Below are 55450 nucleotides of genomic sequence, written 5' to 3'. Positions count from 1 at the left end.
TGAGGTGCAGCGGGGCGTCGCGCAGGATCTTCAGCACCAGGTCCAGGCCATCGTCGCCGGCACGCAGGCCCATTTCCGGCTCGTAGGAGTATTCCTGCGGCAGGGCATCGGTCTCGTCGTTGGTGACGTACGGCGGGTTGGTGACGATCAGGTCGTAGTGACGGCCGGTCAGGCCGTTGAACAGGTCCGACTTCAGCAGGGTGACGTTGTGCGCCTGCAGGCGTTCCTTGTTCTCTTCGGCCAGCGACAGCGCGTCATCGCTCAGGTCGACGCCGTCCACTTCCCAGTTCGGGTAGTAGTGGCCCATGGCGATGGCGATGCAGCCCGAACCGGTGCACAGGTCCAGCGCGCGGCTGACGTCACGGCCGGCCAGCCACGGTTCGAAGCCGCACTCGATCAGCTCGGCGATCGGCGAACGCGGCACCAGGGCGCGCGAATCGCTCTTGAAGCTGAGGCCGGCGAACCAGGCTTCACCGGTCAGGTAGGCGGCCGGGACGCGCTCGTCGATGCGGCGCTGGAACAGTTCCAGTACGCGGACCTTCTCGGCCTGCAGCAGGCGGGCCTGGCCGTAGGCCGGGCCGAGGTCGTGCGGCAGGTGCAGGCTGTGCAGCACCAGCTGGGTGGCCTCGTCCAGGGCGTTGTCGTAGCTGTGCCCGAAGGTCAGCCCGGCTTCGTTGAAACGGCTGGTGCCGTAGCGGATCAGGTCGATGATCGTGTGGAGTTCGGCGGCCGTTTCAGCGGTCATGGCGGTACTGCGGGCAAAGTGGCCCCCGATTATAGAGGCTGGCGCCCGCGGCGGCATCCGTTGCGACGGAAACGATCAGGCTGCAGCCGGTATGATGGGGATTACTTCCTGCGGGGGCTCCCATGTTCAATCGCAACGTCGGCATCATCCTGCTGATCGCCCTGGCGGCGGGCCTGGGCCTGCTGGCCGCGCAGCAGGTGTTCGCGCCGAAGCCGCCGGCCAACCAGCCGGCCACCGAAGCGATCACCCTGTACCCGCACACCCGCGAGCTGCCCGATTTCAACCTGGCCCAGTCCGACGGCACCCGGCTGATCCCCGGCGAGCTGAAGGGCCACTGGACCCTGGTATTCCTCGGTTTCACCTTCTGCCCGGACGTGTGCCCCACCACCCTGGCCGAGCTGGCCGGTGCGCAGAAGCAGTGGGAAGCCCTGCCCGACACGCTGCGCCCGCGCGTACTGTTCGTGTCGGTGGACCCGGACCGTGACAACGCCATCCGCCTGGGCGAGTACGTGCACGGCTTCCACAAGGACACCCTGGCCGCCACCGCCGACATCCCCTCGCTGGAACGCTTCGCCACCTCGCTGGGCTTCGTGTTCCAGAAGGTGCCGGGCAAGCATTTCGACGAGAATCCCGAGGATTACACCGTCGAGCACTCGGCCAGCCTGGCCGTGCTCGACCCGCAGGGCCGCCTTGCCGGCCTGGTGCGGCCCCCGTTCAACGCGCCGGCCATCGCCCGCGACCTGCAGAAGCTGACCGAGAAATCCGCACCATGAACCTGACCACCGCCCTGACGTACGCCCTGCCCCACCGCCTGCTGTCTTCGATGGCGCGCTCTCTGGCGTACTCGGACGACCCGCGCGTGTCGCGCTGGCTGATCGACACGGTCACCCGCAAGTTCAACGTCAACCTGGACGAAGCGGCCAACCCGGACCCGCGCAGCTACCCGACCTTCAACCAGTTCTTCACCCGCGCCCTGAAGCCGGGCGCGCGCGTGGCCGATGCCGATCCGCGCAGCCTGGTGATGCCGGCCGACGGCCGCATCAGCCAGCTGGGGAAGATCGAAGCCGGCCGCATTTTCCAGGCCAAGGGCCAGTCCTTCACCGCCGCCGAGCTGCTGGGCAGCGACGAGGACGCCAAGCCGTACAACGACGGCCTGTACGCCACGGTGTACCTGTCCCCGCGTGACTACCACCGCGTGCACATGCCGTGGACCGGCACCCTGCGCGAGACCGTGCATGTGCCGGGCCGCCTGTTCAGCGTCGGCCCGGCCGCGGTGAACGGCGTGCCGCGCCTGTTTGCGCGCAACGAGCGGCTGGTGTGCCACTTCGACACCAGCTTCGGGCCGATGGTCAGCGTGATGGTCGGCGCGCTGCTGGTATCCGGTGTGGAAACGGTGTGGAGCGGCGAAGAGATCCCGGCCTACGGCGACCGCATCACCCGCAAGGATTACCGTGGCCAGCGCATCGTGCTGGAGCGTTTCGCCGAAATGGCGCGCTTCAACTACGGCTCGACCGTGATCGTGCTGCTGCCGCCGGGCGTGGCCGAATTCGCCCCGCAGCTGGGCGCCGAAAGCCCGGTGCAGCTGGGCCAGGCGCTGGCAACCCTGCGCTGAAAAAAGGGGACGGAGGGGATTAAGTCGTTTGTGGCACAAACGACTTAATCCCCTCCGTCCCCTTTTTATTACTGCAGGGTCGGGGCCGGGCCGACGTCGACGCCGTCGTAGTCTTCCACGCCGGTCTGGCTGGCCAGGGCGGCCAGTTCCTGGTTGCGCAGGTCCAGCGACGCTTCGTCGTGGATCTCCACGCGCTCCACGTGCAGCACATGGAAGGGCGCGTCGCCCTCCTCCGGCTCCTGTTCGAACAGTTCCACCACCTCATAGCCCTGGGATGCCAGCGTGGTCGCCAGCACCTGCAGGCGATCCGGGGTGGAATGCACGAAGTAATAGCCCCACAGCAGGGGCGTGGCGAGATCCCAGTCGGTGTTCTCGCGCAGGTTGGCGAACAGATCGCGGGTGGCTTCCAGGTCCATGGCTCTCTTCCGGTTCGGTTACTTGTCGCAGCCCTGCAGCTTCAGCACCTGGCCAGGGCGCAGGCTGTAGCTGGGGGCCTTCAGGCCGTTGGCGCGCGCCAGGGTCGGCACTTCGCACTGGAACTTCGCCGCGATGCGGCCCAGGGTATCGCCCTTGCCGACCTTGTAGGTCTTGGCGGGCTTGGCCTTGGGCGCTGCGGGGCGCGGTGCGGCGACCGGCGCGGTCGGTGCAGTCGGCACCGTGGCGCTGGCGTTCGGGTCAGCCAGCGGCACCACGCCGCCCACCGCCACGCTGCCGGTGTAGCTGGCCGCGGTCGGGCGCACGATGGCCGCGTTCAGATCGGCGGTGATGAGGGTGCGGGCCAGGTCCGCGCGCGGGCCGCTTACGCAGTTGCGCTGGTACAGCCCGGCGATGCGGGTGGTGGCGTTGATGAGCGTGCCGGCCGGAATCCAGCCATCGGCTTCGTAGCGCGGGTTGAGGTTGCGCAGCGCGCGCATGTAGCCGTCACGCGTGCCGTGGCTGCCCAGGCAGATGGTCAGCTCGTAGATGGTGGTGGACTTGGCCAGGCGCAGGGTGGCCGGCTGCGCGCTGATCTTCGGGAACTCCACGCCGTACTGCTGCGGGTGCAGGAAGATCCACGCCGCGGCGATCACCATCGGCACGTAGTCCTTGGTCTCGCCGGGAAACTGGTTGTAGACGCTGTCGGTCCAGAAGCTCTGCCCGCCGCTCTGCTTGAACACGCGCGCGGCGCGGCCTTCACCGCCGTTGTAGGCGGCCACCGACATTTCCACGTTGTTGTTCAGTTCGCGCAGGCGCTCGTTGAGATAGCTGGCGCTGGCTTCGGCGGCGCTGCGCGCATCGAAGCGGGTATCGAAGCCGGTGCCGTCCGGGCCCAGGCCGAAGCGTCGGCCGGTGGCCGGCATGAACTGCATCAGGCCGGCCGCACCAGCACGCGAGGAGGCATGCACGCGGCCATTGGATTCCTTGGCCATGATGCCGAACAGCAGCGCCTCGGGCAGGCCGCGCTTTTCCCACTCCGGCCACATCACCGCGCGCAGGTTCTGGTAGTTCTCGTAGCTGGTCAGCAGGGCCGGCCGCATATCAGTCAGCCAGCGGCGGATGCCCGCCTGCACGGCCGGGTTGTACTCGACCATGGTGTCGAAGGCGTGGCGCTTGTCGTTGAGCAGGGCCGCGGCGCGGGCCGCTTCAGGCACGTCGGCGGTCAGCGGGCCCACGTGGTCCGGGTCGGCCTCCAGGCGGTCGCCGCCCTCGTCGGCGCTGTCATCGCTGGCGGCCGCGTCGGCATCACGCTTCAGCAGGCGCTTGTAGGTGGCCAGCATGTTGCTCATCTGGCAGCCCTTCTGCTTCACGCATTCGCTGATGACATCTTCCATGTCCTCCAGCGCGGCATCGGCTTCGTTGCTGCCCTTGGGGTCGGCATTGGCGACCAGCAGCAGGGCATCGCTGTAGCGCTTCTCGGCGGTGGCCATGCGCTGCTGCAGCGCATCGACCTTGGCCTGGTCCCGCGCCGAAACACGCTGCGCATGGGCGTCGGGGGCCAAGGACGCCAGGCCGGCAAGCGCCAGCAGCGGCCAACCACGGGAAATCAGGACAGGAACGGGCATTGGTGGCACTGTGTGCGAAACAGGCAGGCAGAGTAGCGGTGCCGCCAAGGTCCGGGCAACCCGGCCGTCGGCCCGCCACCGTCGGCGGTTAACATTGGGCGCATTCACCACAAGGGCTGGACCATGGATCCGATTCTGCTCGGCAAAGGCATCACCGATGATGTGGCTGTCACCCTGCTGCCGAAACTCGGCAACCGCCATGGCCTGGTGGCCGGCGCCACCGGCACCGGCAAGACCGTGACCCTGATGACCCTGGCCGAGGGCTTCTCGCGGCTGGGGGTGCCAGTGTTCCTGGCCGACGTGAAGGGCGATGTATCCGGCCTGGCCGTACCCGGCACCGGTGCCGATGCCCTGCTGCAGCGCGCCGCCGGGATCGGCGTGGCCGACTACGCGCCTGCAGGCAGCCCCACCGTGTTCTGGGATCTGTACGGCAAGCTCGGCCACCCGGTGCGCACCACCATCAGCGAGATGGGCCCGACCCTGCTGGCGCGCATCCTGGAATTGAACGACACCCAGGCCGGCGTGCTCGACATCGTGTTCAAGCTGGCCGACGACCGCGGCCTGCTGCTGCTGGACATGGACGACCTGCGCGCCCTGCTCGGCCTGGTGGCCGAGGAGCGCAAGGACATCTCCACCGAGTATGGCCTGGTCAGCGCGCAGTCGATCGCCGCCATCCAGCGTTCGGTGCTGCGCCTGGCCCAGGACGGCGGCGAAGGCTTCTTCGGCGAACCCGCCCTGGAGCTGGCCGACATCATGCGGGTCAACCACGACGGCCGCGGCGTGGTCGGCATCCTCGCCGCCGACCAGCTGGTGCTCAAGCCCAAGCTCTATTCCACCTTCCTGTTGTGGCTGCTGTCGGAACTGTTCGAGCAGCTGCCGGAAGTGGGCGACCTGGAAAAGCCCAAGCTGGTCTTCATCTTCGACGAGGCGCACCTGCTGTTCGACGATGCGCCGGCCTCGCTGGTGCAGCGCATCGAGCAGGTGGTGCGGCTGATCCGTTCCAAGGGCGTGGGCGTGTATTTCTGCTCGCAGTTTCCCGACGACGTGCCGGGCAACATCCTCGGCCAGCTCGGCAACCGCGTGCAGCACGCGCTGCGCGCCTTCACCCCGCGCGACCAGAAGGCGGTGAAGACCGCCGCCGAGACCTTCGTACCCAACCCGAAACTGGACGTAGCCAAGGCCCTCAGCCAGCTGGGTACCGGCGAAGCGCTGGTCTCTACACTGCAGGACAAGGGCGTGCCGATGCCGGTGCAGCAGACGATGATCGCCCCGCCGCGTTGCCGGATGGGGCCGATCACCGATGCCGAGCGTGCGCAGGTGCGTGCCGGCAGCCCGGTCGGCACCCGCTACGACACGGCAGTGAACCGTGAATCGGCCGCCGAACTGCTGGCCCAGCGCGCGCAGAAGGCCACTGAGCAGGCTGCGGCACCGGCTGCCCGCAGCCGCGAGCAGGACGACGCGCAGGAAGGCGGCTTCGGCCAGTCGATCAAGGACGCCATCTTCGGCACCAAGCGCCGCCAGGGCATGATCGAAACCATGGCCAAGCAGACCACGCGCACGGTGGGCACCAAGCTGGGCAACCAGATCGTGCGCGGCATCCTCGGCGGCATTTTCGGCGGCAAGCGCTGATTCCCCCCCGCCAGGGTCAGAGCCCTTCCGGCAGGAAGGGCTCTGACCCTTACTCCATTTCCTGAGAAGAAGTCGTACTGCATGTCCCGCTGGCGTCCCCCCGCAGAAAAAAGCACCGCCCTGATCACTGCCGCCGGCCACGCCCGCCTGAAGGCCGAGCTGGATGACCTGTGGCGCGTGCGCCGCCCCGAGGTGGTGAAGGCGCTGGCTGCAGCAGCTGCCGAGGGAGACCGCTCGGAGAACGCCGAGTACACCTACCGCAAGAAGCAGCTGGGCGAGATCGACCGCCGCGTGCGTTACTTGACCAAGCGACTGGAATCGCTGCGCGTGGTCGACACCACGCCGACCGATCCGCAGGCGGTGTTCTTCGGTGCGTGGGTGGAGCTGGAGAACGTGGACAGTGGCGAGACCAGCCGCTATCGCATCGTCGGCCCGGACGAGACCGATGCGGGGCTGGGCTGGATCAGCATCGACTCGCCGCTGGCGCGGGCGCTGCTGAAGAAGCGCATCGATGACGAGTTCGCAGTGGAGCTGCCCGGCGGGCAGTTCACGTTCGCGGTGATCGGCGTGGAGTACGCGGCTGTGTAGAGCCGAGCCCACGCTCGGCTGAACGAACCGCAGCCGAGCGTGGGCTCGGCTCTAAAAAATCGGCGTCGGCAGCAGCGGCGACGGGTACTGGCGGCCGACGCGCAGCGGGCGGAAGTAATCCGCATTACCGTAGAAGGCAGCATCCTGCACCTCATGCCAGCCGGGAATGCCCGCCAACGGCAGCGGCCGCAGCTGCAGCGGATCGCCCAGCACCCTGCCCTCATCGATGGCGCGCGCCACCGTGTCGATACAGGCCGCCTCATCGTCGCCCTGCACCACCACGCACTTGCCCACCAGCAGCCGCCCCGGCAACAGCGCCTGCTCCATCAGCGCATGGCCGAATACGGCCACCACGGAAACATCACCACCCTGCCAGCGCGACGGTGCGAACAGCGCACGCCAGTGATGCGCATCCCATGCGGCCAGCACGGAGGGATCGCGCACGCGCACGACCACACCGGTTTCATCGAACTGGGTCAACGCGGCCTGTGCGCGGTTGCGCTGGCCGGGCGCCATCGCCGCGATGTGCCGGCACTGCTGCCGATTGAGCGCACGCTTCAGCGGTAGCAGGCTGGCCCAGACCAGTGCGTTGAACAGGTCGTGCCAGTTATCCGCACGGGTCGCGAGGCGGCCCTGGGCGATGCGGGATTCGTAGTGCAGGCCATCGGCCAGCAGCGCTGCATCCTGCTCGACCAGCTGCAGCCCTGGCAGGGCCAGCCGCGAGTCCAGCGCGGAAACGGTCGGCCAACCCGGCCCTGCCAGCAGATCGGCAAAGCCGCGAACGCCGGCAAACAGCGGGTGCTCGAACACCCGCGCGTCGACCGCCGCACGCAGCGGCGGGATGAAGCGACGAAGGCCGCCTGCGTCGCCGCCGGCGGCCGTTGCTGCGGTCACAGCACCTTGAGGTCGAACGCCGGGCGGGTCGCGCTGGCCAGCGCGTCACCGTACAGGTCGTGCTCGTCGCTCTCGGTGATCTCCACGTCGACGAACTCGCCCACGCGCAGCGGCACCTGATCGGCGTTCTGGATGTGCACCAGGCCGTCGATCTCCGGCGCATCGGCCTTGGAACGGGCCACGGCGATATCGCCTTCGATCGCATCGACCAGGCACTGCTGCACGGTGCCGATCTTGGCTTCCAGGCGCGCGGCGGAAATCTGCGCCTGCTTTTCCATGAAGCGGGCCAGGCGCTCCTGCTTCACTTCTTCCGGCACGGCATCGGGCAGGTCGTTGGCGGTGGCCCCCTCGACCGGCGAATAGGCGAACGCGCCCACGCGGTCCAGCTGTGCTTCATCCAGGAACGACAGCAGCTCTTCGAACTCAGCCTCGGTCTCACCCGGGAAGCCGACGATGAAGGTCGAACGCACGGTGATGTCCGGGGCGATGCGACGCCAGTTCTGCACGCGCTCGAGGGTCTTCTCGACCGCGCCGGGGCGCTTCATCAGCCGCAGGATGCGCGGGCTGGCGTGCTGGAACGGGATGTCCAGGTACGGCAGGATGCGGTTCTCGGCCATCAGCGGCACCACCTCGTCCACGTGCGGGTACGGGTAGACGTAGTGCATGCGCACCCAGGCATCGAGTTCGGACAGGCCTTCGCACAGCGCTTTCAGGCGGGTCTGGTAGGCCTTGTTGCGCCACATCTTCTCGGCGTACTTCACGTCCACGCCGTAGGCCGAGGTGTCCTGCGAAACCACCAGCAGCTCGCGCACGCCACCACGCACCAGCCGCTCGGCTTCGCGCAGCACTTCATCCACGGGGCGCGAGACCAGCTTGCCGCGCATCGACGGGATGATGCAGAAGCTGCACTTGTGGTTGCAGCCCTCGGAAATCTTCAGGTAGGCGTAGTGGCGCGGGGTCAGCTTGATGCCGTAGTCGGGCACCAGGTCCACGAAGGGATCGTGCTTGGGCGGCAGCGCTTCGTGCACCGCTTCCATCACGCTCTGGTAGTCCTGCGGGCCGGACACCGCCAGCACGTTCGGGTACGCCTCGCGGATCTGCTCCGGGCGCTTGCCCAGGCAGCCGGTGACGATGACCTTGCCGTTCTGGTTCATCGCTTCGCCGATGGCGTCCAGCGATTCGGTCACCGCCGAATCGATGAAGCCGCAGGTGTTGACCACCACCACGTCGGCCGAATCGTAGGACGGGACGATGTCATACCCTTCCGAGCGGAGCTGGGTGAGGATGCGCTCGGAATCGACAAGGGCCTTCGGGCAGCCAAGGCTGACGAAGCCGACTTTGGGGTTCAGCTGGGACATGGAACTCGCGGGACTCTGGGGGCCTGGGCCCCTGCCGGCATGGCAGGGGGTCCTGGGGGCCGGGGCCTGAAAGGGCGCCAGTATAGCGGGGTTGGTGGCCGGGCTCTGAACGGCCAGCCGCCTGATCGGGCACAGCCGCTGACACGCCGCTAACCCGGCCAGCGTCGACAATGCAGGCCTGTCCCCTGCAACGAGGTACCCGACGATGTCCGAATGGATCACCCTGGATACGCATCATGGCCCGGTCCGCGCCTGGCAGGTCCTGCCCGAGGGCAAGCCGCGCGCGGCGCTGGTGGTCATACAGGAAATCTTCGGGGTCAACGCGCACATGCGCGGGGTGGCCGAGCGCTTCGCCGCCGAAGGCTACGCCGTGCTGGCACCGTCGTTCTTCGACCTGGTCGATGGCCCGGAATCCGACCCTGATGCCCTGCCCTACAGCCCCGAGGGCGTGAAGGACGGCCTGGAGCGGGTCAACACGCTGGGCATGGAGAAGGCGCTGGAAGTGGTCCGCGCCGCGGCGACGCGCCTGGCCCCCCATGGCAAGGTCGGCACGGTCGGCTACTGCTGGGGCGGCAGCGTGGCCCTGCTGGCGGCGATGCGCCTGGGCCTGCCCTCGGCCAGCTACTACGGCGGCCGCAACGTGCAGTTCCTCGACGAGACGCCCAAGGCCCCGGTGATCTTCCATTTCGGCGCCCAGGACAGGAGCATCCCGCCGGAAGCCGTGCAGGCCCACCGCGAGAAGCTGCCGCAGATGGCCACCTACGTCTATCCGGCCGACCACGCCTTCAACCGGGAGGTCGGACATGCGTATGATCCAGACAGCGCCGCCCTGGCGCTGCAACGCACCCTGGACTTCTTCACGGAGCATCTTGGATGAGCGATTTCGAACTGGATTCACGCCTGGCCACCGACAGCGTCCTGGTAGCAGAAGGCCCGTTGTCGCAAGTGCGGTTGATGAACGACGAACGATTCCCGTGGCTGGTGCTGGTGCCGCGCCTGGCCGGGATCACCGAATGGATCGAACTGGACGGCGAGCAGCAGGACAAGCTGCGCACCGAACTCAACCGCGCCTGCAAGGCCCTGCACGGCACGGACGGGGTGGAAAAGATCAACATCGGCGCGTTGGGCAACATCGTGCGCCAGCTGCATTTCCACGTGATCGGCCGCCACGACGGCGATCCGGCCTGGCCGGGCCCGGTCTGGGGCAGTGGGCCGGCGCACCGCTACGAGCCAGCGGCACTCGACCAGCATGTCGCCTACTGGAAGGAACGGCTAGGATATCCGGCCCATCCCTGAGCCTTAGACGACCCGATGCGCTTCAATCTCGTCGCCGCCATCCTGCTGATCCTGATCGGCTTGTTCATGCTCGCCAGCAACCTGGGCTGGACGCACCTGAACCTGTCCAAGCTGTTCCTGACCTGGTGGCCGGTCGGTCTGGTCGGCGTCGGCATCGCGATGCTGTTCGGACGCGGAAAATAAACAAAGGCGGCGCAAGCGCCGCCTTTGTCCATGTGAAGCCGAGCATGGCCCGGCTCTACAACAACTCAGGTACGCGGCAGGGTCACGCCGGTCTGGCCCTGGTACTTGCCGCCGCGGTCCTTGTACGAGGTCTCGCAGACGTCGTCGGCCGCCGCCTGGAAGAACAGCATCTGGGCCACGCCTTCGTTGGCGTAGATGCGCGCCGGCAGCGGCGTGGTGTTGCTGAACTCCAGGGTCACGTGCCCTTCCCACTCCGGTTCCAGTGGGGTCACGTTGACGATGATGCCGCAGCGGGCATAGGTGCTCTTGCCCAGGCACACCACCAGGGTGTCGCGCGGGATGCGGAAGTACTCCACCGTGCGCGCGAGCGCGAAGCTGTTGGGCGGGATGATGCACTCATCACCGACGATGTCCACGAAACTGCCCGGGTCGAAGTGCTTGGGGTCGACGATCGTGGAGTTGATGTTGGTGAACACCTTGAACTCGCGCGAGCAGCGCACGTCGTAACCATAGCTGGAGGTGCCGTAGCTGACGATGCGCTCACCGTTGGCGTGCTTCACCTGCCCGGCCTCGAACGGCTCGATCATGCCGTGCTGCTCGGACATACGGCGGATCCAACGGTCACTCTTGATGCTCATGCTTTGTCCTGGGTACGAGGGGGCGCGTGGATTCTAGCAGGGGGCCGGGCACGCACGCCGCCACCCCGCAGGCCTGGCCTTACAGCAGCGAGGACAGGATCTGGATCGACGCCCGCGGGCGCTTGCCCACCTCCGCCACCAGGCGCTCGGCGGCGCGACGGTAGGCCTGGGCGGCGGTCGAATCGGGCTGGGCGACCGTGATCGGGCTGCCGGCGTCACCCTGTTCGCGGATGTCGATCTGCAGCGGCAGCGAGCCCAGCAGCGGCACGCCGTACTGGGCGGCCATGCGCTCGCCACCGCCCTCGCCGAACAGGTGCTCGACGTGGCCACAGTTGCTGCAGGTGTGCACGGCCATGTTCTCGACGATGCCCAGCACCGGCACCTCCACCTTCTCGAACATCTTCAGCGCCTTCTTCGCATCCAGCGTGGCGATGTCCTGCGGGGTGGTGACGATGACCGCCCCGGCCAGCGGAATCTTCTGCACCAGGGTCAGCTGGATGTCACCGGTGCCCGGCGGCAGATCGATCAGCAGGTAGTCCAGATCGTCCCAGAGGGTGTCCTCGAACAGCTGGGTCAGCGCTGCGGTCGCCCGCGGCGCACGCATGATCAGCGGCGTCTCGTCTTCCACCAGGTAGCCGATGGACATGGTGTCCACGCCGAACGCGCGCATCGGCTCGATGCTCTTGTTGTCCGGGCTTTCCGGGCGACCGGACAGGCCGAGCATGGCCGGCACGCTGGGGCCGTAGATATCCGCATCCAGCACACCCACGCGCGCACCGAGCTGCTGCAGCGCGACGGCCAGGTTCACCGAGGTGGTGGACTTGCCTACGCCTCCCTTGCCCGATCCCACCGCGATCACGTTGCGGATGCGCGCATGGGGCGACAGGCCCTTCTGTACCTGGCTGGCGTGGGGACGACGGGCGGGGCTGTTCACTTCGGACTCCGGGAGCGGTTCGTGGGGCGGGCAACCTCCCATCATACAAGTTCAGCCCGTTTGGCCCCTGGATCGCCGCACCCGGGCGAGGAGCGAAACCTGAACGCAGCCTGCACGAAGTAAATGAAAGCTGCGAAAGCAGCGAGCGCGCGGACGCCTGCCCATCGCATTTAGTTGAAACACCCAAGCCAATTTTCTTTCACTTGTTATTTTCAGGTCTGGATTTCATTACGCTCAAATGAAATCAAACCGCCAGATTCGGCAAATAAATACGCATCCATTTGATTTTTCAGGCTAAAACCTGCACCAACAACAAATTCTTTACAGGCACGCGCCATCAACGTTAATGCTGTGTTACGTTCGCCCCGGCAGCCCTGAAACTGAAGGCTGATTGAACGCCCCGGGAAGGGGCCACCTGCTTCCACTTAATGGATGGGATACCGCAATGATCCGTCGTCGCCACAATGTCGTCCGTCACCCGCTGTCCCTCGCACTGCTCGGCGCCCTGGTCGCCACCAGCCTCCCGGCCTTCGCCCAGGACAGCAAGGAAACCACCGACCTCGGTCGCGTGACCGTCACCGGCTCGCTCATTCCGCAGACGCAGGTGGAGAACCACACTCCGGTCCTGACCGTCACCGCCGAGGACATCCAGACCCGCGGCTTCACCAGCATTGCCGAAGTACTGCAGCAGTCCTCGCTGACCACCGGCGGCCTGCAGGGCGGCCAGTCCTCGGCCGCCTTCACCCAGGGCGCCGAAGCGGCCGGCATGTTCGGCCTCGACCCCGGTTACACCAAGTACCTCATCAACGGCCGCCCGATGCTGCAGTACCCGGCGCTGTACAACGGCAGCGACGCGTTCAACAACATCAGCGGCATCCCGATCGACATCGTCGAGCGCATCGAGATCCTGCCTGGCGGCCAATCGTCGCTGTATGGTTCCGATGCCATTGCCGGCGTGGTCAACATCATCCTGAAAGAGCGCATGGATGGCGGCACGATCAACATCCGCGGCGGCGCCTACACCGAAGGCGGCGGCAACAACCTTCGCGTGAGCGTGGCCAAGGGCTTCAACAGCGCCGATGACCGTTTCAATGCACTGGTCAACGTGCAGTACGAAAAGTCCAGCCCGATCTGGGGCTACCAGCGCGATCTGACCAAGGTGAACAATCCCGTCGGCTACTCGCCGCAGGTACCGTCCAACGACTTCCTGGTCTACCTGCCTGACGAAAACAATGCCTTCACCATGATGGACCCGACCCGCTGTGCCAGCGTGGCCGGCCAGTTCGGCGGCACCACCGAACTGGGCACCCGCGCGGCCGGTGAATCGTGCGGCTCCAAGTATGGCGCCGGCTACCGCACCATCAAGAACGGCAAGGAAAGCAGCCAGTTCTACACTTCGCTCAGCTTCCAGGTGAACGAGAACTTCGAACTGTTTGCCGATGCGCTGTACAGCCTGGAAGAGGTCAACTACGTGACCGGCGCCGGCTACACCTTCTGGAGTACCGGCCCGGGCTTCGGCTACATCTACGACCAGGACACCGACCAGTACATGAGCCTGCAGCGCGTGTTCTCCCCGGAGGACATCGGCGGCCAGGGCTACCGTGACATCATGGAAACCAACCGCAACAAGGCCTACCAGGTCACCCTGGGCGGCCGCGGTACGTTCGGCACCAACTGGGATTACACCGCCAGCTTCAGCCGTGGCGAGTACAAGCTGACCGAACGCGGCTTCGCCCGCTGGGCCGAGCCGATCGACAGCTGGTTTGAAGAGAACGTGTTCGGCCCGGTGCTGGGCCAGACCGATGATGGCTTCAACATCTACAGCCCGAACTGGGGTGCGTTCTATTCGCAGCTGCCGGCCGGTGCATTCCAGAGCTTCACCGGCTACACCTACAACCAGAGCCGCACCTGGCAGAACCTGGGCCGCGTGCAGCTGACCAACAGCGGGCTGTTCTCCCTGCCAGGTGGCGACGCCGGCCTGGGCATCGTGGTCGAAGGTGGCAGCGAAGGCTGGGACTACAGTCCGGATCAGCGCCTGCTCGATGGCGATGTCTGGGGTACCACCTCGGTGGCCGGTTCGGGCCACCGCAGCAACTATGCGGTGACCGGTGAGCTTCGCCTGCCGCTGCTGGACTCGCTCACCGTCACCGGCTCGGGCCGCTACGACGCTTTCAAGATCGCCGACAACACGGTCGACAAATCGACCTACAGCATCGGCGTGGAGTTCCGCCCGATTGAAAGCCTGCTGTTCCGCGGCAAGTACGGCACCGCCTTCCGTGCACCGTCGCTGCCGGATGCCTTCCAGGGCGAGAGCGGCTTCTACACCGCAGCCACCGACTACTACCGCTGCGCCCAGCTCGGCTTCGAGCCCGCCGACACCGTGGGCTGCCCGTATGCAGGCCAGTCCACCTTCGGCGTGCAGTCGGGCAATCCGGAACTTGAACCGATCACCGCCGATGTGTGGAATGCCGGCGTTGTCTGGGCGCCGATGTCCAACCTGTCCTTCTCGGTGGACTACTACAGCTGGAAGATCGAGAACGAGGTGGACACCCTCAGTTCCGACCAGCTGCTGCGCGCGGAGTACTACTGCCGCAACAACCTGGACAACAGCACCAACGCCACCTGCCAGAACGTGGCGGACTGGGTCACCCGCGATGCCTCGGGCAACCTGGAACAGATCTACACGCCCAAGCTCAACGTGGCGCGGCAGAACCTCAACGCCGTGACGGCAAGCTTCAAGTACGTGCAGGACATCGGCCGCTTCGGCTCGCTGCAGTTCGCCAGCAACTACACCAACATCCTCAAGCGCGAAGTGCAGCCGCAGGCGGGTGACGAGTACCTGGACCTGCTGCGCAACCCGTATGCGATGTGGGACTACCAGGCCTTTGCCAAGGTGCGCGCCGATGGTTCGGTTGGCTGGGCCAAGAACCAGTGGACCACAACCCTGTACTACAACTACATCGGCCGCACGCCCAATTACATGGCCTACCTCGGCGAGGGCTATGACTATGTGCACTCGTCCGGCTACAAGGCCGGCAAGTGGGGCTCCTACACCACCTACAACCTGAGCGTGAGCTACCGCGCGATGGACAACCTGACCCTGTCGCTGATGGTCAACAACGTGTTCAACAAGAACCCGTCCAGCCAGCGCCACAGCTTCGGCGGCAACATCGACGCGCCGTACAACGACTACCTCTACAACCCGTACGGCCGGGCGATCTACGCCCAGATGCAGTACGACTTCGGCAGCCGGTAAGCCGCTCCAATTCCGGGAATGACTGGCTCTGGCCCCGCTTCGGCGGGGCCTTTTTTTTGGGGCGTGCAGACCGGACAGCGGGCGGCGCGCCCTCACAACATGAACTGCCCGCTTAACAGAAAGCGTACAAAGCGCATCTGAATGCGCCGGAGCCAACCCGCTCTGCAGCAAATCCTTTCATTTGAAATCAACAGTTTGGATCAAAAACCCATCCAAATCAGCACTTTGCCTACTCTGGCTTCATGACGGGAGCATGAACAGTTGACACGACAAGTTAAGGTCGTGTTAACGTCGACCCATCGGCTTGTGAAGCCGGCGTTAGAACGGGGCCACCGCCCTACAGGGACGACAGGTGCAACTGCCTGTCGAGGTTTGATACATCAGGGGACTTACCACATGAATATCCGCAAGGCGCTCAGCCGCCACCCGCTGAGCTTTGCGCTCACTACCGCACTGCTGGCCACCAGCGTCGTGCCGGCATTTGCACAGGAAGCCGGCAATGAGGTCGGCGGCAAGGACGCCGTGAACCTGGATCGCGTCTCTGTGGTGGGCTCGCGCATCAAGCGCGCCGACGTCGAAGGCCCGGCGCCGGTTACCGTCATCACCCGCGCCGACATCGACCGCGAAGGCTTCCAGTCGGTCGGCGACATGCTGCAGAGCCTGACCCAGCAGGGCATGTCCAACTTCACCGGTGACCTGGCCACCAGCGGCTTCACCCCCAACGCTCAGGTCGTGAACCTGCGCGGCATGGGCCCGGGCTATACGCTGACCCTGATCAACGGTCGCCGCCCGGCGCAGTACCCGCAGCCGTACAACCGCGACAACAACGTCGTGAACGTCAAGGCCATCCCGACCTCCATCGTCGAGCGCGTGGAAGTGCTGACCGGTGGTGCCTCGGCCATCTACGGCTCAGACGCCGTGGCCGGCGTGGTGAACATCATCACCCGCAAGAACTACGACGGCAACCAGGTCCGCGTGACGGCCGGCACCACCGAAGCCGGCGGCGGCGACAGCGTCAACTTCGAATATACCGGCGGCACCACCGGCGACCGCTGGAGCGCACTGTACTCCTTCCAGTACAACGAGAACGAACCGGTGTTCGGCTCCCAGCGCGACTACATGGCCGACACCCGCAACAACATCATCGGCCTGGCGGTGAACCCGCAGCTGTCGATTGCGGCCATCAGCGGCCAGGGCCTCAACGGCCACACCCGCAACCACAATGTCATCTACGACCAGGAAATGTGTGACGCGCTGGACTACAGCACGGTCACCACGGCCGCGCGTGGCACGTACTGCGGTTCCTACACCCAGAACGCCAGCCGCTCGATCTGGAACAAGAACCGCAATTACGCCGGCTACGTCTCCGGTACGTTCGACGTCAGCGACACCACCCAGCTGTACGGCAGCGTCAACTACTACACCACCGACGCCAAGTCGGCCTCGGGCACCGAGTACTGGAGCACCTCCGGCGACCGCTTCACCTCCTCGCGCACCGGCACCGCCACCACCTACTACTACGACCGGGATCTGCGTGACCTGATCCTGCTGCAGCGCTACTTCATGCCTTCCGAGCTGGGCGGCAATGAAGCGGCCAGCACGCTGTACAACGAGAAGACCTACGATGTGGCCTTCGGTGCAACCGGCACGATCGCCGACCGCTTCGACTGGGACGCCAGCGTCTCCTACGGCAAGTACACCTATGAAGCCGACCGCCCGCGCCTGCTCGCCAAGGCCGTGCATGACTACTTCCTGGGCCCACTGCTGGGCTACAACGGCAGCTACCCGATCTATGCGCTGAACCAGGACCGCTGGAACACGCCGATCACCCCGGAACAGTACCGCTCGTTCTCCACCCGCGTGAAGAACACCGCCGAATCCACCTCGGGCACGGCCAATTTCACCTTGACCGGTGACCTGTTCGAACTGCCGGCCGGCCCCCTGGGCTTTGCGGCAGTGCTGGAAGCCACCCGCCAGACCACGGACCTGGAAAGCGACTACCGCACCGACCAGACCCGTCCGCTGGATGAGAACACCATCTACAACCTGACCAGCTCCGGCCGTACCGATGGTTCGCGTGACCGTTACGCGGTGGGCGCCGAGTTCCGCGTGCCGATCTTCAAGAGCCTGTCGGCCAACATCGCAGGCCGCTGGGACAAGTACGACGACATCACCGCTGTTGACGACGCCAAGACTGTCAACGTCGGCCTGGAATGGCGTCCGTTCAGCAACCTGCTGCTGCGCGGTTCCTATGCCACCAGCTTCCGTGCCCCGGACATGCAGATGGTGTACGCCGAAGGCGCCGCCAGCTACTCGACCGTGCTTGACGAGTACGCCTGCCGTTCCGGCCAGGGTCTGGGCCAGGCAGCCGGTACGCCGGGCCGTACCTACAGCCAGTGCGGCCTGAGTGGCGACATCACCCAGTACTCGACCCAGTCGCTGGTCGCCGGCAATCCGCTGCTGAAGGAAGAGGAAGGCAAGTCCTGGGGCGCAGGTTTTGTCTGGGACATCATGGACCAGATGTCGCTGTCGGTGGACTACTACAAGATCCGCCTGGAAGACAAGGCACGCCAGCTGAGCTCGACCTACCTGCTGCAGAACGAAGCCGACTGCCGCCTGGGCGTGCAGCGTGATGGCTCGCCGGCCCGCAACGCACCGGACTCGTCCTTCTGCCAGAACATCCTCTCGCTGATCACGCGTCTGGATGCGCCGGGCACTGCACAGGACCAGGCCATCCAGCGCCTGAACACCGCCTACATCAACGCCTCGCTGCAGGAAGTGAGCGGCATCGACGCCAACTTCCGCTACAAGCTCAACACCGACCGCCTGGGCACCTTCGGCCTGGACGTTGGCTACAGCCTGCGCCTGACCGACAAGTCCAAGCAGTTCGCCGATGACGAGCTGATCGACTACCGCGACGAGTGGGACTACGAGCCGCGCAGCCGCGTCCGTGGCACCCTGACCTGGGAGCGTGACGACTGGTCGGCCGCGCTGTTCGGCAGCCGCCTGGGCGAGAACATGAACTGGGATGAGACGGGCCGACTGAAGCCGTACATCACCTACAACCTGAGCGTGGCCAAGAAGTTCGGCCCGAACGTGAAGGCTGAGTTCACCGTCGTCAACCTGACCGACAACCAGTACCGTCGCGACGTCACCTACACCACCTATCCGTACTTCTACAACTACATCGGTGCCGATCCGCTGGGTCGTCGTTACTACGTGAGCCTGTCCTATCGCTTCTGATAGCGCCGGCAGATGAAATGGAGAGCCCGGCCTGCCGGGCTCTCTTTTTTTGCGATGCACACAGCAAGGGAGTAACTGAAATGGAAAAGTTCAAAGCAGGCCTGCTGATCGCGGCGCTGGCCGCTGCGCCGCTGGGCGCGCAGGCGGCCCCGGCGTACTCGGTCGAGGATTTCGTCAAGCATCCCAGCTATGGCGCTGTGAAGATTTCGCCCGACGGGCAGTACCTGGCCGTCACCATGGACCATGGTGACCAGGATGTGCTGGCGATCCTGCGTACCAGCGACCTGAAGGTACTCAAGATCAACCAGCTGCCCGAGAAGAAGAGCATCGGCAGCTTCGAGTGGATCTCGCCGCAGCGTGTACTGTTCAACGCGGTCAAGAAGATGGGCGGGTACGCGCAGCCCTTCATGACCGGTGAGTGGTTTGCCGTCAACGCTGACGGCTCGCAGGCCGTGCCGGTCATCTTCTACGGCACCCGGGACGTCACCCAGCGCAGCAAGACGGTGGGTGCCGAAAGCTTCAGTCTGCTCGACACGCTGAAGGACGATGATCGCAACGTGATCATGCAGTCGCGTCATGCGCGTTCGTCCGAAGGCAGCGGCACCGAAGTGGTCCAGGTCGATACCATCAGCGGGCGCCGTACTGTATTGGCCAAGGCGCCCAAGGAGAACTGCTCGATCGCGCTGGACAAGGAGAAATCGCCACGTTTCGCCGTCTGTTCGTCCAGCCGCAATGAAGAGGGCGAATATGACGAACGTACCGAGCTGTACCGTCGCGATGGCCGCGACTGGACCCTGGTCAACGCCTCCAAGACCGATGGCAAGCACCTGTGGGTCGAGCGCGCCACCGCCGACGGCACTGTGTATGTAACCCAGAGCGATGACAAGGCGCCCGGCGCGGTGGGCACGCTGGACACCGCCACCGGCACGTTCACCTCGCTGTTCCAGGATCCGGTTGCCGAAGTCTCCGATTACATCTGGTCCACCGATGACAACCGTCTGCTGGGGGTGGTTACCGAAGCCGGCGCCCCCAAGGTGACCCTGGTCGACGAGAACCACCCCGACGCCGAACTGTATGGCTCGCTGGCGGCATCGTTCCCGGGCGAACTGGTGGACTTTTCCAGCCACACCGCCGACGGCAGCAAGATCATCGTCTCGGTCTACAGCGACAGCAATCCGGGCGAACTCTACCTGTATGACCGGAGCACTGGCAAAGCACGCTTCCTGATGCAGCGCGCGCCGCAACTGGACAAGGCACGCATGGCCTCGGTCAAGCCGTTCAGCTTCACCTCCCGTGACGGCAGGACCATCCATGCCTTCCTCACCCTGCCCCATGGGAGTGACGGCAAGAACCTGCCACTGATCGTCAACCCGCATGGTGGCCCGATCGGCCCCCGTGACAACTGGCGCTTCTCCGGTGAAACCCAGTTGTTCGCCAGCCGTGGCTACGCGGTGCTGCAGGTGAACTACCGCGGCTCGGGCGGCTACGGCAAGGCGTTCCAGGATGCCGGCCACAAGCAATGGGCCGATGGCATCCAGAACGACATCATCGATGCCACCCAGTGGACCATCAACCACGGCTACGCCAACAAGGACCGCATCTGCATCTATGGCGGCAGCTTTGGCGGCTATTCCTCGCTGATGGCTCCGATCCGTGCACCGGGCCTGTTCAAGTGCACCTTCGGTTACGTCGGCGTCTACGACATCGACATGATGTTCAAGAAGGGCGACATCCCTGAACGTGAGTCGGGCCAGCGCTTCCTGCGCCGTACCCACGGCACCGATACAGCCGATTGGGCGCGCACCTCGCCCGCGCGCCGCGCATCGGAAGTGAAGATCCCGGTGTACCTGGCCGCAGGCGCGCGTGACGTGCGCACGCCGCCGGAACAGACCGAGCTGATGAACAAGGCGCTGATCGCCGCCGGCAACAAGCCCGAAGGCATGATCATCGAGCCCGGCGAAATGCACGGCTTCTATGGCGTGCCGGCGCGGGTGAAGCTGTACACCACGATGCTGGACTTCTTCGGGCGCCACATCGGCTCATCCGCAGCCCCCGGAGCCAAGGCGGCCGACTGAGCCGTACCCGGCCTCCCTGGATCAGGGGGCCGGGAACTTCAGGCACCTCCTGGCGCACCATGAAGGTGTGCCAGCGCGTACCACTCGAACCGGTGCGCAGGTGCCATCGTTCAATCATGGAGAGATACCGATGTACTGCAGGCTCATTCTCACAGCCCTGCTGCCTTTCGCGCTGCAAGCCCCACTCGCACTGGCTGCAGAACCTTCACCGGCCAGCGCGCCGGATCCTACCGATGACCAGCTGATGATCACCGCCGGCTTCCTCAGCGGCCACCCCGACCTGCGCTTCCGCCTGCTGGGCATCGAGAAGCGTGACGCCGGGAAGATGGAACAGGCGTTCGGCTTCTTCCAGCGCGCCGGCTTCTATGCCGACAAACCCTCGCAGGCCATGGTGGCTGAGATGCTCTGGAACGGCACCGGCACCCCGGTGGACCGGGCACTTGCCTATGCGTGGATGGACCTGGCCGCAGAGCGGGGCTATGAAGGGTTTCTCGACCTGCGTGAGCGTTACTGGTCGGCATTGACGCCTGCAGAACGCGAGCGTGCCCTGCAGGAAGGTCCGGCCATCTACGCACGCTTTGGCGATGCCGCCGCGCGACCGCGCATCGACACCGCGCTGCGCCGCGAACGCCGCCAGGCCACCGGCAGCCGTACCGGCATGTCCGGCAACCTGCGCATCATGGTGCCGGGGCCGGCCGGCCCGATGGTGATCGATGGCAGCAAGTTCTACGACGATCGCTACTGGGATCCTGTCCAGTACCAGGCCTGGCAGGATTCGGTCTGGGCCAAACCCAAGGTGGCCCGGGTGGATGTGGGTGAAGCGACACAGATCAAGGAGGAAACCGAGCGCAGGACCCGCATCGATGCAGGCAGACCGCAGGTGGATGCGCCCGAACCGAAGACCGCCGACGAACAGCCCCGTCTGGACAGCGGCAAACCGTGATGCGGCCGCTGCCGGCCCTGCGCCGGCAGCGTTCTTTGCGCAGCGCGTGGGGTGACCTGCCCGAATCTGGCAGTTGCAGCGTGCCCCGGCCGAAACGGCCCCCGCCCTTGCCATCAGCCATGACCTTCGACACCCTTGCAGGGCGGGCCAGCGGCGTATCGTTCGGCCCACGGCCGCCTGTGCGGCCCTTCCCTGACTCACTCGGCCTGGAGGCCATACAAGTGACCCGTACTCCCAAGATCGTGCTGCTGACCCTGGCCGTTTCGGCCGCGCTGGTCGGCTGCGGCAAGACCGATACCCCGGCCAAGGACGCCACCGCCTCCACGCCGGCCGCCACCGACCAGGCCACCAGCTACAAGCTCGACGAATCCAAGCTGCCGGCCTACAACGCCTTCCAGGCCAGTGACCTGGACAGCAACCTGGACGCCTGCGGCGCCTTCGGCGATTACGTCAACGGCAAGTGGCTGGCCGCCAACGAGATCCCGGGCGACCGCACCAGCTGGGGCGCTTTCACCATCCTCGACGAACGTTCGGTGAACGTGCAGCACCAGCTCGCCGAGCAGGTCGCCCAGGTCAAGAACCCGAACCACATCGAGAAGATCGTCGGTGACCTGTGGGCCACCGGCATGGACGAAGCCAAGATCAACGCCCAGGGCATCGAGCCGCTGAAGGCCGATCTGACCGCCATCGACGGTCTGCAGGACAAGGCGGCCATCGCCGACTACCTGCGCAGCAGCGCCGCCAAGGGTGAGAACGTGCTGTTCAGCTTCGGCGCCGAAGCCGACTTCAAGAACTCGGCGGTGAACATGGCCTACGCCAGCCAGGGCGGCCTGGGCCTGCCGGACACCACCTACTACACCGATGCCAAGAACGCCGACAAGCTGAAGGCCTACCAGGCGCACGTCGCCAAGGTGCTGGAGCTGTCCGGCGTGGCCGCTGCCGACGCCGCCAAGCAGGCTGAAGAAGTGGTCAAGTTCGAAACCCGCCTGGCCAAGGCATCGAAGTCGCGCGTGGACCTGTCGCGCAACGTCGAGCTGTTCTACAACCCGGTCACCCTGGCCGACGCCGACAAGCTGACCCCGAACTTCAGCTGGACCGAGTTCTTCAAGTCGCAGGGCGTGGCCGCACCGGAGAAGTTCTCGCTGGCCATGCCGGCCTTCCATGAGGAAGTGAGCAAGGCTCTGGCTGACACCGATCCGTCGGTCTGGCGCGCCTACCTGCGCTTCCACACCGTTGACGGCGCCTCGCCGTACCTGAGCGATGCCTTCGTCGATGAGAACTACGCGTTCTACGGCAAGACCCTCAACGGCCAGAAGGAACAGAAGCCGCGCTGGAAGCGCGTGCTGGGCACCATCGAGAACGATGCCGGTGAGGCCTTCGGCCAGCTGTACGTGAAGGTCGCCTTCTCGCCGGAAGCCAAGGCGAAGATGGAAGAACTGGTGAAGAACCTGGCCGCCTCGCTGAAGGAGCGCATCCAGGGCCTGAGCTGGATGAGCGATGAGACCAAGGCCAAGGCCATCGCCAAGTGGGAAACCTTCACCCCGAAGATCGGTTACCCGGACAAGTGGCGTGACTGGGCCGGCCTGCAGACCCAGCGCGACAGCTACCTGGGCAACGTGCGCGCCGCCAACGAGTTCAACTACAAGTTCAACCTGTCCAAGGTTGGCCAGCCGGTGGACAAGACCGAGTGGGGCATGACCCCGCAGACCGTCAACGCCTACTACAACCCGCTGCAGAACGAGATCGTGTTCCCGGCCGCCATCCTGCAGCCGCCGTTCTTCGATCCCAAGGCCGACGACGCCCTGAACTACGGCGGCATCGGCGCGGTGATCGGCCACGAAATGACCCACGGTTACGACGACCAGGGCGCACGCTTCGGGCCGACCGGCAACCTGGAAGACTGGTGGACCCCGGCTGACAAGAAGAACTTCGAAGGCCTGACCGGCAAGCTGGTCAAGCAGTTCGACCAGTACAAGGTCGATGGCCAGGCCGTGAACGGCCACCTGACCCTGGGCGAGAACATCGCCGACCTGGGTGGCCTGGCCACCGCCTACGACGCCCTGCAGAAGGCCACCGCCGGCAAGGAAGATCCGAAGGTCGACGGCTTCACCCGCGACCAGCGCTTCTTCTTCAACTGGGCCACCGTGTGGCGCACCAAGTACACCGCAGAAAACGCCAAGGTCCGCCTGGCCACCGACCCGCATGCCCCGGCGCAGTTCCGTGCCATGGGTGCGCCGTCGAACCTGCCGACCTTTGCCGCCGCGTTCCAGTGCAAGGCCGGCTCGCCGATGGCCCGCACCGGCGACCAGCAGGTGGTGATCTGGTAAGCCGCGGCTGACGCCAAGGTAGACCTTCGAAGGCCCGGGATTTCCCGGGCCTTTGTTTTTCCATGCACACTGTCCGGTAGCGCCGGGCCATGCCCGGCGCAGACGGCGTGACGCATGCATCCCGTGCCCATGCACGGCTTGCTATAGTTCGCCCGCCCTCAATCCATCACGGATTCGTTCTACATGCCCAATTTCCGTCCGCTTGCCGTCGCCCTGGGTATCAGCCTGGCGACCCTGGTCCCGACCCACGATGCGTTCGCCGCCAAGAAGAAGGCCGTGCGTGCCCCGGCCGTCAGCGCCCAGTGCAGCGATTTCTATGACGCCACCAATGCGGGCTGGCTGAAGGCCAACCCGGTGCCGCAGTCCGGCGCCGCCACCGCGCTGGGCCAGCTGGTCGACCGCAGCCGCCAGCAGCAGCGTGAACTGCTGGACGCTTCGATGAAGGCGCCGCAGGACAACGTGCAGAAGCTGCTGGGCGACTTCTGGGCCAGCGGCCTGGACGAAGCAGCGGTGGAAGCCGATGGCTCCAACCCGATCGCCCCGCTGCTGACCCGCATCAATGCGATCAAGAAGGCCAAGGACGTCCCAGCCTCGATCGCCGCGCTGCACCAGGTCGGCATCCCGGTGGCCTTCAACTTCGGCCCGGACGTGGACCTGAAGGCGCTGGACCGCCACATCGGCTACTTCATGCAGGGCGGCATGGGCCTGCCCGACCCGGCGTTCTACACCCGTACCGACGCCGACACCGTGGCCCTGATGGGCCGCTACCGCAACTACGTCAAGCAGATCCTGGCCCTCACCGGCACCCCGGCGGCCAAGCTGGATGCCGAGTCGCAGTCGGTGATCGAACTGGAAACCGAACTGGCGCGCAACGCGCAGTCGCTGGCCGGCATCAACAACCCGTTCAACAACTACGCGCCGATCTCGACCAAGGATCTCAACAGCCGCTACCGCAACCTGCAGCTGGATGCCTTCCTGAAGGCACAGGGCGTGAACGACGACCTGGTCTCGCTGGCCGACCCGGGCCTGTTCAAGCAGCTCGATACGATGGTCACCAAGCTCAAGCCGGACCAGTGGAAGGCCTACCTGCGCTGGCGCGTGGGCGATTCAATGGCACCGTACCTGTCCAAGGCCTACCGCGACGCCGAGTTCGAGTTCCGTGGCCGCGTCCTGCGTGGTGAGACCCTGCCCGCGCAGCGCTGGGAAAACGTGCTGGACGCCATCAACGTGGCCGCCGGCCCGATGGTCGGCCGCGAGTACGCCGCCCGCTACCTGTCCGCCGAAGATCGCCGCCAGGCGGCGTGGATCGTCGACAAGGTGCGCGAAGTGCAGATCGAGGCGGTCAAGAACAGCAGCTGGATGAGCGCCGAGGCCAAGGCCGAAGCACAGGCCAAGCTGGCCGCACTGAAGATCGAGATCGGCACCCCGCTGCGCGACCTGGACTACAGCGTGCAGCCGATGGGCCGTGGCTCGTTCGGCGGCAACATGCTGATCGCTTCGACCTGGCGCCACCGCGAGGAAATGAAGCGCATCGGCAAGGGCAACGCCGACCGCCGCTGGGACGTGCTGCCGCAGCAGCCGTCGCTGGCCTACGACCTGGCGCAGAACCGCCTGATCGTCACCGCCGCCATCCTGCAGGGCCCGGTGTTCAACGCCAAGGCCGATGCCGCCGACAAGTTCGGCAGCTTCGGGGGCCTGGTCGGCCACGAGCTGAACCGCGCCATCGATGCCAAGGGCGCCCTGGTCGATGCCAAGGGCGAACTGCGCAGCTGGTGGACCCCGGCCGACAAGACCGCCTGGACCCTGCTGGGCAGCCGCGTGGCCGCGCAGTATGGTGCCTACGAGTTCCCGGGCGTGAAGGGTGCCAAGGTCAACGGCACGCTCACCCAGGAAGAGAACCTGGCCGACATTGCCGGCCTGGAACTGGCCTGGGCGGCCTACACCGCGCAGGAACCGAAGGCCAAGCCGGCGCAGCAGCAGGGCTTCTTCCGCGCCTGGGCGGGCCTGTGGCCGCAGCAGCTGTCGCCGAACGAAGCGGCACGCCGCCTGACCGCCGACATCCGTGCACCGGGTCGCTGGCGCACCAACGGCCCGCTGTCGAACCTGCCGGCCTTTGGCGCCACCTTCAGCTGCAAGGCCGGCCAGCCGATGCAGCGTGCTGACGGTGAGCAGATCAAGGTCTGGCGCTGAGCCCAGCAGTGATGTGGTAACGACAGAGGCGCCTCCGGGCGCCTTTTTCGTGGGCGACGCCTGCAAAAAAAAGACCCCGGCAGATGCCGGGGTCAAATGTCAGTCTGAAAGAGAGCGCTGCTTACATCAGAAGTCGTAGGACGCGGTCAGGCGAACCGAGCGCGGCGCCGTGTAGTAGGTGCCGATGCCATAGGTGTTGGAGATCGTGTGCTGACCGGATTCATACGACGGATCGGACTGCACCTGACGGCGCTGGTTGAGCACGTTGAACACATCCAGGCCAAACGCCAGCTTGTGGTCGGCAAAGGTCGGGCGATACATCACGCCCAGATCGAAGCGGTAGGTCCACGGCTGGCGGCCGGCATCACCCGGACGCGACGGCTGGCCGTTGCAGTAGTGGTACGACGACTCGTAGCCGATCGGATCGCTGCCGTCCGCGCCGTAGTAGCCCAGGCAGCTCTTGGGCATGCCCGACGAGATGAGCATCGTGGCCGAGGCCGTCCACTCATCATTGAACTGGTAGGCGCCGTAGCCCTTCAGCTGGTGGCGACGATCGTTGGCGAGGTAGCCACCGGCGTACTCCATCAGGTAGTAGGAGTCCCAGTCCTGGGTCTTGGACACGTCGTCCTGGCCGATGTCCGACTTGACCTGGCCCTCGGTGTTGCCGAAGTTGCGCGACCAGGTGTAGTCCAGGCGGCCGTACCACTTGTTGCTCAGCGGGTGCTCGATGAACAGATCGACGGCGACGTAGCTGCGCTTGGCCTTGTTGCCGTTGTAGCCCCAGTCCGACGAACTCATCTGCACCGGGGTGTAGCCCGAACCATCGCTGTGCTTGACCATGAAGGTGTTGGTCTTGCCCGGGTTGAAGATCACGCAGCCCGGCACTTCCATGCCGCTTGAATCGATACCCATCGACTCGAGCTTGGCGTAGATCTGGTCGGAATCGCAGGTGTCATCGATGGCCGCCTGCAGGCGACGGTAGGTGAACTTGGCACCGGAGTTCCAGGACGAACCCAGGGTCTTTTCAAAGCCCAGGATGAACTCGTCCTGGTACTGCGACTTCAGGTCGGTCGGTGCAACCGACAGCGGGTCAGGCGCAACGCCGTATTCGTTGTTGGTCGACACCGGGCCCGGGCCCAGCGCGGTCAGGTCGGTCGGGTTGCCATTGGCATCGATGCCACCGTAGGTGAAGTATTCACGGGTATAGGTCGATGCGGACGCGCCACGGATGGCCACGCTGTTGGGCAGCGCCAGGTAGTAGCGACCCAGGTTGGCGAACACCTTCATCGACGAATCACCGAAGACATCCCAGCTGGCGCCCAGGCGCGGCGCCCACTGGTCACCGCTCTCGACATAGGCGATGGCCGAGCTGTTGTAGTTGGTGAACTTGTCATTGCGCAGGCCCAGGGTCAGCAGCCAGTTCGGGCTGACCTGCCAGCGGTCTTCCAGGTAGTAGGCCTTCTGCTCCACCGACATGCTGGTGGTGGTGGAGAAGATGTACTTCTGCACGTAGTAGCCATCACCGCCCGGCGCGGCGATATCGAAGGCCGGTGCCGGCGACGAACCCGGTGCGATGCGCGAATAGATCCAGGCATAGCCCGGGCCGGTCATGGCCTGGCCTTCGTTGTTGCCCTGGTAGGTCATGTTGTCGATACCGGCAGTCAGTTCGTGGCTGCCGATGCGGTACTGCAGGTCCACGCGAAGGCCGCGGGTCTTGCTGCCAGCGTCGGGCGCCTTGGTATACAGCGCGGTCTGGTCGTTGCGGATCGGCGTGCCGCCAGTGATCGACGGATCCTGGTTGGTCGGGCCGCTGATGTAGGCGCTGGCCGAATCGAGCGGATTGAACTCCAGGTTGCTTTCCTTGCTGCGGCCCCACACCGCGCTCAGGGTCAGGTCATCGGTCAGGTAGCCGGTGTACTTGAAGACGTCGAACTCATCCTTGAGCTTGGTCGTGTTGGCGAAGGTACCGTTGCGCTCGCCCTCGCTCATCGTCTCGTAGTCGAAGTCACGGTAGTAGGCGCCGTAGCGGTCCGTGTTCTCGACGCGGGTGTACTCCAGCGTGTTGTTGTCGTTGATGTTCCAGTCGATCTTGCCGTAGAACTTCGGCGTGTCGTAGGTGTAGTGGCTGCGGACCTGCTGCGCGGCTTCACCAGCGCTGGTGGACACGCCCTCGCTGCGATCCTTCTCGGCGGCGAGGTGGATGAACAGACGGTCCTCGATCAGCGGGCCGCTGACGTAGCCGCTGTAGGAGGTACGGGTCGACTTGTCGCCCTTGCGCGAGCGGTACAGGGAGCCGGCCACGGTGCCGGTATCATCCTCGAGCTCGAACCCCGGCGGCGCGGTGTGATTGGGGTAGTAGATGTCGCGCGGCGATTCGGCCAGCGAGTCCGGCGACCAGGTGGTCTGGAAGCCGAACTTCCACTCATTGGTGCCGCGCTTGCCGAGCTGGTTGATCACGCCACCGGTGGAGCGGCCGTAGCCCGCCCCGTAGCCACCCATGAAGGTTTCCTGCTGGTCGATCGAACCGTACGGCAGGCTGACACCACCCATTGCGCTGAGCGGATTTGTGGCGTTGAAACCATTGAGGTAGTACGCGTTCTCGGTGACGCTGGAGCCACCGAACGACAGCACCGAACGCGAACCATTGGAGAACTCGCCGCTGCCGGCGACCACGCCCGGGGCGAGCAGCGCGATCGCTTCGGCGCTGCGGCCCAGCGGCAGCACGTCCAGCTGTTCGGAAGTGATGACCGACTTGGAGACCGTGTTGGTCACGTCGATCTTCGGGATGTTGGCTGCAATGACGTTCACTGCATCCAAGTTGGTCGCGCCGCCGGTGGCGGACTGGCCGAAGGAGATCTCCGTGCCGACGCCGACCTTCAGCAGGACGTTCTCACGCGTTTCAACGACCTGCCCATTCTGCTCGAGGCTGATGGAGTACTTGCCCACCGGCAGCGAACCGAGGGTGTAGCGGCCGTTTGCATCGACGGTGGCGCTTCGCTTGAGGCCCGAATCGCTCTGCACAACCACCGTGGCGCCAGCGGCGGCCGGGGCGTTGCCGTACAGGGAACCGGTTGTGCTCTGCGCTGCGGCGGCGCCGATGAAGGAGGTCAGGACAGCGGCCAGTGCCGTGCGCTTCAGCCGGATGGCCGTCTTGCTGTAGGTCATGAAATTTCCTTGATTCGTGGAAAGACACACTCGCGTTTCAGACTCGCCGCATCAAAATTTCAGTTTCAATACAGCTGAATAGAATATTAATTTCATAAAAGATTAACTTGCAATGCTTGATACAAAAATTTTTATGTCGTTGATTTTATTGACTTTGTTTTGATACAAACGAAAATATTGATTTACATTCCATTTAACTGAGACATTCAAGCGTGCATTTGACCGCTTATCAGCGCTGCGAGCATTCCGGATTCGAAACCTCGACTTGATTGCCGCTTTCGTTTCCCGTGCTGATCGATCCGGCGAAGCAACAACGAAAAAAGGCGCCCTGGGGCGCCTTCGTACGTGAGGAGAGGGGCAGGCTTCTGAAGAGGGCCCTGACGGATCAGGGCCAAGCCAATCTTTGCGGAGAGAGAGAGCCGCTGTTCGCCCAGGTCAGAAATCGTATGAAGCCGTCAGCCGGACAGTGCGTGGCGCCGTGAAGTAGCTGCCCATGCCGTAGGTGTTGGAGACCGTGTCCGGCCCGGTCTGGTAGGTGGCGATCGACTGCATCGGCCGCCGCTGGTTGAGCACGTTGAAGACGTTCAACCCGAAGCCAAGCCGGTTGTCAGCAGACGCGGGACGGTACATCACGCCCATGTCCAGCCGCGTGGTCCACGGCTGCCGGCCGGCATCACCCGGACGCGATGGCTGGCCGTTGCAGTAGTGGTAGGCCGAGTTGTAGCCACTGATGGGAGAACTCTGGTCACTGCCGTAGAAGCCCAGGCAGTTCTTTGGCATGCCCGACATCACCAGCAACGTGGCCGATGCTGTCCACTCGTCGCTGATCTGGTAGGCACCGAAAGCTTTCAGCTGGTGCCGGCGATCATTGGCGAGGTAGCCACCGGCGTACTCCATCAGCGCAGCGGCGTCCCAGTCCTGGGTCTTGGAGACATCGCTCTGCCCGATGTCCGACCTGACCTGCCCTTCGGTATTGCCGAAGCTCCGCGACCAGGTGTAGTCGAGGCGGCCATACCAGCGGTCTGCCATGGGATGCTCGATGAACAGATCAAGTGCGACGTACTCGCGCTTGGCCTTCTTCCCGCCATAGCCCCAGTCCGCTCCGCCCATGCTGACCGGTGTGTAGCCGGAGCCATCCTTATGGCGCACCTGGAAGGTGTTGGTCTGGCCGGGGTTGAAGATCACGCAGCCGGGCAGTTCGTAGGCATCGGGATCCAGCCCCATACCGGTCAGGCGGTCAACGAAGCGGTCCGAATCACAGGTGTCATCGATGGCCGACTGCAGGCGTCGGTAGGTCACCTTGGCACCACTGTTCCACTGGCTTCCCAATGTCTTCTCAAAGCCCAGGATCAGCTCGTCCTGGTACTGCGAACGCAGATCGGTGGGGGCAACCGAACGCGGATCAGGCGCCTGGCCATACTCCTTGTTGGCCGACACCGGCCCATCGCCCAGGGGCGCAAGGCCGGTCGGGTTGCCATTGGCATCGATGCCGGTATAGGTGAAGTATTCGCGCGTGTAGGTCGATGCAGAAGCGCCGCGGATGGCCACGCTGTTGGGCAGCGCCAGGTAGTAGCGGCCCAGGTTGGCAAACACCTTCAGCGAGGCGTCGCCGAACACATCCCAGCTGGCGCCCAGGCGCGGCGCCCACTGGTCACCGCTTTCCACATAGGCGGCGCCGTCACTGTTGTAGTTGGTGAAGCGGTCATTGCGCAGGCCCAGGGTCAGCAGCCAGTCGGGGGTCAGCTGCCAGCGGTCCTCCAGGTAGTAGGCTTTCTGCTTCACCGACATGCTGGTCGTGGTGGAGAAGATGTACTTCTGCACGAAGTAGCCATCGCCTCCAGGCGGCGCGATGCCGAAGCCGGGGCTGGGCGATGCGCCGGGATTGCCGCGGGAGTAGATCCAGGCATGGCCGGGGCCGGTCATGGACTGGCCCTCGTTGTTCGCTCGATAGGTCATGTTGTCGATGCCGGCAGTCAGTTCGTGATTGCCGACGCGGTACTGCAGGTCCATGCGCAGCCCCTGCGTGGTGCTGCCAGCATCACGCGCCTTGCTGTAAAGGGCCGGCTGATCGTTTCGCACCGGCGTCCCGCCATTGAGCGACGGATCCTGATTGCCGGCGCCACTGATGAACGGATTGCCCGATTCCAGCGGATTGAACTCCAGGTTGCCGGTGCGGGTGCGCCCCCATACGGTGCTGAAGGTCAGCGCATCGTTGAGATAGCCGGTGTACTTGAAGATGTCGGCGTCGGTGGTCGTCTTGCGGATGTTGGGGAAGGTGCCGGTGCGATCACCTTCGGTCAGCGTCTCATAGTCGAAAGCGGTGTGGTGACCACTGGTACGGTCCGTGTCCTGGAACCGGGTGTATTCCAGCGTATTGCTGTCATTGATGTTCCAATCGACCTTGCCGTAGACCTTCGGCGTATCGACGCGGTAGTGGTTGCGCACCTGCAGCGCGGCGGCCTCGTTGGCGGTCGCAACACCTTTGCGGCGGTTGGCCTCCGCCGCCAGGTGGACGAACAGCCGATCCTCGATCAGCGGGCCGCTGACGTAGCCGCTGACGTAGCCGCTGTAGCTGGTGCGGGTTTCCTTGTCGTCGCGTCGATAGCGGTACAGGGTGCCGGGCTTGCTCTCGTTCTCATAGCCATAGCCTTCCGGCAGGGTCATGTCGGGGTAATCCACCGACGCGGGTGCCTCCGCCAGCCCAGCCGGTGTCCAGGTGACCTGCGCACCAAACCGCCACTGGTTGGTGCCGCGCTTGCCAAGCTGGTTGATCACCCCGCCGGTGGAACGCCCATAGGCGGCGCCGTAGCCACCGGTGAAGGTTTCCTGCTGGTCGATGGAGCCGTAAGGCAGGCTCACGCCGCCCAGGTAGTTGAGCGGATTGGTGACGTTGAATCCATTGAGGTAGTAGGCGTTTTCGGTGACGCTGGCACCGCCGAACGACAGCACGGAGCGCGAGCCATTGGAGAAGGCACCGCTGCCGGCAACCACGCCCGGCGCCAACAGCGCGATGGCTTCAGCGCTGCGCCCCAGCGGCAGCACGTCCAGCTGCTCGGACGTGATGACCGACTTGGAGACGGTGTGGCTCACATCGATCTTCGGCAGGTTCGCCGCCGTGACGTTGACCGCTTCCAGCGTGGTGGCTGGGCCATGTGCAGCGAAGCTCACTTCGGTGCCGGAGCCCACGCGCAGCTGGATGTCGTTCTGCTGTTCGATGATGCGGCCATCGCGCTGCAGGCTGATGCTGTAGCGACCGACCGGCAGCGCGCCGAAGCTGTAGCGCCCCTGCGCATCGATGGTGGCCGTGCGCCTGAGGCCACTGTCGCTCAGGGCGACGACGGTCGCGCCTTCGGAACCGGCGGCGGTGCCCTGCAGCGTGCCGGTGGTGCTCTGTGCAGCAGCGCTGCCGACGATGGAAAACAACACTGCCGAAAGTGCGCTGCGCTTCAGCGCGCGGTGTGCGGATGCAAATGCCATGAAGCTCTCTCCGGTGATGGAACTGCCGGGAAGTTATAGGCACGTGTGTGTGCGTCGCGGCAGTGCTGCAACGTGCGATAACTTGCATTGATCCTGATGCCGCACGCACGGACACGCGAACTGAAAATCACGCTACGCACGTTGAACCAAGGCATTTCAGCGAACGACCGGCGCTGCCTCCACGGAGTTCACGCCACATAAAGTGGGGCGATATACGTCACGCCATCGACACTGCAACGCCACGACCAAGGCCTGAAGCGACAACTGTTCATTCCGATTCCGACACATCCACTGCATGCCCGTATGCAACAAGGTCCATCATGCAGGCGCCAACGTTCCCCTGTAATGCACGATGCGCCCCACCAGCGGCGCACCGATCTCCACGTCAAATACGAAGCGTCCATCCACCTCGTACTCGAAACTCTGGTCTCCCGGCAGCAGCGCGCGCGGCAACGGAATGCCCAGCACCGACCAGCGGCGCGGCACCAGCTGCAGGCGTCCGCCATCCACCACAACCGCCAGGGCCACCGACACCGCACCGAAGCGCTCGACCAGCAGCGCTTCGTCGCGGCCACGCCCCTCGGTCTGCAGCGAAGAGAAGCGGCGGCCGGCAAACGTGCGCGTCCAGCGTTCGCCACCGGCTTCAGCTGCGAACGCGACGCTGACCGGCACCTGCTCGCCCGCCGCCGGGAATCCAAAGACGGCGCCGAGCAGCCGCGACAGCAGTCCACTGCCCCGCTGCACCTGCGCCCTGCCCTGCCAGCACCGCGCGGCCCCCGGCGCATGCAATCCCTGCACGGCTGCAGGCAGGTGCGCATAGGCGTCGCCCAGCACGCGCTGGTACAGGCTGGCACCGGGCATGTCGTGGCGGAAGCCGGTATGGATGGTGCGGCCCGCGAACAGCTGGTCGTAGTCGGACAGTTCCAGCGCATGGGTGGCCGGTCGCGCTCCCGGCGCCGGCCGCTCGCCCTTGAGCTGCTTGCGGATGAGCGCCTCGATGGCCATCGATGGAATATAGGGACCGTCATCTGCCTCGGCCAGCAGGTGCCAGCTCTGCTGTACCGGTGCGCCATCGCGGGTGCCCACTGCGCGCACGATCATGCCGCCGCGGTGTTCGCCGAACTTCATCAGGTTCAGCACGGTGTAGAACAACGGGGACAACGGTTCCAGCGACGGCAGCCGCAGGTGCTGGCGGGCCTTGGCCAGCAGGTTGAGCACGCGGTGCAGGATTTCCGGCACCGGGCCGGCGCCGATCCAGATGTCGCGGAGAGTGGGGTGTTCCGGTGGCAGCACCTGCAGGTCAGGCACGTCCACCAGCGAGAAATGCAGGTTGCGCAGCGGTATCCGCCCCGGCACCGCCACGGTGAAGCGGCGGCTTTCGGCCAGGCCCACGCCGTGGCCATCACGCCCGCCGCGACGCAGCTTCACCGGTGACCCGGCATAACCGACCACCGCGCGCATCACGTTCAGGCCGATGCCGGCATAGGGCGACGGTGCGATACCGCCTTCCACGCTGAGGATGTCCATGCGCGTGGCCATCACCCGCAGCACGGCGGCGGTCAGCACCGGGAAGCTGCTGACCCCGGACAGCACGTAGACGCCTGCCGCGCGCGCCTGCGCGTCGAACTGCGAGACACCGAACACGAAGTCGGCGGCGTCGGCGAAATCCAGATAATCGATGCCGGCGGCGATGCAGGCCTCGATGGCGGCGTAGCGCTGGCTGCCGTAGTCCTGGAAGGGACCGGACGCATCGACCACGAGGGCTGGCCGTTCGGCCAGCAGGGTCGACGCCAGGTCCTGCCGGTCAACCCGCAGGGGCCGCACGGTGGATTCCCCCCGATAGTCGGTGCAGAACGCCTCTGCCGCCGCCAAGGTGCGCCCGGCCACCAGCAGCTCCAGCTGTGGCAGGTCCGCCAGCAGCCGTACCAACCGCCCTCCAAACACGCCATATCCGCCCAGGATCAGGATCTTCACGCATCGTCCTTGTTGTGCTGCCGTGGATGGAAACCGCTCAGCCGCGCCATGGTAGCGCGGTCCTGCAGCGCAGCACGATCCCGCATTAACACCGGCCGTGCTATCGCTGCCGCTTCGCCCGCTGCGGAGCCGATCATGGCCATCAGGAACCTCATCTGCGTGTGGTACGACACGCAGGCACTGGACGCCGCCACGTTCTACGCCAGCACCTTTCCCGACAGTGCAGTGACCGCCGTGCACCACGCGCCCGGCGACTACCCTGCCGGCCAGGAAGGCGCGGTGCTCACCGTCGAATTCACTGTCTGCGGGGTGGCCTGCGTCGGCCTCAATGGCGGCCCCGCGTTCAGGCACAACGAGGCGTTCTCGTTCCAGATCCAGACCGAGGACCAGGCGCAAACCGACCGGCTGTGGAACGCGATCGTCGGCAACGGGGGCCAGGAAAGCGACTGTGGCTGGTGCAAGGACCGCTGGGGGGTGTCCTGGCAGATCAGCCCGCGCATGTTGATAGAAGCGGTGACCAGCACGGACAAGGCGCTGGCCAAGCGCGCCTTCAACGCGATGATGCCAATGAAGAAGATCGACATCGCCACCATCGCCGCCGCCATCCAAAAAGGGGACGGAGGGGATTAAGTCGCGTCCGCCCTCCCCGTGTCACACAGCAAGCGCTTTGCGACTTAATCCCCTCCGTCCCCTTTTTTGAGAGGTGCTGATGACCTGGGATGCGATCATCGTCGGCGGTGGCCACAACGGGCTGGTGTGCGCGGCCTACCTGGCGAAGGCCGGAAAGAAGGTGCTGGTGCTCGAGCGGCGCGGCGTGCTCGGCGGCGCGGCGGTCACCGAGGAATTCCATTCCGGTTTCCGCAATTCGGTGGCCTCCTACACCGTCTCGCTGCTGCAGCCGAAGGTGATCGACGACCTGCAGCTGCACGCGCATGGGCTACGCATCATCAACCGGCCGGCCAACAACTTCCTGCCGCTGGACGACGGTCGCTACCTGCTGTCGGCACCGGGCCGCACCCAGGCCGAGGTCGCGAAATTTTCCGGGCGCGATGCTCAGCGGCTGCCCGAGTACGAGGCTCGGCTGGAAATCTTCGCTGACGTACTGCGCGCGTGGGCGCTGCGAGCGCCGCCGGACCTCGGCGTGGCCGGGGGATGGCGTACCCTGCCGGCGCTGTGGCAGATGGGGCGCCTGGGCCGCGAACTGGCCACGCTGGATGCTTCGCTGCGGCAGGAACTGCTGGACCTGTTCACGCTGTCGGCCGCCGAGTACCTGGACCGCTGGTTCGAGAGCGAGCCGATCAAGGCGCTGTTCGGGTTCGACGGCATCGTCGGCAACTTCGCCAGCCCGTACACGCCAGGCAGCGCCTATGTGCTGCTGCACCACGTGTTCGGCCAGTGCAACGGGGTGAAAGGTGCCTGGGGCCACGCCATCGGTGGCATGGGCGCGATCAGCCAGGCCATCGCTGCGGCGGCGCGCGAGGCCGGTGCCGAGCTGCGGGTGGATGCGGGCGTGCGGCGCCTGCTGGTCGAGCAGGGGCGCGTGGCCGGTGTGGAGCTGAGCAGCGGCGACACCCTGCGCGCTCGTGCGGTGGTCGCCAACGTCAATCCCAAGCTGCTGTACGAACAACTGCTGGACCCAACGCAGGTGCCGTCGGCGACGCGTGAGCGGATGGCGCAGTGGCGCTGCGGCTCGGGTACATTCCGGATGAACGTGGCACTGTCGCAGCTGCCGGATTTCCGCGCCCTGCCCGGCCCCGGTGACCACCTCAGCGCCGGCATCATCATGGCGCCCAGCCTGGACTACATGGACCGCGCGTGGCTGGATGCGCGGCGCGATGGATGGTCGCGCGAACCGATCGTGGAGATGCTGATCCCCAGCACGCTGGACGATTCGCTGGCGCCGCCCAGGCAGCATGTGGCCAGCCTGTTCTGCCAGCATGTGGCACCGGTGCTGCCCGGCGGGCGGCATTGGGATGACCATCGGGAGGACGTTGCCGACCTGATGATCGCCACCGTCGACCGCCATGCGCCAGGCTTCGCTGCCAGCGTGCTGGGCCGGCAGGTGCTGTCACCACTGGATCTGGAGCGGACCTTCGGCCTGGTCGGCGGCGACATCTTCCACGGCGCTCTCAGTGCCAACCAGCTGTTCTCGGCGCGACCGATGGTCGGACAGGCCGGCTATCGCGGTGCGCTGCCTGGGCTGTATCTGTGTGGTTCGGGCACGCATCCCGGTGGTGGGGTAACAGGGGCGCCCGGGCACAATGCCGCGCAGGTGGTGTTGCAGGATGGGTAGGTGCATGCAAAGCGTGCCGACCAACGGTCGGCACCTACCCGCGTCAGATGATCCTGCGGATCATTTGACGCTGCGCAAATGGTTCGGGCGTTTGCGTGGGCCGGGCGGGCCGGGTGGGCGTCGCTTGTTGAAGGGCGGTTCCCCGCGCCAGTAGCGGATCAGCAGCCAGCCGAACAGCATGCCGCCCAGGTGGGCCAGATGAGCGACGCCCGGCTCCCAGCCGGTCATGGCCATGACGATTTCCGTCACGCCCAGCAGGATCACGAAGGTACGCACGGTCATCGTGATGGGCGGGAACATCAGCCGGATGACCTGCTTGCCGAAGATCATGCCGTAGGCCAGCAGCAGGCCAAAGATGCCGCCCGACGCGCCCAGCACGGTGGCAGGGTTGTCCAGCAGGGTACCCACCAGCAACTGGCAGAGACCGGCACCGGCCACGCACACCAGGTAGTAGGCCAGGAAGCGCTTTTCACCCCACACCTGCTCCAGCGGCGAGCCCAGCATGAAAAGCAGCATCATGTTGAAGAACAGGTGGCCGAAGCCTGCATGCAGGAAGCCGTACGTCAGCAACTGCCACGGCTGGAAGTTGCTGCCCGGCGAGAACGCATCGAAACCCTGCTGCAGAGGCTGCAGCATGAACGGTTCGAAGGTCTGCATGCCGAGCAGGAACGGCTGCTGCAGCAGGAACAGGATCACGTTGGCAATCAGCAGCGCCTTGGTGACAGGGGTCAGTCGCGGGAACATGGCAGCACCTGCATGGAACGGTCTCCATCATAGCCGCAGCACCACGGCAACGTGGCGACCGCCCTGTCCGCTCCATTCAGTCGCCGCAGGCGATCAACCCGGCCCCCAGATCGCCGCGTCCAGTGCGGCCGCCGGGTCGCTGGCAGGCATGCGCACCCGGCCATTCTCGACCACCACGCCTTCGGCACGCAGGCGCTGCGACTGCTCGCGCCAGCCCGCCGAGCCTTCGGCCATGGCGATGCGCCCGTCCGAGCGCAGCACGCGATGCCACGGCAGGTCGGGATCTTCGTTCTGGCCAAGGATGCGCGCGGTGAGACGTGCGCGCCCGGGCAGGCCGGCGCGCATGGCCACCTGGCCATAGCCCAGCACCTGCCCTGGGGGGATCGCGCGGATTACCGCCAGGATGCGGTCACGCGCCTGTTCCGGCGTCAGCGCCGCAGGCGGGTCACCAGCAGTACGCCGATCAGCACCAGCACGGTGCCGGCGATCTGCGCCGGCCCCATCGGCTCGTCGAGCAGCCATAGACTCATCACGATGGTGGAAACCGGGCCCAGCATACCCACCTGCGCGGCCAGCGACGAGCCGACACGCTGCACCGCCAGCATGATCGCCAGCACTGGCAGCACGGTGCACACCGTGGCGTTGACCAGCGACAGCCACTGCACCGGCGCTGGTGCCTGCCACAGCAGCGGCAGTGGATGGGTAATGGTGAAATGCAGCAGCACCAGCACGCTGGCCACGCAGCTGGCGTAGGCGGTCAGGCGTACCGCGCCGATACGCGCGACCACCTGGCCGCTGCCGAACAGGTACAGCGCGTAGCTGAGCGCGCTGCCCAGCACCAGCAGGCTGCCGACGATGATCTGCCCGCCCTCGCGCTGCAGGTCATGACCGAAGGCCAGCAGCACGCCCAGGTAGCTCAGCACCAGCGCTGCCACCTGCCAGCGGCCCGGGCGCTGCCGCGCCAGCAGGACGTTGATCAGCAGCACCAGGGTCGGGTTCAAGTACAGGATCAGCCGTTCCAGGGTCACGCTGATGTACTGCAGGCCCTGGAAATCGAGCAGGCTGGACAGGTAGTAGCCGGTGAAACCCAGCCACAGCACGCGCGCCCGGTCGGCCCAGGACAGCGGTTCGGCACGCCGCGCCGACCACAGGGCCATCAGCACGAACAGCGGCAGCGCCATCACCATGCGCAGGGCCAGCAGCGTGGTGGCATCGACGCCGTGGCGCAGGCCCAGCTTGACGATGATGGCCTTGCCGGACGCGGCGACGGCACCGACCGCAGCCAGGCCGATGCCGCCCAGGGCAATGCGCGGGGAGGCCGTAGCGATGCGGGAGGATGGGCTGGACATCAGGACGACGGCAGGCCGCAGGGCGCGGCCACGGGGTATGGGGGAACGCGCATTGTCGCATGCTGGCGCGCGATGCCCTGTAGCGCCGAGCCTACGCTCGGCTTCGCGGTGCCCGTCCGAAGAAAGCCGAGCATGGGCTCGGCTCTACAGAAAACGCCGGTCAGCGCATCAGCACCACTTCCTCGGCCGAGGTCGGGTGGATGGCCACGGTATCGTCGAACTGGGCCTTGGTCGCCCCCATCTTCACCGCCACCGCGAAGCCCTGCAGGATCTCGTCGGCCGCTTCGCCCAGCAGGTGGATGCCCACCACGCGCTCGTCAGCACCGGCGCAGACCATCTTGAACAGGCTGCGCTGGGTGCCATTGGCAAGCGCCTGCAGCATCGGGCGGAAGCGGCTGTGGTAGACCGTCACCTGGTCGAAACAGGCACGCGCTTCTTCCTCGCTCATGCCCACCGCGCCCAGCGGCGGGTGCGAGAACACCACGCTGGCCACGTTGCTGTAATCCATCTTCGCCCCAGGGCGGCCACCGAACAGGCGGTCCATCAGGCGCCGTGCCGCGGCCACCGCGACCGGGGTCAGGCCGACCTTGCCGGCAATGTCACCCACCGCATGCACGCTGGGCACCGCCGTGGTCTGCCACTCATCCACCTCCACCTGCTGGTGTTCGCCGATGCCGATGCCCAGCGCTTCCAGGCCGAGGTCGCGGCTGTTGCCACGGCGGCCGGTGGCGAAGAACACTGCATCGAACACGCTGTCCAGCGGGCCGTCATGGCCGAACGCGCGCACGCGCCCGCCGTCGCGCTGCAGTTCACGCAGGCGGTAGTCGAAATGGATGCGCACGCCCTGCTGTTTCAGGTTCTCGGCCAGCTGGTCGGTCAGTTCGTGGTCGAAACGCTCCAGCAGCCGGTTGCCGCGCACCAGCAGGCTGACCCTGCTGCCCAGCGCCTGCAGCAGCCCGGCCAGTTCCACCGCGATGTAACCGCCACCGATGATCGCCACCTCGGCCGGCGCACTGCGCAGGTCGAAGAAATCATCGGAGACCAGGCCCAGCTCCGCGCCGGGAATATCCGGGCGCTGCGGGTGCGCACCGGTGGCGATGAGGATGTGGCCGGCGCTGTAGCGCACGCCATCGCTGCAGGCCACGGTGTGCGCGTCGACCAGGTGGCCGCGCGCGGGGATGCGCACCACGCCGGTCTCGTCCAGGCGCTTGTGGTAGCTGGTGTGGATGTTGCTGATGTAGGCCTGGCGATGGATCACCAGCTCCTTCCACGACAGCGCCGGGCGTGCCGGCACATCAAAGCCCATCGCGCTGGCCAGGCCGATGCGCTCGTGCAGGTCGGCGGCCAGCCACATCGCCTTCTTCGGCACGCAGCCAACGTTGACGCAGGTACCACCCAGTGCGCCCGGTTCCAGCAGCGCCACCCGCTTGCCATGCTGCGCCGCGCGGATGGCGCCGGCCAGGCCAGCCGAACCGCCGCCCAGGACGATCAGGTCGTAGTCAAAGGATGCAGTGCTCATCGGAATCGCTCAAAGAAGGAAAGTCGTGGTTCCACGCGCTGCGTGGAGGCCGCCGCCGTCGTGGAGTAGATCCACGCCATGCGTGGATGGCACCGTTCGCTGCAGGCGAGCATGCCATCACCGCTACGCAGCGCAGCGTGAGCAGCGCGGACTGGCATCATCCCTGCCCACGCTCGCGACGCATCGGCGGCCATTGCCGGTAGGTCATCGCACGCCACAGCCATTCCATCGGGCCGAAGCGGAAGCGCTGCAGCCACAGCTGCGAGATGCCCACCTGCAGGGTGAACAGGGACAGCGCGAACACCAGCTGCCACGCGCGCGGCATCAGATCGAACCAGCCCAGCCCGTAGTGGTTGAACAGCCAGGTACAGACCAGCGACTGCGCCAGGTAGTGGGTCAGAGCCATCCGTCCTGCCGGTGCAAGCCAACCCAGCCGCGCGCGCCAATGCACGATCCAGGCAAGGTAGCCCAGGCACATCGGCACGGCGCCAACCGACACGAGTGCCATCGCCGCGGTGGTTTCAAAGGTGTACTCACCGGGTGCCAGATACGGCTTCCACAGCACCCCGCCAAGGGTGACCAGCAGGCCCAGCGGCAAAGCGATCCAGCGCAGGCCGGCATACAGCCGCGGGAAACGCTCCGGTTCGGCCAGCGCCCCGCTGCCCGCGAACCAGCTGCCGATCAGAAACATGCCCAGCACTTCCGGCCCGGTGATCACCAGCGCGCCCAGCGAGGCACCCAACTCCTGCAGGCGCTGCACGTTGCCCTGCATCCACGTGCCCTGCCCGTACACCAGCCGCTGCTGCTCGATGCCCTGCTGCGCGTCGATCACCATCTTCTGCAGGTCCTGCGCCGGCAACAGCGTCACCATCGCGCCAATCAGCAGCAGCATTGCCACGCCGGCCAGATAGACCACGCCCCCCATCCAGGGCAGCCAGCTGCGCGGCGCTTCGCGGCAGGCCAGCAGCGGCAGCGATACCAGCGCATACAGCACCAGGATGTCGCCGGACCAGACCAGCAGCGCGTGGCACAGGCCGATCAGCGCCAGGCCGAGGCTGCGCCGCAGGTAGAACGGGCCAAAATCGCGCCCGGCCGCCTCTGCGCGCTGTGCCATCACCGCAAAGCCGGCCCCGAACAGCAGCGAGAAGAGGGTGAAGAACTTGCCCTGCACGAAGATGTAGACGAAGGCATCGGCCAGGTAATCCAGACCGTGCCAGCGCGCGTCGATCCCGGTGAAAGCCAGGTCCAGTGGCCCGCTGAGGGCCTCGATGTTCATCAGCAGGATGCCCAGCAGGGCCATCCCGCGCAGCACGTCCAGCACCGCGATGCGTTCGCCGGAAGCCACCGGCTGCAGGGAAAGGGAAGCGGCGTTCACGGGGCATCCGGCGGGCAGGTCCGTCATTATGCCGCCGCCCTGCCTGCCATGGACGGCCGCGCCCTGTTCCAGAAATGCAACGGCCCGCCGAAGCGGGCCGTTGCGGGCATCACGATCGCGTTGCGATCAATGGTGGTGACCACCGTCGCCATGCACGTGGCCGTGGTCGACTTCTTCCTTGGCGGCTTCGCGCACTTCAACGATCTCGACGTCGAAATGCAGGTCCTTGCCGGCCATCGGATGGTTCAGGTCGACGTCGACCACGCTCATGCCGACCTTCTGCACGGTAACCGCGCGCGGGCCGAAGTTGGTCTGCAGCACAACCTGCTGGCCCGGGACCAGCTTGGCGTTGCCGAAGTGCTTCTTCGGCACGCGCTGGGACAGGCCCTCGCGACGCTCGCCGTAGGCATCGGCGGCCTTGACGTCGACGTCGAAGGTCGCGCCGGCTTCCTTGTCCATCATGGCGTTTTCCAGGCCCGGGATGATGTTGCCGTGGCCGATCAGGATCGACAGCGGCTCGCCGCGGTCCTTCGACGATTCGATCGGCGCCTGGCCGACCTCGGAGACGGTGTAGTGGAAGCGGACAACGCGGTCTTTTTCGATCTTCATGCGCAACTCTGTCTGGATCTGCCGGAGGCAGGCGGGTTGGGGCGGGTTGTCGCCCGGCGGGGACGCCGCCATCATGACGGCCAATCCAAGGTGGCGCATTATCCGGAGATCATGCACATCACGCCAGTTTCTCCCGGCCCGCGCCGGTTTCCCCTGCCTGCCCTGCTGCTGGCCCTGCCCCTGCTGTTGACCGCCTGTGGCGGCGGCAAAGCCGTCCGGCCTGCCACGCCGCCCCCGACGGCGCACTGGCCAGCCACCACGCCGGACAACCCCGAGGCGGCCAATTCGGTGCTGATGCGCGCCATCAGCCTGGTCGGCACCCCCTACCGCTACGGCGGCAACACCCCCGATTCGGGCTTCGACTGCAGCGGCCTGGTGACCTACGTGTACCGGGAAATGGTTGACCTGAAGCTTCCGCGCACCTCGCGCGACCTGGCCGCCGTGCAGGGGCCGAAAATCGACCCGAAGCGGCTGGCCACCGGCGACCTGGTGTTCTTCGGCAGCCGCGGCAACGTCACCCACGTTGGCATCTACGTGGGCGAGGGCCGCTTCGTGCATGCGCCGAGCACCGGTGGCACGGTCCGGCTGGACTCGCTCAGTGGCCCCTACTGGAAAGACCACTACACAGGAGCGAAACGCGTTCTTCGCTAAAATGAACAGGCGATATGTTTAAAACCGTGACGCAAATCACTGATGGAATAACGGTTTTTTAACGGAATTTTTAACTTATTGACGCTTTTACAGGGCATGATGCCCCATCGTTTTTTTCCTGTGACCGACGCGTGACGACTGACGACCTGCAAGGCCAAGGCCAGACCGCCGCTTCTTCACGTAGTGTCCGTCCGCTTTTCCTGGGTCTGGCGCTGTGTCTGACCAGCCTTCCGGCCTGGTCGCAGAGCACCCCCGCCAGGACCGATGTCCCCCCGGCCCCCGTGGCCGAGGCCGCCCGGCCAGCCGCCAAGGCCGAGGCTCCTGCCCCCCAGCGCAGCCGCGCCGATGCCGCCGCCAGCGCCACCCTGGCCGCCCTGCTGCCGCATCTGGCCGCCAACGACACCATTCCGCTGATGGACCGCTCGGCCATGGTCGCCGGCGATCTCAGCCGCCTGCTTGCCAACTACGACACCAGCAGCGTTGCCACCGGTTCGGTGGTGGGCAGCCTGGATGACAACGGCAAGGTGCAGTCCCTGCTGCGCCGCGCGATGACCCTGCTGGGCACCCCCTACCGTTGGGGTGGCAGCAACCCGGACAGCGGCTTCGACTGCAGTGGCCTGGTCGGCTACGTGTTCCGCTCGGCCCTGGGCATCGAGCTGCCGCGTGTGTCGCGCGAAATGGCCCATGACAACAATGCCGAGCTGATCAACGACCGCGCCGCGCTGGCGGCCGGTGACCTGGTCTTCTTCGGCCGCAAGGGGCGCGTCGATCACGTCGGCATCTATGTCGGCGAAGGTCGTTTCCTGCACGCCCCGAGCACCGGCAAGGACGTCCGCGTCGACACCCTGCTCAGCGGCTACTGGGGCAACAAGTTCATGCAGGCGCGCCGCGTCGAACTCTGAACCTGCCCCCTGCGAGGCAGAACTGGAAGCCGCTGCGCCGCAGCGGCTTTTTTGTTGTCCGCACACCTGCTTCGGCACGGGTGGCCGCTGGCCGGCGCTGCCTGCGTTGGTCCCTGATGTCACGGTGTGAAAGCTGCCGTGACCGGCCGCCGGATGCGGCCAGGGCATCCCGGCGTGGGGCGGCACGCGGCGATGACCCGTCTGACACCGCCCGCGTTGCCCGGTTGCTGGGGGAAGGCATGGCGGCAAGCCTGCAGGTTCCATCACGCTGTGTGATCTGGTTCGGTCAGCCGTTGATGGGCGAGCGCGACGCACTGGCGGCCGCTGGTTGGCAGCTGCGGTGTGTCAGCCCTTCGCCGGCCATGGCCATCGGCCTGCGCGGCCGTGACCATCTGGTGGCCGTGCTGGACCTGCGCCACCTCGATGCGGATGCGCTGCGGCCCATGCTGCCCTGGGTCGAGCAACACCAGCACCTGCCCTGGTTGGCGGTGTTGCCCGCAGGCCTGGACGTGCCGCCGCCCAGCTGGGCGCCGCTGCTGGGTGCCTGCCAGGATCAGTTCGCCCTGCCTCGCGAACTGCCGGACCTGCTGACGGCCATGCAGCGCCACTGCGGCGAGGATGAGCCGCCCCTGGCCGCCGTCCGCGACGGCGGCGGCCTGCCAGCCCTGATCGGTGACAGCCCTGCGCTGCTGGCCGTACGGGCCGCCCTGCACAAATTCGCGCCGGTCGAACTGCCGGTCCTGGTCACCGGCGAAACCGGCACCGGCAAGGAACTGGCCGCGCAGGCGCTGCACGCCCTGTCAGGGCGTGCCGGCCGGCCGTTCATGGCGGTCAACTGCGGGGCCATTCCGGCCAGCCTGGTGCAATCGGAACTGTTCGGCCATGAGCGCGGTGCGTTCACTGGCGCGGCACAGCGCCGGGTCGGCCTGTTCGAGGCAGCCGACGGTGGCACGGTGTTTCTGGACGAGGTGGGCGACCTGCCGGCCGATGCACAGACCAGCCTGCTGCGGGTGCTGCAGGAAGGCACCCTGGAGCGGGTCGGCAGCAACCAGCCGCTGCGGGTGGACGTGCGCGTACTGGCCGCCACCCACGTCGACCTGGAGCAGGCCGTGGCCGAGGGACGGTTCCGCCGCGACCTGTATTACCGCCTCAATGTGCTGCGGCTGCCGATGCCCGCGCTGCGCGACCGCGGCAGCGACGTGCTGCTGCTGGCCGAGCACTTCCTGCGCAGCTTCCGCAACCGCCATCCCGGCCGCGCCCGTGGCTTCGCGCCGGGTGCGCGCCAGGCGATGCGCCATTTTGAATGGCCGGGCAATGTGCGCGAGTTGTTGAATCGCGTACAGCGCGCGGCGATCGTCAGCGAGCACGAACTGATCACCGCCAGCGACCTGGATCTGGCCGAGGCCGATGCCCCTTCGCCGCGCGCGGTGCTGCAGGACGCGCGTGGCCAGGTCGAGCGCGATGTGCTGCTGCGGGCGCTGAAAATGCATGGCTACAACGTATCGGCCTGCGCGCGGCACATGCAGGTGTCGCGGGTGACGGTGTACCGGCTGTGCCGGAAGCACCACCTTGAGCTTCCACCGGAACGGTAGTGCCAGCAACCCGTAGAGTCGAGCTTGCTCGACTGATCCGCGAAGAGCAGCCGAGCATGGCTCGGCTCTAAAGAAAGCGTGCGCGCCGCTACAACATGTATGGCACCTTGAACGACAGTGTGAAGTCCGGTGCATCCGGGGTCAGGCCGATGCCCAGCAGGGTCACCATCGTCGCGTGCTGGTTCAGTGCGTAGGTCACGCCCAGGTTCAGCGATGCTGCGTTGGCATCACTGCCGATCACCTTCACCCACTGCCCGCCCTGGAACCGCGTCGACGCGCGTGCGCTGATCTTGTCGCTGAAGGAAATGCTCAGGCTGGTGCGCTCGTTGAAGGCAAAGGCCACGCCGGCGCCGAAGTACACCGAACCGCCCAGTTTCACGTCACCCGGGTTCACGGTGTCCGGATTGCTGTCGATATCGTCGAAGCCGCGCGGGAAGGAATGGATGTAGCCGGCATTAGCGAACAGGATCGCCGGATCGGCCGTCTTCACCATCGACACGCCCAGATTGGCCTGCCACACGCCATTGCCGGTCGGCTGCTCGCGCGGCACCGCAAAGCGGATGTAGTCATCGTCATCGCGCTCGATCACCTTCCAGTCCAGGCCATAGGGTGCACGGCCGGTCGGTGCGGTGACGCCACCGGTCAGCACCGTTTCCGGGCGCCACCCGCGCTCACCGAACAGGCGGTAGTTGGCGCTCAGGCTGACATCGCCCAGGCCGTTGCCATTGGTCTCTTCCTGCGCGATGGCTGCGGCCGCACCACCGGCACCGCCCTTCTGGTACACGGTGCGGCGCGCCAGGTACGGCACATCCATGTTCAGCGTCAGGTTCGGGCTGACACCCCAGCGCGCGGCGAGGTTGTAGGTCAGCGAATCGGACTCGACGTTCTCGATGGCAATGTTGCCCAGGAAGATCGCATCCAGCGCCAGGAAGCCGTTGAGGGTCAGCTGCTTGCGATCATAGCGGGCGTAGGTGAGGCTGTTTTCCAGGGTGAAGCGGCGCGAGAACAGCGCAGCCTGCTGCTGCTTCACGTCATCCACGCTGCGTCGCGCCTCCTGCTTGGCCTGCTGGGCCTCGGCGGCGGTACTGGCATAGCCTTCGCTGCTCGGTGGCACGGCGGCCGCCGCCGCAGGCGCCAGGGGCGCCGCCGGGGTCGTGGCGCCGCCGGCCCGTCCACTCAGGCGCGCCTGCATGGCCTGCACCTGCATGTCCAGCTCGCGCAGGCGTCGCACTTCCTGCGCGTAGTTGGCCTTGAGCTGCTCGAGCTGGGTGATCAGTGCCTGTACATCGGCACCGTCCTTGGCCTCCGCCGCCGGTTGCTGGGCGAAGGCATTGGCCGCCAGCGCCGCCAGCGCCAGCGGGGTAAGCCGCAAATAGGTGTGCATGTCGTTGGCCTGCGTTGTACGTCCGTCCCCCTCGACCGGGCCCTGTTACTGGCCCGGGCCCATGCCGCGGTTCAGCGCGATCGCCTGGGCCACGTTCTGGCTCAAGGGCTGGTTGCTGGCCACGGTGCTGCGTACCAGCTCCAGCTGCAGCCGGTTGCTGGCCGTCTGGCCATCCCCGGACAGGGCGATGCCCTGGCCGACGCTGCCATTGCGGATCCACTGCTGGACAAGGCCCTGGCCGTCGATCTGCAGCATCAGGCGTGCCTGGTTGCCATCGAGCACCGCCGTCGCACTTGCCCCACCCTGCTGCATCTGGGCGATGCGGTTGCCATCGTCGATGGTGGTCGGCACCGCGCCATCACGTACGGTCAAGGTCGTCACGTTGCGTGCGGTGTTGCCATCGCCGGCCACCTGCACCGCCTGCACCAGGCCGGTGGCATTGGCCAGGCCGCTGCTGTCGATGCTGCGTCCATCCGGGGTGGGCATCGGGGCATCGGCGTTGGTGACCTGCACGTGCGGCTGGAAGGTCAGCCGCGGCGTGCTGCCCTGGCGGAAGTCCATGCCCAGGGTCAGCGCGCCCTGCACGTTGCTGCCGTTGGCGCCCTGCCATTGCGAAATCATCGTTACCCCGAACCAGGCCACGTTGTTGCCGCCCACGGTGTAGCGGCCGCGCATCAGGTTCAGTTCGGGATCGGGTATTTCCTTCAGGCCGCGCCCTGGTGCGCCTTCAGCGGCCCAGGCGGGCAGCACCGGCAACAGCAGCAGCGTGGCGATCAACATACGTTGGCACAGCATGATCGGGCCTCCTTCAGAACAGGTCGGCATGGCTGAAGCCGAAATCGACCAGTTCGGCATCGGTGATCGGGCCCTGCCGCGCGTACAACGCACGCGCACTGGGCCGCTCGCTGGGTTGCAGAAGTACCGTGTTGCGATCGAAGTCGCTGCCGATCACGACGAAAACAGCGCGCGACGGCCACGCTTCATTGAACTCGGCCAATGACAGGCTGCGGTTGCCCAGGATCGGATCGGCCACTTCGACGATGCCGCCGCGAACCTGCTTGAGCACCACGAAATGGCGGAACCCGCGCACGTCCATCAGCACCAGGCCGGGCACGCGCAGGGTGCGCAGCCGGTTCTCATCGATGCGGTAGCCACGCCCGCGCATCCCGAGCGATTCGACATAGCGCTTGATGTCCAGCAACGAAAAACCGCGTTCCTTCACCAGCTGCGGATCGGAAACGCCCATCATTCCTTCGATCACCGTCGCTTCGTTGGTGTCCAGGTGGTAGGCGTAACGCAGGATGGTGGCCAACGCGGCCGCACCACAGCTGTAGTCGGTGTGTTGCCGCACCAGGTTGCGGTAGCGCCGCTCCTGCATGCTTTCCACCTTCTGCTGCATCAGCGCGCCATTGGGAAGCACCCCGGTGAAGGCGACATCGCCTGCCCACGCATGGGCGCTGCCCAGCAACAGCAGGCACGACAGCAGGCGGATCCAGCAGCGGTGTGCAGCCATGTTGCCCTCCAGCGGAAGGAAGGAGCCCCTGCCCCAAGGGGGAGGAGGAGCAGGGGCTCCCGGGGGAACCCGGCCATTGGCGGATGGCCGGGCTTGTTGCACTCAACGCAGCTTGGCTGCGAAAGCGGTCACGCCCGGTGTCACTCGCCGCCGCCGGTACCGCCACCGGTGCTCGGCTGGGCCACGGCCAGGGCCAGGCTGTTGGCCTGCAGGTTGCCGGTGCCCGAAGCGACGTTCACGCCGATGTTGCCCGAGGCACCCGTGAACGCACTGCCCGACAGCGCCGAGGTGTTGGTCGCATCCACGTTCACCCAGCGGGTGGTGGTGACCGTGCCGCTCAGGCTGGCGTACAGGTCGGCCACACCCAGTTCGACGAACTGGCTGGTGCCGCTTTCACGCGTGTCGAAGCCCAGGCCGCCGACGCCCTGGCGGTACGGATTCGGCGTTGCGTTCTGGATCTCGTTGTCCAGATCGATGTGGCCGGTGCTGTTGCCATCCGGATGCGGCAGGTCGCCATCCCAGGTGTCGAGGTAGTAGTTCGCCATCTGGTAGGCATTGCCGCGGCCACTGTAGGTGCCGGCGCCATAGGCCAGGGTGAGGCCACCCACGCCACCGCTCATGCCCACTTCCACGGTGTCGGTGTAGGACTGCACGAAGCCTGCGTTGCTCACTGCGTTGCCGCTGGAGATCTGGTTGGAGCTGATGCTCGACTGGGCCATCGCGCTGGTGGCCACCGAGGCAGCAAGCGCGTTCTTCTGCTCGTTGTTGTTGCCCGAGGCGATGTTCACGCCGATGTTGCCCGACGCGCCACCGAAGGCATTGCCACCCAGGCTGGCGGCATTGGTGACGCCGGAGTTCATGGTGGTGTTGCCCATGCCCGCCTGGTTGACGAACACCTCGGCGTCGGCCATGCCGAAGCTGAAGGAGGCGTCGGCCGCGGACAGCGAAGCCGCGTTGTCCTGCGCATTGTTGTCACCGGCCACGACGTTGAACCCGAGGTTGCCCGATGCACCCGAGCCCACGTCATCGGCAATCGATGCATCGTTGGTGACCAGGGTGTTGGAGCCCAGGTTGTTGCTGATCGACTGGCGGTTGTCGATGACCGCAATGGCGGCCGAATCCAGATCGATGTTGCCGGTGATGGTCGGATCGCCGGAGAAGTTCACATCACTGCTCAGGCGCAGGTCTTTTTCCAGGTTCACGTCGACGCCGTGGTTGTTCTTTTCCTTGCGCTCGTCGGCCTGGATGTTGCTGTTCTTCTGTACCTGCTCGTTCACCGTGCGGTTGCGCGTGACGTTGGAGGTATCGGTGTTGCTGCGTACCGTGGTGTTGGTACGGGTCCAGTTGCGGACTTCGTTGTCGGTGTGGTTGTGGGTGTCGTTGCGGGTCTCGGTCACGACATGGTTGTGGTTGATGTTCGCGCTGGCGTTCTGGTTGTCCCAGCCATTGGCCGCAGCAGCGGTCGAGGCAGAAGCAATTGCCATGGCGAGCAGAGACTGTTTGACGGTCGCTTTCATGGTGCCCTCTCTCTCATCAGTGATACATCGGGTGGTGGGTGGTACTCACGGGTTGCCCTGGACGACCAGGCCAAGCACGTTGGCCGTGTCGTTGCGGGCTCCCGCGATCTGATTGAGTTGCAGGACACCGTCGAAGCCCCGCAGTGCCGTGGCGGAAACGCCGACACTGCGGATACCCGCCGCAACGCCGTCACCGGCGTCGCCCTGCCCCCCTGCTGACGCGATGTCCGACGCCGCCAAAGCCGCGTCGTCGGTCTCGCGTATCCCTTGCCGGGCCAGCGTCGCGCTGACGACGTTGAGCGTCGTGTTGGCGATGCCGCTGGCCTGGTTGATCGATGCAATGCCGCTGACGCCATTCAGCGCCTGGCCTTCGATATGTGCGCTGGCCTGCAGCGGCCCCGACAGGACCACGTCGGCATGACGCTGCTGGCGTGCGGCGATGGCGACGTTGGCCTGGTCGCCAGTGGCCATGCCCTGCAGATTGGCCTGGATGTTCAGGTCCCCGGCCGCCTGGTTGACGGCGATGGCGCCACTGGCACCGGCCAGCGCGCGATCGCCGATCCGCGCCACGTCCAGGTAGGACAGCATGCCGCTGTAATCGTCGGCCCACGCCCCTGCGGGTACGCCGGCCAGCATCAGCAGCAATGCGCCGCGCGCCGCACGATTCACTTGCCACCTCCCTGCGGCGCCGCGCCCAGCGGGAACTGCGCCAGCGCACCGCGGACGGTGTCGCCGATGCCGCGGGTGGTATTGCCGACCGCACCCAGCGGACCGCTCATCGCGCCGCCCAGGGCATTGCCGCCGAGCGCGCCGTCACTGGAACGACCCAACGTGCCGCCGAGCGCCTGGTGGGTCACCCGCTCCACGGTGGTACCGCCGGGTGCGGCCACAGGACCGGACTGGCCCGCGCCGAGCCCGGCGTAGTCGTCATCACTCAGCTCGTCCATGCCGCCAGCGCCACCCGTGCCGAGTGCGGTGGCGATCTCGTGCTGCGGTTTGGGGTCGGCGATCAGCGCCACGCCCGGCGGCGCCATGCGATAGGCCGGACGTGCGGGCACATCGCGCAGCAGGACGATCTCGCCCGGCTGCGGCTTCACGCCCTGGCGCGCTCCTGAAGCAGCCGCCGCGAGCGGGCAGGCCAGAGCCAGCAGCAGTACAAGCTGCCGGACCGGATAACCGAGATGGGTGGTGCTGCTGTCCATGCCGCTCTCCCGTTGCGTATGCGCAGGGACAGAGCAGCTTCCGTGCCAACTTCCAGACCGCTTGGTATCAGGCGGTTCAGCCGGCTGCCGCAGGACGTGTTGCCAGCAGGCTGTTACAGATGCGTTCGGATTTCGTTTGCCTTAACGCGCAGGAAACAACACTGCACAAGGCCCGGCGGGGCTGTATCAACGGTGTTACAGGTGCTGATACAGCCCGTTGCAGTGCCGCTTCAGCTGCGCGGCGGGGTCGGGTCAGGATCATCCAGGCCGACATTGGTGGACGGATTGTCATACACCGACTGGTCCAGCAGGCCGGTTTCCTTGGCCACCAGGACCGGTACCAGCATCTGGCCCGTCACATTCGTCATCGTGCGCATCATGTCCAGGATGCGATCGATCGCATACAGGTAACCGATGGTCTCCAGCGGCAGGTTGGCCGCACTCAGCACCACCGTGGCCATGATGACCGCCGTGCCCGGCACGCCGGCCGTGCCGAAGCTGCCCAGCACCGAAGCGATCAGCACCACCACGTACTGCTCCGGCGTCAGCGGCACGCCGCTGTACTGGGCGATGAACACCGCACACAGCGCCGGATAGATCGCTCCGCAGCCGTCCATCTTGATGCTCGCGCCCAGCGGCACGGCGAACGAGCCGTAGTCCTTGTTCACACCCAGGTTGTGGGTGATCGAGCGCAGCGCCACCGGCATGGCGGCAAAGCTCGACGAGCTGACGAAGGCCACCTGCATGCCCGGCGCGGCACCGCGGAAGAACTTCAGCGGATTGAGGCCGTGCGACAGCAGCAACGCGCTGTAGACCACCACGATGTGCAGCGCGCAGGCCACGTACAGGGCCAGCACGAAGTGACCCAGCGGCAGCAGCTTCTCGAAACCATAGCTGCCGACCAGGCCGGCGATCAGGCCGAACGTACCGATCGGGGTGACTTCCAGCACGAAGCGGGTCACCTGGATCATGATGTCGCTCATCTGGCCAACCAGCCTGCGCGCCTCGGTCACCTTCTCGCCAAGCTTGACGATGGCGAAGCCGACCAGGCCGGCGAAGAAGATCACCGGCAGGATCGAACCACGGCCGGCCGCCAGCACGGTCTCGCCCGCGGCGTTGACCTTGGTGCCGATGCCCGACAACGCGTAGAACACATTGGACGGCACCACGTCCAGCAGCACCTGCACCACGCTGGGCACTTCGCGCGGCACATAGTTGCTGGCCATCGACAGCTGCAGGCCACCGGCACCGGGCTGCAGCACGGTGCCCACGCCCAGGCCCACGCAGACCGCCAGTGCGGCGGTGATGACGAACCACAGGAACGTGCGGCCACTGAGCGCGGCGACCGACTTCTGGCCGTGCAGCGAGGAGATGGCATTGATGACCGCGAAGAACACAAGCGGCACCGCGATCATCTTGATGAGAGTGACGTACAGCTCGCCGAGCGGGCCGAACCACGTTTCAGCGGCCGGGCCGAGCGCCCAGCCCGCCAGCGCGCCGAGCACGAAGCCGCCGACCACGCGCTGCCAGAATGGAATCCGCAGCCAGGCAGACACCAGTTTCATAGGCAATCCAGAGGGGAAGGAAGGGATGGTTGCACGATAGCCCATGGCCGCCCCGGGAACGACCGCTCCCCTGGCAAATCAGTGTGTCATCGGCGTGCCTTGCTGGGGCGGGCATAATGAACGTCCCGTTACAGTTTGTGAGATCCCAGCGTCCATGCGTCGTTCCGTCTCCCTGTTGGCCGCCTGCGCCACCACCCTGCTGCTGGGCGCCTGCGCCAGCACCCCCTCCGCCTCTGCACCGGCTGGCCTGAAGGTTGCCGTCGATCCGGTGGCCCATCCGGCCGGCGAGACCCCGCAGTGGTGGTACCGCAGCGGCGCTGCCCAGGCCGCGGCCAATGGCGCGATGTCCGGCAAGGCGAAGAACGTCATCCTGTTCCTGGGTGACGGCATGAGCCTGACCACCGTGGCCGCCTCGCGCATCTACGAAGGCCAGCAGAAGGGCGGATCGGGCGAAGAGAACCTGCTGTCCTGGGAGCGCTTCCCGGCCACCGCATTCAGCAAGACCTACAACACCGATTCGCAGACGCCTGATTCAGCCGGCACCATGACGGCGATCACCACCGGCGTGAAGACCCACATGGGTGCGATCGGCGTCAGCGCTGGCAGCCGCAGCGACTGCGCCGACAGCCTGTCCAAGGGCCTGCTGACCTGGCTGCAGCTGGCCGACAGCGCCGGCCTGGCCACCGGCATCGTCTCCACCGCCCGCCTGACCCACGCCACCCCGGCCGCGACCTACGCGCACTCGCCCGAGCGCAACTGGGAAAACGACACCGACCTGACCGACGCTGCCAAGGCCGCCGGCTGCAAGGACATCGCCCAGCAGCTGCTGTCGACCTCGCGCTACGGCCGTGGCCCGCTGGTCGCCCTCGGTGGTGGCCGTGGTGAATTCACCACCGTGGAAGAGCGCGACCCCGAGTACGACGACAAGGTCGGCCAGCGCCTGGACGGGCGCAGCCTGGTGCAGGAATGGCAGCAGTCGCACCCGCAGGGTGCCTACGTCTGGAACAGCACGCAGCTGGCGGCCGCGGCCACCGCGCCGGCCATCCTCGGCCTGTTCGAACCGGACCACATGCGTTACGAGTACGAGCGTCCGCAGGACCCGGCCGGTGAGCCGAGCCTGGCCGAGCTGACCGCCGCGGCAATCAAGAACCTCGCGCAGCACCAGGAAGGCTACGTGCTGATGATCGAAGGCGCGCGCATCGACCACGCCAACCACAGCGGCAATGCCTACCGGGCCCTCACCGAAACCGTCGCCCTGTCCGACGCGGTGCGCGTGGCCAACGAACTGACCTCGGCCGACGACACCCTCATCATCGTCACCGCCGACCACTCGCACACCCTCAACTTCGTCGGCTACCCGGCACGCGGCAACCCGATCCTGGGCAAGGTGAAGGACAAGGGTGGCGAAGATGGCGCCGGCAAGCTGGATTACGCGCTGGATGGCAACGGCCAGCCGTACACCACGCTGAGCTACGCCAACGGCCCGGGCCACACCGGCACGACCAACCAGCAGCCGGCCGGCCCGAAGGTCTACCCGCACAACCCGAGCAGCTTCGAACAGGCCAACGGCCGCCCGAACCTGCATGGCGTGGACACCGAGCACCCGGACTACATGCAGGAAGCGCTGGTGCCGATGAAGTCCGAATCGCACGGTGGCGAGGACGTGGGCATCTGGGCGCGCGGCCCGGGCAGCAAGGCCATCCGCGGCACCCTGGAACAGAACGCGATCTACCACATGATCGTGCAGGCCACCCCGGCCCTGCGCGAACGCCTGTGCCAGGCCGGCACCTGCGATGACAAGGGCGTGCCGGTGCAGCTGCCGGCGCCGACCGCGTTCGAGCGCAAGGCCGAGGCGCAGTGACGGCACGGCCGACTGCCACCAGCGGCCGCCTCGTGCGGTCGCTGGCACTGTGCGGCCTGCTGGCCAGCGGTGCGGCGTGGGCGCAGGCACCGGCGTGCACGCAGCTGACCGAAGAACAGGGCCTGGTGGCCCTGCCCGGCTGCGAGGTGGATGGCCACCAGTTGACGCTCAGCGCGGACGCGCTGAAGGCCCTGGAGTACGACGCGCAGGGCCTTGCCGTTGTGCATGCCGATGGCGGCTTCCACTACGTGGCCCGCAGCGGCCGCAGCCTTCCGGTGCTGGCCTGGGACAACGGCGCGGACGCGCCGCAGGAAGGCCTCCTGCGCGGGCGCATGGGGGATCGCGTGGGTTACTTCGACCTGCAGTTCCGCCAGGTGATTCCAGCACTGTTCGATTTCGCATGGCCGTTCAAGGACGGCGTGGCGGAGGTCTGCAACGGGTGCAGGCGCGGCACGCCGGATGGCGATGGGCATACGCCGATGGAAGGCGGCGAGTGGTTCCGCATCGACCGCACGGGCCGTCGGCTGAAGTAGGGGTTTTCGGCAGGGCTGCGCCCTGCACCTGCTCAATGCAACGTCAACATCAAAAGCCGAAGCGGCATGCCGTGGGTTGGCGGGGCACTGTGGGTTTGCGGGGACGCCGTAAACCCATCCATGGGGGCTTGGTCGCCGCATCCATGCGGCTCACACCCCGCAACCCCACAGTGCCCCGCCTTCGACAGGTTCACGCGGCTGATGGTGGGTGCCGACCGTTGGTCGGCACATCTGTCGGATATCGAATGAATTCATCCACGCATGGCGTGGAT

At 66.1% G+C, this 55450-nt stretch carries 44 protein-coding genes; 20 read left to right on the top strand and 24 right to left on the bottom strand.

From position 1 onward, the window contains the following. A partial coding sequence (prmB, locus tag VER16_RS09350; RefSeq protein ID WP_324807457.1) for a 50S ribosomal protein L3 N(5)-glutamine methyltransferase occupies window positions 1–745 on the bottom strand: 745 nt, incomplete at its 3' end. Window positions 746–867: 122 nt separating this feature from the next. Between prmB and VER16_RS09345 the strand changes: the two genes are divergently transcribed. Then, window positions 868–1518, top strand: coding sequence for an SCO family protein (locus tag VER16_RS09345; protein WP_108769482.1), 651 nt, complete (start codon window positions 868–870; stop codon window positions 1516–1518). Continuing rightward, on the top strand, window positions 1515–2357 hold the full coding sequence (asd, locus tag VER16_RS09340) for an archaetidylserine decarboxylase (protein ID WP_324807453.1): 843 nt from the start codon (window positions 1515–1517) through the stop codon (window positions 2355–2357). Before VER16_RS09345 ends, asd begins: the two co-directional genes overlap by 4 nt. A 68-nt stretch (window positions 2358–2425) precedes the next feature. Here the strand turns inward: asd and VER16_RS09335 are convergent, their stop codons facing one another. Continuing rightward, complete coding sequence (locus tag VER16_RS09335; protein WP_324807451.1) at window positions 2426–2773, bottom strand: ribonuclease E inhibitor RraB; 348 nt, start codon at window positions 2771–2773, stop codon at window positions 2426–2428. An 18-nt stretch (window positions 2774–2791) separates the two neighbouring features. Further along, a complete protein-coding gene (locus VER16_RS09330) occupies window positions 2792–4399 on the bottom strand; it encodes a transglycosylase SLT domain-containing protein (RefSeq protein WP_324807449.1) in 1608 nt (535 codons plus the stop codon). Between the two features lie 123 nt (window positions 4400–4522). On the opposite strand from VER16_RS09330, the gene VER16_RS09325 reads away from it, so the two are divergent. Further along, a complete protein-coding gene (locus tag VER16_RS09325) occupies window positions 4523–6028 on the top strand; it encodes a helicase HerA-like domain-containing protein (protein WP_324807447.1) in 1506 nt (501 codons plus the stop codon). An 81-nt stretch (window positions 6029–6109) separates the two neighbouring features. Beyond that, window positions 6110–6616 carry a transcription elongation factor GreB gene (greB, locus tag VER16_RS09320; RefSeq protein ID WP_324807446.1) on the top strand — a complete coding sequence of 169 codons (507 nt, stop codon included), beginning with the start codon at window positions 6110–6112 and terminating at the stop codon, window positions 6614–6616. A 51-nt stretch (window positions 6617–6667) separates the two neighbouring features. On the opposite strand, the gene VER16_RS09315 is transcribed toward greB, so the two are convergent. After that, window positions 6668–7510, bottom strand: a complete 843-nt coding sequence (locus VER16_RS09315; protein ID WP_324807444.1) for a DUF3025 domain-containing protein — start codon at window positions 7508–7510, stop codon at window positions 6668–6670. Beyond that, window positions 7507–8868: a 30S ribosomal protein S12 methylthiotransferase RimO gene (gene rimO, locus VER16_RS09310; RefSeq protein ID WP_324807442.1), complete on the bottom strand. Its 1362-nt coding sequence runs from the start codon at window positions 8866–8868 to the stop codon at window positions 7507–7509. Before rimO ends, VER16_RS09315 begins: the two co-directional genes overlap by 4 nt. Window positions 8869–9073: 205 nt before the next feature. Here rimO and VER16_RS09305 point away from each other — a divergent pair, with 205 nt between their 5' ends. The 3 genes from VER16_RS09305 to VER16_RS09295 are packed head-to-tail and all read left to right on the top strand — an operon-like array spanning window position 9074 to window position 10347. Next, a complete protein-coding gene (locus tag VER16_RS09305) occupies window positions 9074–9745 on the top strand; it encodes a dienelactone hydrolase family protein (RefSeq protein WP_324807440.1) in 672 nt (223 codons plus the stop codon). After that, window positions 9742–10164 carry an HIT domain-containing protein gene (locus VER16_RS09300; protein ID WP_108765801.1) on the top strand — a complete coding sequence of 141 codons (423 nt, stop codon included), beginning with the start codon at window positions 9742–9744 and terminating at the stop codon, window positions 10162–10164. Before VER16_RS09305 ends, VER16_RS09300 begins: the two co-directional genes overlap by 4 nt. 15 nt (window positions 10165–10179) lie before the next feature. Beyond that, window positions 10180–10347, top strand: coding sequence for a LiaI-LiaF-like domain-containing protein (locus tag VER16_RS09295; protein ID WP_165835665.1), 168 nt, complete (start codon window positions 10180–10182; stop codon window positions 10345–10347). 65 nt (window positions 10348–10412) lie between these two features. Here VER16_RS09295 and dcd read toward each other — a convergent pair whose 3' ends face one another. The 3 genes from dcd to VER16_RS09280 form a co-directional block, all read right to left on the bottom strand. Further along, window positions 10413–10985, bottom strand: coding sequence for a dCTP deaminase (dcd, locus tag VER16_RS09290; RefSeq protein ID WP_079222647.1), 573 nt, complete (start codon window positions 10983–10985; stop codon window positions 10413–10415). A 79-nt stretch (window positions 10986–11064) separates the two neighbouring features. Continuing rightward, window positions 11065–11961, bottom strand: coding sequence for an iron-sulfur cluster carrier protein ApbC (apbC, locus tag VER16_RS09285; RefSeq protein WP_414716040.1), 897 nt, complete (start codon window positions 11959–11961; stop codon window positions 11065–11067). A gap of 170 nt (window positions 11962–12131) precedes the next feature. Further along, window positions 12132–12344, bottom strand: a complete 213-nt coding sequence (locus VER16_RS09280; RefSeq protein WP_324807433.1) for a hypothetical protein — start codon at window positions 12342–12344, stop codon at window positions 12132–12134. 20 nt (window positions 12345–12364) lie between these two features. Here VER16_RS09280 and VER16_RS09275 point away from each other — a divergent pair, with 20 nt between their 5' ends. From VER16_RS09275 to VER16_RS09250, 6 genes are all read left to right on the top strand, one after another. Then, window positions 12365–15175, top strand: coding sequence for a TonB-dependent receptor plug domain-containing protein (locus VER16_RS09275; protein WP_324807431.1), 2811 nt, complete (start codon window positions 12365–12367; stop codon window positions 15173–15175). 396 nt (window positions 15176–15571) lie between these two features. Further along, window positions 15572–18418, top strand: a complete 2847-nt coding sequence (locus tag VER16_RS09270; RefSeq protein ID WP_324807429.1) for a TonB-dependent receptor domain-containing protein — start codon at window positions 15572–15574, stop codon at window positions 18416–18418. 80 nt (window positions 18419–18498) lie between these two features. Continuing rightward, window positions 18499–20493 carry a S9 family peptidase gene (locus VER16_RS09265; protein WP_324807427.1) on the top strand — a complete coding sequence of 665 codons (1995 nt, stop codon included), beginning with the start codon at window positions 18499–18501 and terminating at the stop codon, window positions 20491–20493. Window positions 20494–20737: 244 nt separating this feature from the next. Beyond that, window positions 20738–21436: a hypothetical protein gene (locus VER16_RS09260; protein ID WP_324807425.1), complete on the top strand. Its 699-nt coding sequence runs from the start codon at window positions 20738–20740 to the stop codon at window positions 21434–21436. Between the two features lie 221 nt (window positions 21437–21657). After that, window positions 21658–23763 (top strand): M13 family metallopeptidase, encoded by a 2106-nt coding sequence (locus VER16_RS09255; RefSeq protein WP_324807423.1) that lies wholly within the window; start codon window positions 21658–21660, stop codon window positions 23761–23763. A gap of 183 nt (window positions 23764–23946) precedes the next feature. Beyond that, a complete protein-coding gene (locus VER16_RS09250) occupies window positions 23947–25953 on the top strand; it encodes a M13 family metallopeptidase (protein ID WP_324807421.1) in 2007 nt (668 codons plus the stop codon). 126 nt (window positions 25954–26079) lie between these two features. Here VER16_RS09250 and VER16_RS09245 read toward each other — a convergent pair whose 3' ends face one another. The 3 genes from VER16_RS09245 to VER16_RS09235 all read right to left on the bottom strand — a co-directional run bounded on the left by VER16_RS09245 (window position 26080) and on the right by VER16_RS09235 (window position 34569). Next, window positions 26080–29118 carry a TonB-dependent receptor gene (locus tag VER16_RS09245; RefSeq protein WP_324807420.1) on the bottom strand — a complete coding sequence of 1013 codons (3039 nt, stop codon included), beginning with the start codon at window positions 29116–29118 and terminating at the stop codon, window positions 26080–26082. Between the two features lie 435 nt (window positions 29119–29553). Next, window positions 29554–32595 carry a TonB-dependent receptor gene (locus tag VER16_RS09240; protein ID WP_324807418.1) on the bottom strand — a complete coding sequence of 1014 codons (3042 nt, stop codon included), beginning with the start codon at window positions 32593–32595 and terminating at the stop codon, window positions 29554–29556. A gap of 318 nt (window positions 32596–32913) precedes the next feature. After that, window positions 32914–34569: an SDR family oxidoreductase gene (locus VER16_RS09235; RefSeq protein WP_324807417.1), complete on the bottom strand. Its 1656-nt coding sequence runs from the start codon at window positions 34567–34569 to the stop codon at window positions 32914–32916. A gap of 135 nt (window positions 34570–34704) precedes the next feature. Between VER16_RS09235 and VER16_RS09230 the strand changes: the two genes are divergently transcribed. Both VER16_RS09230 and VER16_RS09225 read left to right on the top strand, forming a co-directional pair. Next, window positions 34705–35199: a VOC family protein gene (locus tag VER16_RS09230; RefSeq protein ID WP_324807415.1), complete on the top strand. Its 495-nt coding sequence runs from the start codon at window positions 34705–34707 to the stop codon at window positions 35197–35199. 79 nt (window positions 35200–35278) lie between these two features. Continuing rightward, a complete protein-coding gene (locus VER16_RS09225) occupies window positions 35279–36862 on the top strand; it encodes an NAD(P)/FAD-dependent oxidoreductase (RefSeq protein ID WP_324807413.1) in 1584 nt (527 codons plus the stop codon). Between the two features lie 60 nt (window positions 36863–36922). Here the strand turns inward: VER16_RS09225 and VER16_RS09220 are convergent, their stop codons facing one another. The 6 genes from VER16_RS09220 to VER16_RS09195 all read right to left on the bottom strand — a co-directional run bounded on the left by VER16_RS09220 (window position 36923) and on the right by VER16_RS09195 (window position 42458). Further along, on the bottom strand, window positions 36923–37606 hold the full coding sequence (locus tag VER16_RS09220) for a rhomboid family intramembrane serine protease (protein ID WP_324807411.1): 684 nt from the start codon (window positions 37604–37606) through the stop codon (window positions 36923–36925). Window positions 37607–37699: 93 nt separating this feature from the next. After that, entirely contained in the window at window positions 37700–38038 is a 339-nt protein-coding gene (locus tag VER16_RS09215; RefSeq protein ID WP_254051438.1) for an MGMT family protein, read from the bottom strand. Next, the gene (locus tag VER16_RS09210) at window positions 38035–38955 is read right to left on the bottom strand and encodes a DMT family transporter (protein ID WP_324807409.1); all 921 of its coding nucleotides are present in this window, start codon (window positions 38953–38955) and stop codon (window positions 38035–38037) included. The genes VER16_RS09215 and VER16_RS09210 overlap by 4 nt, the downstream gene beginning before the upstream one ends. Before the next feature lie 160 nt (window positions 38956–39115). After that, window positions 39116–40474 carry a glutathione-disulfide reductase gene (gene gorA, locus VER16_RS09205; protein ID WP_324807407.1) on the bottom strand — a complete coding sequence of 453 codons (1359 nt, stop codon included), beginning with the start codon at window positions 40472–40474 and terminating at the stop codon, window positions 39116–39118. Between the two features lie 157 nt (window positions 40475–40631). Beyond that, window positions 40632–41876 (bottom strand): DUF418 domain-containing protein, encoded by a 1245-nt coding sequence (locus VER16_RS09200; protein ID WP_324807405.1) that lies wholly within the window; start codon window positions 41874–41876, stop codon window positions 40632–40634. Between the two features lie 99 nt (window positions 41877–41975). Next, on the bottom strand, window positions 41976–42458 hold the full coding sequence (locus VER16_RS09195) for a peptidylprolyl isomerase (RefSeq protein WP_324807403.1): 483 nt from the start codon (window positions 42456–42458) through the stop codon (window positions 41976–41978). A 111-nt stretch (window positions 42459–42569) separates the two neighbouring features. On the opposite strand from VER16_RS09195, the gene VER16_RS09190 reads away from it, so the two are divergent. The 3 genes from VER16_RS09190 to VER16_RS09180 all read left to right on the top strand — a co-directional run bounded on the left by VER16_RS09190 (window position 42570) and on the right by VER16_RS09180 (window position 45603). Beyond that, complete coding sequence (locus VER16_RS09190) at window positions 42570–43109, top strand: C40 family peptidase (RefSeq protein ID WP_324807462.1); 540 nt, start codon at window positions 42570–42572, stop codon at window positions 43107–43109. 131 nt (window positions 43110–43240) lie between these two features. Beyond that, the gene (locus VER16_RS09185; RefSeq protein ID WP_414716039.1) at window positions 43241–44011 is read left to right on the top strand and encodes a C40 family peptidase; all 771 of its coding nucleotides are present in this window, start codon (window positions 43241–43243) and stop codon (window positions 44009–44011) included. Between the two features lie 239 nt (window positions 44012–44250). Next, window positions 44251–45603 (top strand): sigma-54 interaction domain-containing protein, encoded by a 1353-nt coding sequence (locus VER16_RS09180; RefSeq protein ID WP_324807401.1) that lies wholly within the window; start codon window positions 44251–44253, stop codon window positions 45601–45603. An 88-nt stretch (window positions 45604–45691) separates the two neighbouring features. Here VER16_RS09180 and VER16_RS09175 read toward each other — a convergent pair whose 3' ends face one another. From VER16_RS09175 to VER16_RS09145, 7 genes are all read right to left on the bottom strand, one after another. Continuing rightward, window positions 45692–46987, bottom strand: a complete 1296-nt coding sequence (locus VER16_RS09175) for a transporter (protein ID WP_324807399.1) — start codon at window positions 46985–46987, stop codon at window positions 45692–45694. 45 nt (window positions 46988–47032) lie between these two features. Further along, complete coding sequence (locus VER16_RS09170) at window positions 47033–47782, bottom strand: hypothetical protein (RefSeq protein ID WP_324807397.1); 750 nt, start codon at window positions 47780–47782, stop codon at window positions 47033–47035. Window positions 47783–47795: 13 nt separating this feature from the next. Beyond that, window positions 47796–48500: a C39 family peptidase gene (locus VER16_RS09165; protein WP_324807395.1), complete on the bottom strand. Its 705-nt coding sequence runs from the start codon at window positions 48498–48500 to the stop codon at window positions 47796–47798. Between the two features lie 140 nt (window positions 48501–48640). Continuing rightward, window positions 48641–50017 carry an adhesin gene (locus VER16_RS09160; RefSeq protein WP_324807393.1) on the bottom strand — a complete coding sequence of 459 codons (1377 nt, stop codon included), beginning with the start codon at window positions 50015–50017 and terminating at the stop codon, window positions 48641–48643. Between the two features lie 45 nt (window positions 50018–50062). Further along, window positions 50063–50653, bottom strand: a complete 591-nt coding sequence (locus VER16_RS09155) for a hypothetical protein (RefSeq protein WP_324807458.1) — start codon at window positions 50651–50653, stop codon at window positions 50063–50065. 29 nt (window positions 50654–50682) lie between these two features. Then, window positions 50683–51219, bottom strand: a complete 537-nt coding sequence (locus VER16_RS09150) for a hypothetical protein (protein WP_324807391.1) — start codon at window positions 51217–51219, stop codon at window positions 50683–50685. Between the two features lie 230 nt (window positions 51220–51449). Beyond that, window positions 51450–52784 carry a dicarboxylate/amino acid:cation symporter gene (locus VER16_RS09145; protein ID WP_324807389.1) on the bottom strand — a complete coding sequence of 445 codons (1335 nt, stop codon included), beginning with the start codon at window positions 52782–52784 and terminating at the stop codon, window positions 51450–51452. Between the two features lie 154 nt (window positions 52785–52938). Between VER16_RS09145 and VER16_RS09140 the strand changes: the two genes are divergently transcribed. Together VER16_RS09140 and VER16_RS09135 are read left to right on the top strand one after the other, a co-directional pair. Continuing rightward, complete coding sequence (locus VER16_RS09140) at window positions 52939–54645, top strand: alkaline phosphatase (protein WP_324807387.1); 1707 nt, start codon at window positions 52939–52941, stop codon at window positions 54643–54645. A gap of 32 nt (window positions 54646–54677) precedes the next feature. Next, complete coding sequence (locus VER16_RS09135; protein WP_324807385.1) at window positions 54678–55178, top strand: WG repeat-containing protein; 501 nt, start codon at window positions 54678–54680, stop codon at window positions 55176–55178. The last annotated feature ends 272 nt before the right edge of the window (window positions 55179–55450 follow it).

The sequence above is a fragment of the Stenotrophomonas sp. genome (genome assembly GCF_035634915.1).
Taxonomy (GTDB): domain Bacteria; phylum Pseudomonadota; class Gammaproteobacteria; order Xanthomonadales; family Xanthomonadaceae; genus Stenotrophomonas.
The sequence above is the reverse complement of the archived record's forward strand: the minus strand, read 5'-3'. Positions and strand labels throughout refer to the sequence as shown.

Bases quoted from the DNA above. Each gene is read 5' to 3' on its own strand.
- VER16_RS09140 (WP_324807387.1), top strand. From the start codon at position 52,939: ATGCGTCGTTCCGTCTCCCTGTTGGCCGCCTGCGCCACCACCCTGCTG.
- VER16_RS09225 (WP_324807413.1), top strand. From the start codon at position 35,279: ATGACCTGGGATGCGATCATCGTCGGCGGTGGCCACAACGGGCTGGTG.
- VER16_RS09200 (WP_324807405.1), bottom strand. From the start codon at position 41,876: ATGACGGACCTGCCCGCCGGATGCCCCGTGAACGCCGCTTCCCTTTCC.
- asd (WP_324807453.1), top strand. From the start codon at position 1,515: ATGAACCTGACCACCGCCCTGACGTACGCCCTGCCCCACCGCCTGCTG.
- VER16_RS09275 (WP_324807431.1), top strand. From the start codon at position 12,365: ATGATCCGTCGTCGCCACAATGTCGTCCGTCACCCGCTGTCCCTCGCA.
- VER16_RS09240 (WP_324807418.1), bottom strand. From the start codon at position 32,595: ATGGCATTTGCATCCGCACACCGCGCGCTGAAGCGCAGCGCACTTTCG.
- VER16_RS09160 (WP_324807393.1), bottom strand. From the start codon at position 50,017: ATGAAAGCGACCGTCAAACAGTCTCTGCTCGCCATGGCAATTGCTTCT.
- VER16_RS09165 (WP_324807395.1), bottom strand. From the start codon at position 48,500: ATGGCTGCACACCGCTGCTGGATCCGCCTGCTGTCGTGCCTGCTGTTG.
- VER16_RS09190 (WP_324807462.1), top strand. From the start codon at position 42,570: ATGCACATCACGCCAGTTTCTCCCGGCCCGCGCCGGTTTCCCCTGCCT.
- VER16_RS09250 (WP_324807421.1), top strand. From the start codon at position 23,947: ATGCCCAATTTCCGTCCGCTTGCCGTCGCCCTGGGTATCAGCCTGGCG.
- VER16_RS09265 (WP_324807427.1), top strand. From the start codon at position 18,499: ATGGAAAAGTTCAAAGCAGGCCTGCTGATCGCGGCGCTGGCCGCTGCG.
- VER16_RS09345 (WP_108769482.1), top strand. From the start codon at position 868: ATGTTCAATCGCAACGTCGGCATCATCCTGCTGATCGCCCTGGCGGCG.
- rimO (WP_324807442.1), bottom strand. From the start codon at position 8,868: ATGTCCCAGCTGAACCCCAAAGTCGGCTTCGTCAGCCTTGGCTGCCCG.
- gorA (WP_324807407.1), bottom strand. From the start codon at position 40,474: ATGAGCACTGCATCCTTTGACTACGACCTGATCGTCCTGGGCGGCGGT.
- VER16_RS09300 (WP_108765801.1), top strand. From the start codon at position 9,742: ATGAGCGATTTCGAACTGGATTCACGCCTGGCCACCGACAGCGTCCTG.
- VER16_RS09245 (WP_324807420.1), bottom strand. From the start codon at position 29,118: ATGACCTACAGCAAGACGGCCATCCGGCTGAAGCGCACGGCACTGGCC.
- VER16_RS09305 (WP_324807440.1), top strand. From the start codon at position 9,074: ATGTCCGAATGGATCACCCTGGATACGCATCATGGCCCGGTCCGCGCC.
- VER16_RS09295 (WP_165835665.1), top strand. From the start codon at position 10,180: ATGCGCTTCAATCTCGTCGCCGCCATCCTGCTGATCCTGATCGGCTTG.
- VER16_RS09210 (WP_324807409.1), bottom strand. From the start codon at position 38,955: ATGTCCAGCCCATCCTCCCGCATCGCTACGGCCTCCCCGCGCATTGCC.
- VER16_RS09260 (WP_324807425.1), top strand. From the start codon at position 20,738: ATGATCACCGCCGGCTTCCTCAGCGGCCACCCCGACCTGCGCTTCCGC.
- greB (WP_324807446.1), top strand. From the start codon at position 6,110: ATGTCCCGCTGGCGTCCCCCCGCAGAAAAAAGCACCGCCCTGATCACT.
- VER16_RS09220 (WP_324807411.1), bottom strand. From the start codon at position 37,606: ATGTTCCCGCGACTGACCCCTGTCACCAAGGCGCTGCTGATTGCCAAC.
- apbC (WP_414716040.1), bottom strand. From the start codon at position 11,961: ATGGGAGGTTGCCCGCCCCACGAACCGCTCCCGGAGTCCGAAGTGAAC.
- VER16_RS09330 (WP_324807449.1), bottom strand. From the start codon at position 4,399: ATGCCCGTTCCTGTCCTGATTTCCCGTGGTTGGCCGCTGCTGGCGCTT.
- VER16_RS09195 (WP_324807403.1), bottom strand. From the start codon at position 42,458: ATGAAGATCGAAAAAGACCGCGTTGTCCGCTTCCACTACACCGTCTCC.
- VER16_RS09325 (WP_324807447.1), top strand. From the start codon at position 4,523: ATGGATCCGATTCTGCTCGGCAAAGGCATCACCGATGATGTGGCTGTC.
- VER16_RS09170 (WP_324807397.1), bottom strand. From the start codon at position 47,782: ATGCTGTGCCAACGTATGTTGATCGCCACGCTGCTGCTGTTGCCGGTG.
- dcd (WP_079222647.1), bottom strand. From the start codon at position 10,985: ATGAGCATCAAGAGTGACCGTTGGATCCGCCGTATGTCCGAGCAGCAC.
- VER16_RS09150 (WP_324807391.1), bottom strand. From the start codon at position 51,219: ATGGACAGCAGCACCACCCATCTCGGTTATCCGGTCCGGCAGCTTGTA.
- VER16_RS09145 (WP_324807389.1), bottom strand. From the start codon at position 52,784: ATGAAACTGGTGTCTGCCTGGCTGCGGATTCCATTCTGGCAGCGCGTG.
- VER16_RS09180 (WP_324807401.1), top strand. From the start codon at position 44,251: ATGGCGGCAAGCCTGCAGGTTCCATCACGCTGTGTGATCTGGTTCGGT.
- VER16_RS09175 (WP_324807399.1), bottom strand. From the start codon at position 46,987: ATGCACACCTATTTGCGGCTTACCCCGCTGGCGCTGGCGGCGCTGGCG.
- VER16_RS09335 (WP_324807451.1), bottom strand. From the start codon at position 2,773: ATGGACCTGGAAGCCACCCGCGATCTGTTCGCCAACCTGCGCGAGAAC.
- VER16_RS09155 (WP_324807458.1), bottom strand. From the start codon at position 50,653: ATGCTGGCCGGCGTACCCGCAGGGGCGTGGGCCGACGATTACAGCGGC.
- VER16_RS09230 (WP_324807415.1), top strand. From the start codon at position 34,705: ATGGCCATCAGGAACCTCATCTGCGTGTGGTACGACACGCAGGCACTG.
- VER16_RS09270 (WP_324807429.1), top strand. From the start codon at position 15,572: ATGAATATCCGCAAGGCGCTCAGCCGCCACCCGCTGAGCTTTGCGCTC.